49 protein-coding genes (2 of these 49 running past the window's edge) are annotated in these 57,671 nt (G+C 60.2%); 14 read left to right on the forward strand and 35 right to left on the reverse strand.

From position 1 onward, the window contains the following. Nucleotides 1–304 carry the end of an SDR family oxidoreductase gene (locus M3P88_RS07670; RefSeq protein ID WP_249615457.1) on the forward strand. Its footprint begins 458 nt before the window's first position, so 304 of the gene's 762 nt are visible here — the last part of the coding sequence; its start codon lies off the left edge, out of view; its stop codon occupies nt 302–304. A gap of 112 nt (nt 305–416) precedes the next feature. Further along, nucleotides 417–1,466: a 3-ketosteroid-9-alpha-monooxygenase, oxygenase component gene (locus M3P88_RS07675; RefSeq protein ID WP_249615458.1), complete on the forward strand. Its 1,050-nt coding sequence runs from the start codon at nt 417–419 to the stop codon at nt 1,464–1,466. Nucleotides 1,467–1,571: 105 nt separating this feature from the next. Here M3P88_RS07675 and M3P88_RS07680 read toward each other — a convergent pair whose 3' ends face one another. The 9 genes from M3P88_RS07680 to M3P88_RS07720 all read right to left on the reverse strand — a co-directional run bounded on the left by M3P88_RS07680 (nt 1,572) and on the right by M3P88_RS07720 (nt 13,205). Further along, the gene (locus M3P88_RS07680) at nt 1,572–2,747 is read right to left on the reverse strand and encodes a helix-turn-helix transcriptional regulator (protein WP_249615459.1); all 1,176 of its coding nucleotides are present in this window, start codon (nt 2,745–2,747) and stop codon (nt 1,572–1,574) included. A 132-nt stretch (nt 2,748–2,879) separates the two neighbouring features. Beyond that, complete coding sequence (locus tag M3P88_RS07685) at nt 2,880–5,285, reverse strand: efflux RND transporter permease subunit (protein ID WP_249615460.1); 2,406 nt, start codon at nt 5,283–5,285, stop codon at nt 2,880–2,882. Nucleotides 5,286–5,288: 3 nt separating this feature from the next. Next, on the reverse strand, nt 5,289–6,245 hold the full coding sequence (locus tag M3P88_RS07690; RefSeq protein ID WP_249615461.1) for a WD40/YVTN/BNR-like repeat-containing protein: 957 nt from the start codon (nt 6,243–6,245) through the stop codon (nt 5,289–5,291). 169 nt (nt 6,246–6,414) lie between these two features. Continuing rightward, complete coding sequence (locus tag M3P88_RS07695; RefSeq protein WP_249615462.1) at nt 6,415–7,620, reverse strand: acetyl-CoA C-acyltransferase; 1,206 nt, start codon at nt 7,618–7,620, stop codon at nt 6,415–6,417. Between the two features lie 92 nt (nt 7,621–7,712). Next, nucleotides 7,713–8,171 carry a MaoC family dehydratase gene (locus tag M3P88_RS07700; RefSeq protein WP_249615463.1) on the reverse strand — a complete coding sequence of 153 codons (459 nt, stop codon included), beginning with the start codon at nt 8,169–8,171 and terminating at the stop codon, nt 7,713–7,715. Between the two features lie 2 nt (nt 8,172–8,173). After that, the gene (locus tag M3P88_RS07705; RefSeq protein WP_249615464.1) at nt 8,174–8,959 is read right to left on the reverse strand and encodes an SDR family oxidoreductase; all 786 of its coding nucleotides are present in this window, start codon (nt 8,957–8,959) and stop codon (nt 8,174–8,176) included. A 149-nt stretch (nt 8,960–9,108) separates the two neighbouring features. Beyond that, nucleotides 9,109–9,885, reverse strand: a complete 777-nt coding sequence (locus M3P88_RS07710) for an SDR family NAD(P)-dependent oxidoreductase (RefSeq protein WP_249615465.1) — start codon at nt 9,883–9,885, stop codon at nt 9,109–9,111. Between the two features lie 72 nt (nt 9,886–9,957). After that, complete coding sequence (locus M3P88_RS07715; protein ID WP_249615466.1) at nt 9,958–11,337, reverse strand: DUF1329 domain-containing protein; 1,380 nt, start codon at nt 11,335–11,337, stop codon at nt 9,958–9,960. 26 nt (nt 11,338–11,363) lie between these two features. Next, nucleotides 11,364–13,205: a DUF1302 domain-containing protein gene (locus M3P88_RS07720; RefSeq protein WP_249615467.1), complete on the reverse strand. Its 1,842-nt coding sequence runs from the start codon at nt 13,203–13,205 to the stop codon at nt 11,364–11,366. 240 nt (nt 13,206–13,445) lie between these two features. Between M3P88_RS07720 and M3P88_RS07725 the strand changes: the two genes are divergently transcribed. The 5 genes from M3P88_RS07725 to M3P88_RS07745 all read left to right on the forward strand — a co-directional run bounded on the left by M3P88_RS07725 (nt 13,446) and on the right by M3P88_RS07745 (nt 19,624). Further along, a complete protein-coding gene (locus M3P88_RS07725) occupies nt 13,446–14,636 on the forward strand; it encodes an acyl-CoA dehydrogenase family protein (protein WP_249615468.1) in 1,191 nt (396 codons plus the stop codon). A 1-nt stretch (nt 14,637) separates the two neighbouring features. Continuing rightward, on the forward strand, nt 14,638–15,762 hold the full coding sequence (locus M3P88_RS07730) for an acyl-CoA dehydrogenase family protein (protein ID WP_249615469.1): 1,125 nt from the start codon (nt 14,638–14,640) through the stop codon (nt 15,760–15,762). Further along, a complete protein-coding gene (locus tag M3P88_RS07735; RefSeq protein ID WP_249615470.1) occupies nt 15,759–17,399 on the forward strand; it encodes a class I adenylate-forming enzyme family protein in 1,641 nt (546 codons plus the stop codon). The genes M3P88_RS07730 and M3P88_RS07735 overlap by 4 nt, the downstream gene beginning before the upstream one ends. Nucleotides 17,400–17,479: 80 nt before the next feature. Next, nucleotides 17,480–18,691, forward strand: a complete 1,212-nt coding sequence (locus M3P88_RS07740; protein WP_249615471.1) for a thiolase family protein — start codon at nt 17,480–17,482, stop codon at nt 18,689–18,691. A gap of 3 nt (nt 18,692–18,694) precedes the next feature. Beyond that, nucleotides 18,695–19,624: a bifunctional OB-fold nucleic acid binding domain-containing protein/MaoC family dehydratase gene (locus M3P88_RS07745; RefSeq protein ID WP_249615472.1), complete on the forward strand. Its 930-nt coding sequence runs from the start codon at nt 18,695–18,697 to the stop codon at nt 19,622–19,624. 184 nt (nt 19,625–19,808) lie between these two features. On the opposite strand, the gene M3P88_RS07750 is transcribed toward M3P88_RS07745, so the two are convergent. The 6 genes from M3P88_RS07750 to M3P88_RS07775 all read right to left on the reverse strand — a co-directional run bounded on the left by M3P88_RS07750 (nt 19,809) and on the right by M3P88_RS07775 (nt 25,468). Then, nucleotides 19,809–20,018, reverse strand: a complete 210-nt coding sequence (locus M3P88_RS07750; protein WP_249615473.1) for a DUF3955 domain-containing protein — start codon at nt 20,016–20,018, stop codon at nt 19,809–19,811. Between the two features lie 255 nt (nt 20,019–20,273). Further along, a complete protein-coding gene (locus M3P88_RS07755; RefSeq protein WP_249615474.1) occupies nt 20,274–21,152 on the reverse strand; it encodes an SDR family oxidoreductase in 879 nt (292 codons plus the stop codon). Between the two features lie 82 nt (nt 21,153–21,234). Beyond that, nucleotides 21,235–22,386: an acetyl-CoA C-acetyltransferase gene (locus tag M3P88_RS07760; RefSeq protein ID WP_249615475.1), complete on the reverse strand. Its 1,152-nt coding sequence runs from the start codon at nt 22,384–22,386 to the stop codon at nt 21,235–21,237. A 97-nt stretch (nt 22,387–22,483) separates the two neighbouring features. Continuing rightward, nucleotides 22,484–23,539 carry an acyl-CoA dehydrogenase family protein gene (locus M3P88_RS07765; protein WP_249615476.1) on the reverse strand — a complete coding sequence of 352 codons (1,056 nt, stop codon included), beginning with the start codon at nt 23,537–23,539 and terminating at the stop codon, nt 22,484–22,486. A gap of 14 nt (nt 23,540–23,553) precedes the next feature. Beyond that, the gene (locus M3P88_RS07770) at nt 23,554–24,702 is read right to left on the reverse strand and encodes an acyl-CoA dehydrogenase family protein (protein ID WP_249615477.1); all 1,149 of its coding nucleotides are present in this window, start codon (nt 24,700–24,702) and stop codon (nt 23,554–23,556) included. 16 nt (nt 24,703–24,718) lie between these two features. Then, entirely contained in the window at nt 24,719–25,468 is a 750-nt protein-coding gene (locus tag M3P88_RS07775) for an enoyl-CoA hydratase family protein (RefSeq protein WP_249615478.1), read from the reverse strand. Between the two features lie 749 nt (nt 25,469–26,217). Here M3P88_RS07775 and M3P88_RS07780 point away from each other — a divergent pair. Together M3P88_RS07780 and M3P88_RS07785 are read left to right on the forward strand one after the other, a co-directional pair. Continuing rightward, complete coding sequence (locus tag M3P88_RS07780; protein ID WP_249615479.1) at nt 26,218–26,709, forward strand: hypothetical protein; 492 nt, start codon at nt 26,218–26,220, stop codon at nt 26,707–26,709. A gap of 225 nt (nt 26,710–26,934) precedes the next feature. Further along, complete coding sequence (locus tag M3P88_RS07785) at nt 26,935–28,536, forward strand: DUF2326 domain-containing protein (RefSeq protein WP_249615480.1); 1,602 nt, start codon at nt 26,935–26,937, stop codon at nt 28,534–28,536. A 130-nt stretch (nt 28,537–28,666) separates the two neighbouring features. Here M3P88_RS07785 and M3P88_RS07790 read toward each other — a convergent pair whose 3' ends face one another. From M3P88_RS07790 to M3P88_RS07810, 5 genes are all read right to left on the reverse strand, one after another. Beyond that, nucleotides 28,667–29,770 carry an NAD(P)H-dependent flavin oxidoreductase gene (locus M3P88_RS07790; protein WP_249615481.1) on the reverse strand — a complete coding sequence of 368 codons (1,104 nt, stop codon included), beginning with the start codon at nt 29,768–29,770 and terminating at the stop codon, nt 28,667–28,669. Beyond that, a complete protein-coding gene (locus M3P88_RS07795) occupies nt 29,767–30,663 on the reverse strand; it encodes an enoyl-CoA hydratase (protein ID WP_249615482.1) in 897 nt (298 codons plus the stop codon). The genes M3P88_RS07790 and M3P88_RS07795 overlap by 4 nt, the downstream gene beginning before the upstream one ends. A gap of 126 nt (nt 30,664–30,789) precedes the next feature. After that, nucleotides 30,790–31,590 (reverse strand): CoA-transferase subunit beta, encoded by an 801-nt coding sequence (locus M3P88_RS07800; protein ID WP_249615483.1) that lies wholly within the window; start codon nt 31,588–31,590, stop codon nt 30,790–30,792. A 10-nt stretch (nt 31,591–31,600) separates the two neighbouring features. Next, complete coding sequence (locus M3P88_RS07805; protein WP_249615484.1) at nt 31,601–32,476, reverse strand: CoA transferase subunit A; 876 nt, start codon at nt 32,474–32,476, stop codon at nt 31,601–31,603. Then, complete coding sequence (locus tag M3P88_RS07810) at nt 32,473–33,381, reverse strand: VOC family protein (RefSeq protein WP_249615485.1); 909 nt, start codon at nt 33,379–33,381, stop codon at nt 32,473–32,475. Before M3P88_RS07810 ends, M3P88_RS07805 begins: the two co-directional genes overlap by 4 nt. Before the next feature lie 229 nt (nt 33,382–33,610). Here M3P88_RS07810 and alr point away from each other — a divergent pair, with 229 nt between their 5' ends. Beyond that, nucleotides 33,611–34,846, forward strand: a complete 1,236-nt coding sequence (alr, locus tag M3P88_RS07815) for an alanine racemase (RefSeq protein ID WP_249615486.1) — start codon at nt 33,611–33,613, stop codon at nt 34,844–34,846. Between the two features lie 71 nt (nt 34,847–34,917). Here alr and M3P88_RS07820 read toward each other — a convergent pair whose 3' ends face one another. From M3P88_RS07820 to M3P88_RS07840, 5 genes are all read right to left on the reverse strand, one after another. Further along, nucleotides 34,918–35,943: a ferredoxin--NADP reductase gene (locus tag M3P88_RS07820; protein WP_249615487.1), complete on the reverse strand. Its 1,026-nt coding sequence runs from the start codon at nt 35,941–35,943 to the stop codon at nt 34,918–34,920. Nucleotides 35,944–36,182: 239 nt separating this feature from the next. Next, on the reverse strand, nt 36,183–36,956 hold the full coding sequence (locus tag M3P88_RS07825) for an SDR family oxidoreductase (RefSeq protein ID WP_249615488.1): 774 nt from the start codon (nt 36,954–36,956) through the stop codon (nt 36,183–36,185). Beyond that, on the reverse strand, nt 36,953–38,656 hold the full coding sequence (locus tag M3P88_RS07830; protein ID WP_249615489.1) for an FAD-binding protein: 1,704 nt from the start codon (nt 38,654–38,656) through the stop codon (nt 36,953–36,955). Before M3P88_RS07830 ends, M3P88_RS07825 begins: the two co-directional genes overlap by 4 nt. Continuing rightward, nucleotides 38,650–40,356 carry an FAD-binding protein gene (locus tag M3P88_RS07835; protein ID WP_249615490.1) on the reverse strand — a complete coding sequence of 569 codons (1,707 nt, stop codon included), beginning with the start codon at nt 40,354–40,356 and terminating at the stop codon, nt 38,650–38,652. The genes M3P88_RS07830 and M3P88_RS07835 overlap by 7 nt, the downstream gene beginning before the upstream one ends. A 61-nt stretch (nt 40,357–40,417) precedes the next feature. Beyond that, nucleotides 40,418–41,599: an acyl-CoA dehydrogenase family protein gene (locus M3P88_RS07840; RefSeq protein WP_249615491.1), complete on the reverse strand. Its 1,182-nt coding sequence runs from the start codon at nt 41,597–41,599 to the stop codon at nt 40,418–40,420. A gap of 190 nt (nt 41,600–41,789) precedes the next feature. On the opposite strand from M3P88_RS07840, the gene M3P88_RS07845 reads away from it, so the two are divergent. The 4 genes from M3P88_RS07845 to dmpG are packed head-to-tail and all read left to right on the forward strand — an operon-like array spanning nt 41,790 to nt 45,392. Next, nucleotides 41,790–42,635: an alpha/beta fold hydrolase gene (locus M3P88_RS07845; protein ID WP_249615492.1), complete on the forward strand. Its 846-nt coding sequence runs from the start codon at nt 41,790–41,792 to the stop codon at nt 42,633–42,635. Next, entirely contained in the window at nt 42,620–43,411 is a 792-nt protein-coding gene (locus tag M3P88_RS07850) for a fumarylacetoacetate hydrolase family protein (protein ID WP_249615493.1), read from the forward strand. The genes M3P88_RS07845 and M3P88_RS07850 overlap by 16 nt, the downstream gene beginning before the upstream one ends. A gap of 24 nt (nt 43,412–43,435) precedes the next feature. Further along, nucleotides 43,436–44,338, forward strand: coding sequence for an acetaldehyde dehydrogenase (acetylating) (locus M3P88_RS07855; RefSeq protein ID WP_249615494.1), 903 nt, complete (start codon nt 43,436–43,438; stop codon nt 44,336–44,338). Between the two features lie 10 nt (nt 44,339–44,348). Next, nucleotides 44,349–45,392 carry a 4-hydroxy-2-oxovalerate aldolase gene (dmpG, locus tag M3P88_RS07860; protein WP_249615495.1) on the forward strand — a complete coding sequence of 348 codons (1,044 nt, stop codon included), beginning with the start codon at nt 44,349–44,351 and terminating at the stop codon, nt 45,390–45,392. 263 nt (nt 45,393–45,655) lie between these two features. On the opposite strand, the gene ompA is transcribed toward dmpG, so the two are convergent. The 10 genes from ompA to M3P88_RS07910 all read right to left on the reverse strand — a co-directional run. Beyond that, complete coding sequence (gene ompA / locus M3P88_RS07865) at nt 45,656–46,687, reverse strand: porin OmpA (RefSeq protein ID WP_249615496.1); 1,032 nt, start codon at nt 46,685–46,687, stop codon at nt 45,656–45,658. Nucleotides 46,688–46,889: 202 nt separating this feature from the next. After that, a complete protein-coding gene (gene cobA, locus M3P88_RS07870) occupies nt 46,890–47,651 on the reverse strand; it encodes a uroporphyrinogen-III C-methyltransferase (protein ID WP_249615497.1) in 762 nt (253 codons plus the stop codon). After that, nucleotides 47,648–50,317, reverse strand: a complete 2,670-nt coding sequence (locus tag M3P88_RS07875; protein ID WP_249615498.1) for a nitrate reductase — start codon at nt 50,315–50,317, stop codon at nt 47,648–47,650. Before M3P88_RS07875 ends, cobA begins: the two co-directional genes overlap by 4 nt. Before the next feature lie 38 nt (nt 50,318–50,355). After that, nucleotides 50,356–50,667 carry a nitrite reductase small subunit NirD gene (nirD, locus tag M3P88_RS07880; RefSeq protein ID WP_249615499.1) on the reverse strand — a complete coding sequence of 104 codons (312 nt, stop codon included), beginning with the start codon at nt 50,665–50,667 and terminating at the stop codon, nt 50,356–50,358. 49 nt (nt 50,668–50,716) lie between these two features. Next, a complete protein-coding gene (gene nirB, locus M3P88_RS07885) occupies nt 50,717–53,149 on the reverse strand; it encodes a nitrite reductase large subunit NirB (RefSeq protein ID WP_249615500.1) in 2,433 nt (810 codons plus the stop codon). A 242-nt stretch (nt 53,150–53,391) separates the two neighbouring features. Continuing rightward, on the reverse strand, nt 53,392–53,967 hold the full coding sequence (locus M3P88_RS07890; RefSeq protein ID WP_249615501.1) for an ANTAR domain-containing response regulator: 576 nt from the start codon (nt 53,965–53,967) through the stop codon (nt 53,392–53,394). A gap of 49 nt (nt 53,968–54,016) precedes the next feature. Beyond that, nucleotides 54,017–54,811 (reverse strand): ABC transporter ATP-binding protein, encoded by a 795-nt coding sequence (locus M3P88_RS07895; protein ID WP_249615502.1) that lies wholly within the window; start codon nt 54,809–54,811, stop codon nt 54,017–54,019. Nucleotide 54,812: 1 nt separating this feature from the next. Then, nucleotides 54,813–55,694, reverse strand: a complete 882-nt coding sequence (gene ntrB / locus M3P88_RS07900) for a nitrate ABC transporter permease (protein ID WP_249615503.1) — start codon at nt 55,692–55,694, stop codon at nt 54,813–54,815. Nucleotides 55,695–55,743: 49 nt separating this feature from the next. Beyond that, nucleotides 55,744–57,003, reverse strand: a complete 1,260-nt coding sequence (locus M3P88_RS07905) for a CmpA/NrtA family ABC transporter substrate-binding protein (RefSeq protein ID WP_249615504.1) — start codon at nt 57,001–57,003, stop codon at nt 55,744–55,746. A 298-nt stretch (nt 57,004–57,301) separates the two neighbouring features. Then, nucleotides 57,302–57,671: the 3' portion of a formate--tetrahydrofolate ligase gene (locus M3P88_RS07910; RefSeq protein ID WP_249615527.1), read on the reverse strand. Its footprint extends 1,286 nt past the window's final position; 370 of the gene's 1,656 nt are visible here — the last part of the coding sequence; its start codon lies off the right edge, out of view; it ends in the stop codon at nt 57,302–57,304.

Consider the following 57,671-nt stretch of genomic DNA (forward strand, 5'->3'; position numbering starts at 1 on the left):
CTCCAAGCATGCCATCGTCTGCCATATCCGTGCCCAGAGTAAAAGCTGGGGCGAGGCCGGTGTCCGCCTGAATGCCGTAGCGCCCGGCGCGGTGGAAACGCCGCTGTTGCAGCAAAGCATGGATGACCCGCTGATAGGCAAAGCGACCCGCGATTTTCTGCCGCCACTGGGGCGGCGCGCCCAGCCCGCCGAAATTGCCCAGGTGATCGCCTTTCTCGCCTCCGATGCCGCCACCTATGTTCATGGCAGCTTGCTGGTCGCCGATGGCGGCATTGATGCCATGTCGCGGCCACAGCGTTTTTAAGCCAAAACGGGTTTGCCTAGTCCATTTCGGGGAGGCCGATGGCCACAAGCAGCGGCAACATCCCTCCCTGTAGTAGGCCTTTTTGCGAAACATCCCGTGAAGGAGGATCAAGATGACTGATATGGCGATTTCCCTGGATCTGCCGGTTTTCAAAAGCGAATTGCCGACCCGCTTTGCCCGCGGCTGGCACTGTATCGGCATCGCTGCCGATTTTCGCGATGGCCAAGCCCATACGCTGAACCTGTTTGGCACCCGTCTGGCGGCCTTTGCCGACAGCCAGGGGCAAGTGCATGTGATGGATGCCTACTGCCCGCATATGGGGGCAGATCTGTCGCGCGGCACGGTCGAGGGCGACTTGCTGGTTTGCCCTTTTCATCACTGGAAATATGGTGCAGATGGCAAGTGCAAGGAAGTGCCGTACTGCAAGCGCGTACCGCACAAGGCCAAAACCCGGCGCTGGCTGACCTGCGAAGAAAACGGCCTGCTGTTTATCTGGCATAACGTCGAGGGCAAGGCACCGGCTGCGGATATCCTGATTCCACACTTGCCCGAACTGGATAGCGATGCATGGTCTTCTGACTGGATGCTGGACACGCTGATTATTGATACCAATCCGCGCGAACTGGTCGACAATCTGGCGGATGCACAACACTTCGGCCCGGTGCACGGTGCACCGACCAAGTATTTCGCCAATGTGTTTGAAGGCCATATCGCACAACAGATTTTCCATGGCGACTCCGAACGTCTGGGCGGGGATCTGGTCGCCGAGTCGGCCTATTACGGCCCGGCCGTGCATCTGACACGCATGCGTGCCAACTACGATGGCCGTTTGATGGAGTGCATCCTGCTGAACGCCAATACCCCGATTACTCAAGCCAGCTTCGAGTTGCGCTTCGGGGTACGGGTGAAAAAGCAGCCGGACTGGAGCGAGGAGCAGAACCTCGAACTGGCACGCAGCTATGTGCAGCAGAACCGCAACTCGTTTTACCAGGACGTGGATATCTGGAAGAACAAGATCCGCGTCAACAATCCGGTACTGGCCGAGGGGGATGGCCCTGTCTATCAGCTGCGTGAATGGTATGAACAGTTCTTTATGGACGAGAACCAGGTACCGGCCAAAATGGCCGAGCGCGTCGAGATCGTGACGTGGGACAAGCGCTAAATTGCATCATATAAAACCGGACGCGTTCGGTTTTATATCGTTCAAATAACAAAAAGGCAGATGATATCTGCCTTTTTGCTTTGTATGCCGGCGCGAAGCGGACAATTAGCCTGCCGGAGGCTGGCCCAGCGCGCTGACGCTATTGAGCATGATGCGTACCAGTTCGGTCTGGCGGCGCACACCGGTTTTGGAGAAGATGGAGCGCAAATGCGCCCGCGCGGTATTGTGGCGTATACCCAGCTCTTCCGCCGCCTCTTCCAGCGACAGGCCGTTGGCCAGATGCACGGCCAGCAAGGATTCCGCCGGCGTCAGGCCGAATAGTTGCTGGGTGACTTTCAGCGGTACTTCAGTTTTCTTGTCGGCATCGCGCACATAGACCATCACCGCCGGGCGCTGGCGCCCGCCTACCCATTCATTACTCGGCACGGCCTTGACCACTACCCCCAGATTGACACGGCCGGATGGGCGCGATAAGGACATGGCTTCAACCATCGCCGGCATGCTGTCTGCCGTTTGCGGTTTTTGCTGGCGTGCCAGACTCTGGTTGATCAGGTTTTGTAGTTCACGGCTTTCCGTCGAGTAGGACGCGACCAATTTGCCCTGGTACAGCTTGAGGCCATCCCCTTCTGCCAGCAAGTCGCTGGCAATCTGGTTACTTTGCAGCAACTGCCCCTTTTCATCCAGAATCATGGTCGCCACCATCATGCGCGACACCGCCTCGGTGTAAAGCAGGCCTACCGATTCGCTGGCACGGCTACGGGTCTGGATATTCAGTGCGCGTTTGAGATGCGGCAACAGGCGCGCCAAAGCGGTTTTATCCGCTACGCCAAACGGCGCGCCCCCCTCGGGCCGGGTGACGCGGATCTTGAATTCGCCATTATCCAGAGTGCGGATGTCGGCGGCCATCACATGGAAGACGCCGTAATCTTCACAAAAATGGCGGTAAAACGAAGACTGCCTCCATTCATCTTCACGCATCAGATCACTGACCGTATACACCTTGTCCGAAACCAGATCGACAAAGGGGCTGGGGTAGCTGTACTGGGTGCGCAGGCCGCTATACGACTCGAACACCTGGCCGGCGGTAATCATGGCGCCGGCGTCTTCGGATGTTTCCGGGCGGATAATCAGGGTGACAAAGTTGGCGTTCAAGCGGTCGCGCAACAAACCGACGGCTTTAGGCCAGGTGGTATGGTCGTAAGCGGTCTCGTAAATGGCACTTAATAGATCGCTGAAAGCATCTAGCCCCTTGTCCACATCGTCTGCAATGCTTGGCTGCATGATTGGCCCTTGTGTGTTGTTTTTCTCTGCTGCAGTGCAAATTTACATGTCATTACATCTGCGTGTAAATCATGCACTGCAGCAAAAAGCGCACTGGCGAAAAGGCCAGTGCGCCGGCAAACTTTAAGCAAATCAGGCGGCCTGTTCTGTTTGGGCTTTCGTCGCGGACATGGTGTTCTCCGTCTTGCGCTGCCATACCGACAGATTCAGCCAGTAAGCCAAAGCGGGGGCCAGCGTGATGGCACCGAACACATTCACAAAGAACATGAAAGCCAGCAAGATGCCCATGTCGGCCTGGAATTTGAGCGAGGAAAAGGCCCAGGTGCCCACCGATAAGGCCATGGTAAAGGCGGTAAATACGGCCGCCGTACCGCGCTGGCGCAAGGCTTCATATACCGCTTCGCGCAAATCCAGCCCGCGTTCCTGCATTTCGGTTTCAATGCGCTCAAACAGATAGATGCCGTAATCAACCCCTACCCCCAGCGCGATCACCGGCAAGGTCGACACCTTAAGGCCGATGCCCAGCTGCGCCATCAATGCATTGCACAGGATGGACACCAGCGCCAAAGGCACCACAATGCACAGCACCGCACGCCATGAGCGGAAGGTCAGCAGGCACAGCAAGGAGATGGCGCCAAAGATGGACAGCAGCATGGTCACTTCGGCGTGTTCCACCGCTTCATTGGTTGCCGCCGCCACGCCTGCGCTACCGCCCGCCAGACGGAACTTCACGCCCGGGGTCTGGTTGTCGGCGATAAAGCGTTTCGCCTCGGTCATGACATTGGCCAGTGTCGCACCCTTGTGATCCTTCAAATAGACCAAAATCTGCATGGCGTGGCAATCGTTGACCGACAAGCCGCCCTCCGGCCCCATGGCGCGTGCACCCTGGCGCAAGGCTTCGGAAGTTTGCGGTATGCCCGCCCAGCGCGGATTGCCTTCGTTCTGCCCGGCAATGGTGAATTTCACCTGCGTCGGCACGCCCACGACCGACTGTACGCCAGAGACGCCTTGCATTTGCAGGCTGAAGCGGTCAACGGCATTCATCAGCGGGTAGCTCAGGCAACTGCCTTCCGCCATATCGGTCTTGGATTCGACAATCACCGTCAGCACATCCATACCGATGGCGTAGGAGCCGACAATCTGTTTATGGTCGAGGTTGTAACGCGAATCGGCGCGCAATTCGGCCACACCCGAGCCGGTATCGCCCACTTCCAGCTTGCGCGACTCCAGCGTGCCCCAGCCCAATAGCAACATGCCGACAAAAATGCTGAACAGCGCCGGCCGTGCCGTGGCATAGCCGGACAAGCGCCACCACCAGGCGTGGCGTTCGCCCTTGCCCGCTGCCGCCTTGTGCATGGCCGCAGGCTCAAGCTTGAGGAAAGACAGCACCAGCGGCAGCAGCATCTTATTGGTCACGATCATCAGCGTGACGCCCAGGCATGCCGTCGCCCCCAGTTCGCGCACGATCTGGATGTCGATCAGCATGATGACCATAAAGCCCAGCGCATTGGTCAGCAAGGCAACCGAACCGGGGACAAACAGCTTGCGAAAAGCCGCCTTGGCCGCTTCGCGTGCATCCTTGCCGCCGATCACCTCCTGCTTCCAGGCATTGGTCATCTGCACCGCGTGCGACACGCCGATGGAGAAAATCAGAAACGGCACCAGTATGGACATCGGGTCGATGCCCAGGCCGAACACCGGCAACAGCCCGACCAGCCACACGACCGGCAACAGCGCTACCAGCAAGGCCACCACCGTCAGCTTGATCGAACGGCTGTAAGCCAAGAGCAGCAAGGCTGTAATGGCGAAGGCAATGCCGAAGAAGGTAAATACCTGCCCCAGCGCTTCTTGCACATCGCCCACTACCTTGGCAAAGCCGATGATATTGATTTCAATCTTGTCATTGCCGTATTTGCTGCGGATCTGTTCGAGCTGCTGGGCAATCTCGGCGTAGTCGACTTTTTTGCCGGTATCAGGATTGATATCCTGCAAATCGGCCACGATCATCGAGCCTTTCTGGTCGGTGGCGATCAGGCGGCCGATTTCCCCCGAGCGTGCGGCATTGCGCTGCACCACGGCGAGTTCGTCAGCTTGGGCGGTAAAGCGTGCCGGCACCACCACATCGCTAAGAAAGCCCTCTTCGGTGACTTCGGTGTAGCGCACGGTCGGGCTATACAGGGAGCGCACCCGGGTACGGTCAACACCGGGGATGAAGAAGATTTCGTCATTGATGCGCTTTAGCGCATCCATATACGGCTTGTTGTAGATGTCCGAGCCGTCCTTGACCCGCACATTGACCAGGATACGGTTGGCACCGGAAAACACCTTGCTGTAATCGCTCAGTGTCTGCATATACGGGTGGGACAGCGGAATCAGCTTGTTAAAGCCCGGATCCAGTCGTGCTTGTGATGCTCCCCAGCCCAGCGCCAGCGTGACCGCAGCGAATAGCAGCAACAGGGTGTTGCGATGGCGAAACAGCAGCTCGGAGCAGGCGTCCACCATGCGGCGTAGCGCGTTGTTTTTGCTTGGATGATTCATGGCTTAATTCTCCTTTGCCGCAAGCTGCAGCAGCCCGCTCTCGCCGGCGACCACCAGCGCCCCATTTGGCTGTGGCGATACCGCAGTCAGACTGAGTGCGCCGCTACGCGTAAGCAGCCTGGCCGATGATAAGTCAGCGGCCAGACGCAGGACTGCGCCGCCTTGCCCGACTAATAGCAGGCGGCCGGCGCTGTCTTTGGCATGGCCAAACAGGGACACCGGCAGCGGCAAATCCAGTTTTTGCCAGTGCTGGCCAAAATCGCGGCTGACAAACACATTGCCGCGCATACCGTAGGCAACCCAGTTTGCCGCGTCAATGCGCGCCACGCCGAACAATGAGCCATGGTAAAACGGCGGGATTTTCTGCCAGCTCTTGCCCGCATCGGATGACTTGAAGGCCATGCCCTGCTCGCCAACCAGCATCAGCTGGCCATCGCTGCCGCCATCCATGGCGTTGACGTGAAAATCCTCGACGCCGATATCTTGTGCCGTCCAGCTCTTGCCGCCGTCTGGTGAAGCCAGAAAGCGGCCGTAGCTGCCAAAGGCAAACACCGGCCCGTCCTTGAGCCCCCATACTCCGAGCAAGGGTTCGGAGACCTTGGCGTCAAAACGCACGGTTTGCCAACGGCGGCCGCCATCATCGCTGCGCAGTATCCAGTTGTCCCCGCCCACGGCGATGCCGTGTTTGTCGTCAAGAAAATGAATGGACGTCAGCGCCGAGCTTTGTGCCTTATCCAGTCCTTGAGCCTGCCAGCTCGCCCCGCCATCCTGACTGGCAAAGATGCTGCCGCGCTCGCCCACGGCAATCAGGCGCGGGCCCGCCTGAGCCATATCATTGAAACGCATGCGATCGACCCGCACGACGCTCTCCGGCTGTGCCGGCATTGGGCGTGGAGAAAAGGCATAAACCGAAGCCGCGGCCACGATGGCTGATACCGTCAGTCCCACTAAGGTGCGCATGACCGTCCTTTGTCGTTGTGATGCTGCATGGCGTGTCTCCTTTGTGCTTTTTGTATGCTGATCATTAGCCAGACCCGGTACGCCAACATCGTCCAAACAGGTTAATGAGCGCCGCGACGCGCATAAAAAACGCCGCAAGGCGGCGTTGGTAAAGTACGGGCTACACGCTTCAGTCTTTGACTTCAAACAAGGCCGCCGCGCCCATGCCGCCGCCTATGCACATGGCCACCACCACAAAGCGTTCGCCGCGGCGGCGCGCCTCCAGCAAGGCGGAGCCCACCAGACGTGCACCCGACATTCCGAACGGGTGGCCAATGGCAATGGCGCCGCCGTTGACATTCAGGCGGGCATCGGCGATGCCCAGGCTGTCGCGGCAATGGATCACCTGACAGGCAAAAGCCTCGTTGATTTCCCACAGACCGATATCGGATACCTTGAGGTTGTGCCGGGCCAACAGTTTGGGAATGGCATAGACCGGCCCTATGCCCATCTCGTCGGCTCGACAGCCGGCAAGCGCCAGCCCCCGGTAGCTGCCCAAGGCTTCAAGCCCGCGCTCGTGCGCGCGCTTTGCCGACATCAATACCGAAGCAGACGCGCCATCCGACAATTGCGAAGCATTGCCGGCGGTGATGTATTGCCCCTCGGCCACCCAGCGTCCGTCCTTAAACACCGGCTTGAGCAAGGCAAGGCTTTCGGCACTGGTGTCCGGCCGGTTGCCCTCGTCGCGCACAAGAGTGACCTGCTGTTTGTCGGTCGGATTGCCTTCCTTGTCGAACAACTGCTTTTGCACCGTGATCGGCACGATCTCGGCGTCGAACAGCCCTTGCACTTGCGCATGGGCAATACGCTGCTGGCTGGCCAGGGCGTATTCATCCTGCGCCGCGCGGCTGATGCCATAGCGTGCGGCGACCAGCTCGGCCGTCTCTATCATCGGGATATAGGCAGTTGGATAAGCGGCCAGCACGGCCTGCGACTGTGCGCGGTAGGCATTTTTGTATTTGTTCTGTACCAGCGAGATCGACTCCAGACCGCCGGCAACCACAATGTCGCGCTCGCCAACCATGATGTCCTTGGCGGCGTTGGCAATGGCGATCAGGCCGGATGCGCACATCCGGTCCAGCGCCATGCCCGGCACCGTGTCCGGCAAGCCGGCCACATAGGACGACAAGCGCCCTATGGTGTAGCCCTGCGTGCCTTGCTGTGCGGCACAGCCAAGGATCACGTCGTCAACTTCGTGCGCGGCCACTCCGGCCTTATCCAGGGCGGCGCGGATCACATGGCCGCCCAACACCGGCGCTTCTGTGTCGTTAAAAGCACCGCGATAGGCCTTGCCGATGGCGGTGCGGGCGGTGGAAACAATAACGGCTTCGTTCATGGCGGCATCCTTAAATGGGGAGTGGTGAGTAGGGAGTGGTGAGTGGAACGACGCCCTACTCCCCACTCCCCACTCCCTATTCCTCCCGTCCTCTAGAAGTAATAACGGCTAATTTTGTCGACGACACAGCCCGGCTTGTCCTGCCCGTCTATCTCTATGGTTACGCGTATGGTGGCTTGTACCCCGCCGCCGGTCTCTTCGACCTTGAGCACCTCGCCGCGCCCGCGCAGGCGCGAATTCACCGGCACCGGTGCCGGAAAACGCACGCGGTCACAGCCTACATTCACCCCCAGCTTCATATTGCGGATCTCGACCAGTTGCGGCAAAAACCAGCTGGCCAGCGACAAGGTGAGATAGCCGTGCGCGATGGTGCAGCCAAACGGCCCGTCCTTAGCGCGTGCCGGGTCGACATGTATCCACTGATGGTCGCCCGTCGCCTCGGCAAACAGATCGATGCGTGCCTGGGTCATCTCGGTCCAGGCACTCACCCCCAGATCGGTGCCGCTGGCCGCAAGCAGCGCTTCTTTCGTATCGAAAACGGTATTGGCCATGATTACGCCCGCTGTGCACTGACCGACACCACTTCGCCGGTCATATAGGTGGAGTAGTCGCTGGCGAGAAAGATCATCACATTGGCGACTTCCCACGGCTCGGCGCCGCGTCCGAAGGCTTCCTGCGCGGCCAGACTTTGCAGCAATTCTTCCGAGGCGGATTTTTTCAGAAATGCGTGAATCGCAATCGACGGCGCGACCGCATTGATACGGATGCCGTATTCGGCCGCTTCCAGTGCCGAGCAGCGCGTTAGCGCCATCACCCCGGCCTTGGCCGCGGCATAGTGCGCCTGCTCTTTTTGCGCACGCCAGCCCAGTACCGAAGCATTATTGACAATGACGCCGTGCCCTCTGGGCTGCATCACCTTGAGCATGGCGCGGGTCATGCGAAAAGTGCCGGTCAGCGTGACATCCAGCACCTTGTGCCATTCCGCGTCGGCCATATCGACTACGCGGCAGCTGGTGCCAAGCCCTGCGTTATTGATCAGCACATCCACACCGGCAAGCTTCGCCTCGGCCGCGTCCACCAGTGCCTGAACCTGATCTTCGCAGCTGACATCGCATAGCTGGCCATAAACGGCGGCTAGACCGGTTTCGCTTTTCAGCGTTTCGACCGCGTCCATCAGCCGTTTTTCGTGCACATCGGAAATCATCAGCGCACGGCAACCTTCTTCGATGGCGCGCCGGGCGGCGGCAAAACCGATGCCGGCACCGGCAGCAGCCGTCACCAGCACCGATTTACCCTTAAGCAAGCCGCAAGCGGCGGGATAAGCGGGGGCAGCATTCATAATGCACTCCTGAGGGGTCACGATGCCTTGATGCTGCCGCAGCCTGGCCCTTGCCACATCCCGCAAACGGACCAGAAGCCGGATGGATCCGGCCGGATCCATGCAAAACGCCAGCCTAAGCTGGCGCTAGCCAAGCTAGTGTGCCGGCCCTAGAACGGCCACACCGTAGACTCCGCACCGCCGTCAACCTCAATGACCTTGCCGGTCACCCAGCGGCTGGCCGGGCTGGCCAGATATAAGGCTGCAGCGGCAATATCCTCAACTTCTCCCAGGCTCGCCAAAGGTGTCGCCGCTATCATCTGCTGCCTTGCCTTGTCATCCAGGAATTTCTCCAGTGCATCGGTGCGTATCGGCCCGGGCGCAATCGCGTTGACGCGAATGGCCGGGGCGAAGTCCTGCGCCAGCAGGCGGTTCAGCTGGGTCAGCGCGGCCTTGGCCGCACCATACACGCTGAAGTTTTTCTGCGCGTAACGCGCCGCGCCCGAGGTGATATTGATCATGGCGCCGTGACCCGCCGCCTGCATATGTGGCGCCACCAGCGTCGACAGGCGAAAAGCGGTGGTCACATTAAAGTGCATGGCCGCATCAAAAGCCTCGGCACTGGTCTTGAGCGGATGGTTGGGGCCGGCGCCCCCAGCGTTATTGACCAGCAAGGTCAGCTTGCCCATGGCTTCACGCGCGTCCGTCACCAGACGCTGCAGCGCCGCGTCATCATTGACATCACAGCTTAGCGCCAGCGCCCTGACCCCATGCGCTTGCGCTGCGGCAGCCGTGTGCTCGATATCGTCACGGCTACGCGCCACACACACCACATCCGCACCCGCTTCGGCAAAAGCCAGCGCAATGGCACGCCCGATGCCGCGCCCGGCGCCGGTGATAATGGCGACTTCGCCTTGCAGGGAAAAACGCTCGAGTATCCGGTTCATTTTGACTGTCCTTAATAAAAACAGGCCACAAAAAAGCCCGATGCTTAAAGCATCGGGCTCTGGTTTGGCGCGTTACTTGCCGACGCGGCGAATCGCGTCCGGGGTGAACTGCTCGGGTTTGGCGCCACCGGCATTGATAATGTCGGTTTTTGCCTGCTCGTTGCTCATGCCATAAGCCACATAAGAGCCGGAGTTCAGATCGTGGTAGAAGGTCGACGAGTTGAACTGACCGCTAAAGTCGGGCGAATAGTAGTGATGCGCGACACTGGCGCGCCACAACTTGTTCTGGCCGTCGTACTGGTCGGCATACACGCCATGCCAGCTATCCTCATCCAGGTAGACCACGCGGCGCGGATAGAGGTGGCGCATACCCGGCTTAAGTTTGGCCTCGACCACCCAGACGCGATGCAGTTCGTAGCGCATAGGCTCGGTATTCGGGTGGTTGGGCGTCAGCAATTCGCTGTACTTGAGCTTGGGGCTGGCCACGCGGTAAGCGTTGTACGGGATGTACATTTCCCGCTTGCCCAAGAGCTTCCAGTCGTAACGCTCGGGCGAACCATTGAAGAAGCGGTCTTCATCGATGGTCATATTGCCGCCCACCCCGCTGACCGGCTGGTCAAAGCCATAGCCCGGCACCTGGCGCACACGGCGGGTGCCCGGATCATAACGCCAGGCCAGACGTGCGGTGGTGCCGAAGTTGTAAGGCTCTTGCGAAACGGTCATTGCGCCCTTCTCGCGCTCGGGCAGCAAGGGCGCGGTAATGTAATAGGAGTAAATGCCGGACTCCGTTTTGCTGCGCACTTTCGGGTCATGTGCCGGGGTATAGCCGGTAGACTGCAAGCGGCCACGGGTCACGCCATTCGATGAGACCGTCGCATTGTCACGCACCGTCTGTACGGTATACGGGCGGTGTGGCAGCAGCATATTCCACAGCGCTTCCTGCCCGGTCTTGGGAATCGGGAACGGAATGGCACCGGTAGTGGCATCCACGCCCATGCCATCGTTAATCAGCTTGGCGTTTTTGGCATTATCCAGGGCGGTATTGCACACCCAGTCCGGATAGCGGAAGTCGCGATGGCTGGCGTAGATGGGCATCTTATAAGTATTGGGATACTTCTTCAGCAAGGCCTTCTGGCCATCGTTGAGCTTGTCGGCGTACTGCGCCATATTGGCGGCCGTAATCACAAACAGCGGCTTTTCATTGGGGTAAACATCAACCGCGTGCGAGCCGGCATTCATCTTCCAGCCGGGGGTGGCTTGCGCGCCCAGCCATTTGCCGGAAAACGCCGGAATGGAACCATCGGCATTGCCGGCCTTCTCTGCGCCGACGCAGGTCAGATCCTTGCCCAGACGGGCGACATCGGCGGCGGAAGCGGCAGCTTGAGCGCCGTGGGCGGCAAACAGTGCACCGGCTGCCAGCAGCGCGAGATTGAGTTTTTTCATTTGCGTCATGGTCTGCTCCGTATTCTTGCTCATCATCAGAAACTGTACTTGGCGTAGGCCGAGACATAGTCGCGGTCGCCCAGCTGGCGGTACACCGGATCCGGACGGGTGTAGCCGACATAGCTCAAGCCAAGCTCGAGGTTGCCCAGGTATTTCCATTCGGTTCCGACCGAGTACTGGAAATTGCCGTCTGCGGAGGCCAGCGTGGAAATAGGCGACATCCCCTGCACCCATACTCCGCGTAACGGCACTTTCAGATCCCAGCCCGGGAAGATGCCGGGGTAGGACAGATCCATGCCCAGGGTCAGGCCGTAGCCGTTTTTGTCGCGTTCGCCACTGACCTGGCCCAGTGCATTGGTCGTCTGGTAGACAAACTGATCGCTAGCTCCGAACAAAGGCACTTTGCCGGGACTCTTCAAGCCTTCAAGATTGGCGGCAGGCGCCGTACTGTCCACGCTGATGCCATGGGTCCAGACCAGTTCACCCAAGAAGGTCGTTGCCGGGGCCCAAGGGCGGTAGCCCAGGGCACGGATAAACGACACCTGTGCCTGTGTTGCCTTGCCGCGTGCAGCAGTCGGCCCCAGCGGGGTATTCACCAGCATCGGCACGCCATCGCGGTACGACACTTCGCCGCCGACCTGAACATCACCCAGTCGGGTCGAGATCGAAGCGCCAACCAGCTTGATATTGTCGAAATAGATTTCGTCGTAACTTTGCGGGTTAGGCAGCCAGGTATTGTTGTAGGCATTGAAAAGCGGCGAACCGGGCTTGGCTCCACATGCTGCAGCGACCCCCCCCGCACTAACCGGGTTGGCATAGCAACCCGGCATCCTGCCGTAGTTGATCTGTACGTTCGGGTTTTTGTCGTGATACTGCAGATAGTAAGCCGACAACTCGGTGGCGTCGGTCACTCCCCAGCGCCCGCCTATGCCGAACTGACCGCTATTCTTGGGCTTTTTCTTTTCGCCAAACGGGATGTAATTACTGCCCAGCTTCCCCTGTACCCGCGGATCGGGCACGCCGACCCCGGCAAAAGGCGCACCAAAACCGGTACGGATAAACTGGGCTCCTGGCCCGAGAATATCGGTACTGGACAGATAAGAGCCGGTAGAGGGCAGCTCGGTACCTTTCCACTGGAACTGGTAGTAGCCCATCAGGCTGAAGTTAGGCGACAACTCAAGCAAACCCGACAGTTGCGGCACCGGCAACAGGATTTCCTTCACCTCGGTGCCGGGTGACAGACCCTTGACCGAATCAAACGGCACCTGTGCCGCCGAAGCATTGCCGTAGAACAGGCTCTCGCCCCAGGCGACCACCTGATTGCCCAGCTTGAGGGTCAGACGCTTATCGGCGCCAATATCCCAAGTGTTGTAGGCATAGACATCGAGAAACTTGGCACGACCGCCGGAGTAAAACTGGGTGCCATCGGTGAACTGGTCGTTGGGGCCGAATTTATTGATGGTCTTGGGCGAATTATTGGCATTGCTCTTGTGGTAAACGTCGTCGTAAAACGCCGTACCGCGCGCGATAAAGCCCATATCGCCATGGCTGATATTCATTTCGGCATTCAGGCCCAGACGGTTGGTGGTCAGGTCTCCCTTGCCGAAGTTATGGTTGCCATCGTCCAGGTTGATCGCGCGAGGATTACGGTCTGCCTTACTATTATTGGCTTTCGGACCATCCGTCAGCTTGTCCGACGCATCCTTGACCCGCACGCCTACGCCATAGGAAACCGTCGCGGACCAATCAATTTTGGTGCCGTTATCGAATTCAATCGTTTCCCCTGCATAGGCCTGGGCCCCGATCAGGGCCAGCGATAGCGGCAGCACCTTGGGGAGTGCCTGCCACTTCATACCTGCTTGCTTGTTTTGTTTCATGTGATTGCCTTGCCTCCATTGTCCGGGTCTTTTAAAGAGCGCCCTGTTCTGCGGCAGGCTTTGCTCCTTGTGCTGCAATGTGGACGCCAGCATGATGTCCTACATCGTCCAAAAAGACTAAACAGAGTGGGTACTCTATTTTCTGTCCGTGATAGTCTGTTCGCATGATGCTGCCCCCCAAGCACGCCGGATAATGGCCGCATTCACGCTTGAGCATGTGCCTGCAACAGGAGAACAACCATGACAAACAGCACGGAATTCAGGCAGTCGGTACGCGACTGGCTGGAGGCAAATTGTCCGGCCGCAATGCGCACCCCGCCGCCCGATGGCGGCATCGTCTGGGCCGGCAGCAAGCTTTGCTTTGACTCGGTCGAGCAACAGCAGTGGTTCGAGCGCATGCGCGACCAAGGCTGGTTTGCCCCGGACTGGCCGGCACGCTTCGGTGGTGGCGGTCTGGACGGCACGCAGACGCGGATTCTGGAAGAAGAGCTTTCCCGGCTGAAATGCCGGGCGCCGATGATCAATCTGGGGGTGTGGATGATAGGCCCGGTGCTGCTGGAGTCCGGCAGCGCCGAGCAGCAGGCACAGCACCTGCCGGGTATGGCGCGCGGTGAAGTGGCCTGGTGTCAGGGCTTTTCTGAACCCGGCGCGGGCTCGGATCTGGCCGGGCTGAAATGCCGTGCCGAACGCGATGGCGACGAGTATGTGCTGAACGGCTCCAAAATCTGGACTTCCTACGCCGACCGCTGCGACTGGATGTATGCGCTGGTGCGCACCGATAGTGCGGCCGGCAAGCACGCAGGCATCAGCATGCTGCTGATCGATATGGCAAGCCCGGGGGTTTCCGTCACGCCGATTGACCTGATCAGCGGCAAGTCGCACTTCTGCCAGGTATTTTTCGACAATGTCCGCGTTCCCGTCGCCAACCGTGTCGGCGCCGAAGGCGAAGGCTGGGCACTGGCCCGCGCCCTGCTCGGCCACGAGCGCCGTGCCATGTCCAAATTCGGTGACAACAATGTGCCCGGCATCGACTTTCTGGCGCTGGCGCGGCAACTGCTGCCGCTATCCGACGCTGCCAGCCGTCCGTTACTGGCCGATCGCGTGGTGCGCTCGGCCATGGACGAGCATGCCTACAAGCTCAGCACGCAGCGCGCACACGAAGCCGGCCGCGCCGGTGTCGATGTCAGCGGCCTGGCAGCCTGTTTCAAGTATCTGCACAGCGAACACAACCGCGAACGCCATGAAACCCTGATGGCGCTGGCGGGCAGCGAGGCGCTGGGCTGGGAGGGGGAAGCATTTGACAACGATATGCTCAAGCTCGCCCGCCAGTGGCTGAACTCCTACACCTACACCATCGCCGGCGGTACGTCGGAGATCCAGCTCAATATTCTGGCCCGCCGCGTGCTGGGTCTGCCGGCCAATGGAGGCTGAGATGGCTTTTGTGCTAAGTGATGATCAAAACATGCTCAAGGACAGCGCGGCCGATTTCTTCGCCAGCCGCCTGCCCCTAAGCCGGCAGCGCGCACTGCGCGACAGCGGGCACAGCCATGATGCAGAGGCCTGGCGTGAAATGGCGGCGCTGGGCTGGACGGCCATCGCCTTGCCGGAAGACGCCGGCGGCCTGCCTTTTCCGCTCTCCGGCCTCGCGCTTATTCAGGCCGAAGCTGCGCGCGTACTGGCCGCCACCCCCCTGCTGTCTTCGACCGTACTTTGTGGCGGTGCCATCGCGCTGGCCGGCAGTAGCGCCCAGCAGCGCGACTGGTTGCCGGCACTGGCCGCCGGCCAGTCGTTCGCTGCGCTGGCGCTGGATGAAAGCCCGCGCCATGACCCGACCCAAATTGCCCTTCAAGCGCGCCCGGACGCCGACGGCTGGGTACTGAACGGCATCAAGCCGCAGGTCGCGGATGGCCATGCCGCCGATGTTGTGCTGGTGCTGGCTCGTATCGATGCAGAGAACGCCCTGTTTATCCTGCCGGCCAATAGCCCGGGCATTCAGCGTCAGCCACTTGCGCTACTGGATAGTCAGGACGCGGCACGCATGGTGTTTGATCAGGTCAGGCTCAGTGCCGACGCGCTACTGGCACGCGGCGCACAGGCCGATGCCGTGCTGGCGTGCGTGCTGGATCGGGCGCGTGTGTGTCTGGCGGCCGAAATGCAGGCGATCAGCCGCGTGTTATTCGACACCACCCTGGCTTACCTTAAGCAGCGCGAGCAATACGGCGTGCTGATCGGCAGTTTTCAGGCGCTGCAACACCGCATGGCACGGCTCTACACCGAGCTTGAGCTCGCCGAGAGCTGTGTGGCGGCGGCGGTGTCGGCACTGGACGGGGCCGGCGATCTGGCTTTGCTCGCGGCACTGGCCAAGGGCAAGGCCGGCGAGGTGGCGATCAAGACCGCCAACGAGGCGGTACAACTGCATGGCGGCATCGGCGTGACCGACGAGCTGGATATCGGCCTGTATCTCAAGCGCCTCCGCGTACTGGAAGCGCGCTATGGCGACAGCACTTTCCAGCGCACCCGTTACGCCCAACTGATCAAACTGGAGGTGGCCGCATGAGCGCCCTGTCCGCCTGGCAACAGGCCATGCACGCCCTGACATCCACGGGCGCCCCCTTCGAAACGGCAGAAGCCGAGGGCGTGGCGCGTTTTATTCATGCCCCGGCCACGCTGAATGCGGCGCTGGAGCAGGGTCGGCGCCACGGCGCGCTCGACTTTACCCTGTGGCAGGATCAGCGCCTGTCTTTTGATGACTACTTTTTGGCCGTCGACCAGGTGGCTGCTGCACTATTGGCGCGCGGCATCGGGCGCGGCAGCCATGTGGCCATTGCCATGCGCAACCGTCCGGAATGGCTGATCGCCTTTCACGCCATTCTCAAGACCGGCGCGGTGGCGGTGGCCTTAAATAGCTGGTGGCAAAAGGATGAGCTGTCGGCCGCACTTGCGGATAGCGGTGCCGGCTGGCTGATTGCCGACGCCGACCGGCTGCAACGGCTCGCGGGCCAGCTTGAGCACATTGCCGTCATCGGGCTGGATCATGCCGCCCCGCTCGACTTTAGCGAGGTGACGGCCCCGCTGCCAACGGTATGGCCGCACATCAACCCCTCCGATCCGGCGGCGATTTTGTTTACCTCCGGCACCTCGGCCCGCGCCAAGGGGGTGCAACTGTCGCAAGGCGCGCTGGCGCAAGCGGTGTTTACACTGGATTTTTTTGCCGCCATCGGCGCCATGGTGCAGCCCGAAATTGTCGCGCGCGTGGCCGGCCGGCGCTTGAAGAACCTGCTGGCGGTGCCGCTGTTTCACGTCAGCGGCCTGGTGGCCCAGTTCTTTGCCGGCCTGCGCGGCGGCCGCCTGCTGGTGATGATGCACCGCTGGGATGCGGGTCAGGCATTGCAGCTGATTGCCAGCGAAGCCATCACCAATTTCAATGGCTCGCCGGCAATGCAGGTTGATCTGCTCAACCATCCCGATTTTTCTGCCGACAAGCTCGCCGGCGTCATCGGTCTGGGCTATGGCGGTGCGGCGGTGCCGCCCACTTTGTCGCATGAGCTGGGCAGCAAAGTACCCCATGCGATTCAGGGTAGCGGCTACGGCATGACCGAGAGCTGCGGCATAGGCTGCGTGATCAGCGGCTCGCTGTTTGCACAAAACCCCGAGGCCACCGGCCTGTCCTCACCGGTGGTGCGCTTGCGTGTGGTCGATACGTTGGGCAATCCCCTGCCTTTTGGCATGGAAGGCGAAGTCCAGCTGTCGGGTGTCACCTTGATGGATGGCTATGTGCAGGATGGCCAGCTGCAGCGCAGCGCCTTTGACGGCATCTGGTTTGCCAGCGGCGACATCGGCCATCTGTCGGCCGACGGCCTGCTGACCCTCACCGGACGCAATAAGGAAGTGATTAATCGCGGCGGCGAGAAAATCGCACTGGCCGAGGTGGAGAACTGTCTGGTCGCGCACCCCGATGTGCTGGAGGCGGCCGCTTTTCCGGTGGCCGATGCCCGGCTGGGTGAAAGGCTGGAAGCCTGGGTGGTGATGAAGCCGGGCGCCGCTTTTGACGCCGGTGCCATCCATGATTTCGCCGCCAACCGTCTGGCCGCCTACAAGCTGCCCGCCGCCATCCGCCAGCATCATGCGGCATTGCCGCGCAACGCGACCGGCAAGCTGTTGCGGCGCGAGCTTGATCAGGCGCGTACGGCGTAAATCCATGCCTCGTCCGGCTGGAGGATGCCGCTGACGGATAGGCAGGGCAAGATCGGCTTAATAAACAGAGGAGACAGACTATGGGTTTGCAAGGACAGGCTGCCATTGTCGGCGTTGCGCAGTACCAGCCGGAAAAATACTCGACCGCCCCGCGCATGTTCCACCTTGAGCAGGTGGCGGACCTTGCGCGCCAGGCGCTTGTCGATGCGGGACTGCAGGCCTCGGATATCGACGGGCTATGCGTGAACGGCCCGCACTTTCACGAAGCGAGCAGTTTTGTGCCGGCCATGGTGGGCGAGTATCTGGGGGTGGCGCTGAATTTTGGCGAAGTGGTCGATCTGGGCGGCGCCTCTGCCGTGGCCATGGCCTGGCGTGCCGCTGCGGCGATCGAGCTTGGCCTGTGCAAGGCGGTACTGTGCGTGATTCCGCAACGCATGGCACCGATGGGGCCGGAAGAAGACCCGATGGCGATGGCGCGCGCCATGCGTTACGGCGGGCACAGCACCGCCTTTGGCGCGCCCGAAGCCGAATTCGACCTGCCTTACGGCCATATGGCACAAAACACCGGCTACGCCATGATTGCCCAGCGCTACAAGGCGCGCTACGGCTACGACCAGGCGGCGATGGCCAAGATTGTCGTCGACCAGCGCACCAATGCCTGCGCCAACCCCGGCGCCATGTTTTACGGCAAGCCGCTGAGCATCGAGGAAGTGCTGGCCAGCAAGATGGTGGCCGACCCCTTGCATGTACTGGAAATCGTGATGCCGGTCGCCGGCGGCGCCGCGTTTATCGTGAGCTCGGCGAGTCTGGCCAAGCAATGCCGGCACCGTCCGGCCTGGATCAAGGGCTTTGGCGAACACATCATCAGCAAGTCGCCAAGCTACGCGCCGGACATGCTGGAGACGCCCATCGGCCCGGCCTCGCGCCGCGCTTTTGCCATGGCCGGCATCACGCCGCAGGATGTCGATGTCGCCCAAATCTACGACTGCTACACCATTACCGTATTGCTGACGCTGGAAGATGCCGGTTTTGCCAAAAAGGGCGAAGGCATGGCTTTCGTGCGCGAGCATGACCTGACCTATAAAGGCGACTTTCCAATGAATACCCATGGCGGCCAGCTCGGCTTTGGCCAGGCTGGCAGCGCCGGCGGCATGAGCCAGCTGATCGAGGCGGTTGAACAGATTCGCGGCAGCTGCGCGGAACGCCAGCTGGCACACTGCGATATCGCCTACGTCTCCGGCACCGGCGGCGTGATGAGCGAGCAGACCGCGCTGATCCTGAAGGGGGAATAAGACATGGCCAATAAACCGCAACCGATGGCAACCGATATTTCGCGCCCATTCTGGGAAGCGCTCAAGCAGCACCGGGTCAGCATCCAGCACTGCACCGACTGCGGCAGCTGGGCTTTCTTTCCGCGCAGCCACTGCCCGTCCTGCCTGTCGGACAAGCTGCAATGGCGCGATGTATCGGGTGCCGGCACGCTGTTGACCTATACCGTCGCCCGCATCCCCACCCTACCCGACTTTGCCGACGAGGCGCCGCAAAAGCTGGCGGTCGTCGAACTGGCGGAGGGGGTGCATATCAATACCACCCTGGTCGGCCTGGGTGAAGACGAAATCCATATCGGCATGGCGCTCAAGCCGGTATTCGACGAAAGCGGCGAAACCACGCTATTGCGCTTTACCGGTCAGGACAAAGCCCTCAGCGTGATTCAAGCCGGGGCGCAAGCCGAAGCGCCTGTGACGCAGGTGGTGAGCAAACGCCAGATCCATTTCAAGGATTTTGCCTCCCTGAAAGCACTGGTCAGCGACAGCTATTCCGACTGGAGCAACCGCTATACCGTCAGCCAGGACATCATCGACCAGTTTGCCGCCCTCTCCGGTGACGACTACTGGATACATACCGATCCCGAGCGGGCCAAAAAACAGAGTCCGTTCGGCTCCACCATTGCCCACGGCATGCTGATCCAGGTGCTGCTGTCGCGCCTGACGATGCCGCTGGATTGGGAGTTGGCAGGTTTTGGCAATATGGTCAACTACGGCTCGGACAAGCTGCGCTTTCCGTCTCCGGTGCTGTCCGGCAGCCAGATTCACGGCCGCAGCCGGGTTAAAGCGGTAGACGAAGTCAAAGCCGGTACCCAGCTGACACTGGAGATGTGCATCCATGTTGTCGGTCAGGAGCGTCCGGCGCTGATTAATGAGCTGATTGTGCTGTATATGCCTTGAATGTGTGCCCTCGATGTGGTGCTTGGCCCCGTTGCGACGGGGCTTTTTTTCGTCGTACGGTCATGGTTGCCTGTTTTTTAGGCAGCGCGTGTCAGGCCTTGCCCGGCAAAGCCTGACCGCGTTTATCCACAAGCCACCCCCAGCTTTGTCCGCGCGGACTGTGGGTGAGTCGGGCCGGCTGAAGTCAGGATTTTTTTCTGCGCAGCCACCGGATAAAAGCCAGCAGCGCGGAGACGCAAGCCAGCGCAAAAAACAGCCAGCCCAGCGGGATCAGGGCAAAGGGCTCGTGCAACAGGCCCTGCCCGTCGATTGAGCTGCCGATCAAGTCGTAGCCCAGCTTGCACAACACGCTTAAGCCCAAAAATATCAGGGCGATTTTCAAGAGTCTGCTCATGTTCCATGCACCGACAACGGTATATTGCCGGTCATGCTAGCGTAAAAAAGGGATGGCGTTTGCCATACGGCCCACGCCATCCCTGCTTTAGAACCTGTTCACGATCTGCTGCGCATCGGCGATACGGCGTTAAAAACAGCTTCGAAATGCTCATGTACCATCTGTACATTCCGCTTTCTCAGCCGTTTTTGCCTTGTCTCTCCCTCGCTCGCGAGATCGTGAACACGCTCTTAGCTACCAGCCGCTTATCCGCCGCTAACTACCCCACACTTTTTTGGCGGGGATGGCGGTATCGAGCAAACCCTGTATCGCCACACCGATGCCATCGGCCGGATAAGCCTTGCCGCCGTTGCGCGCCTCGGGGCCGGAACGCCAGCCATCGCAGACCGAGACGCGGTCGCCCTCGATTTCGAATACCTGCCCGCTGACCTGGCTGCTGGCTGCGCTTGCCAGCCACACCACCAGCGGCGCGACATTGGCCGGGTCGTAATGGTCAAAGCCGGATGCCGGCTTTTTCACCAATTCCGGCATGCCCTGTTCGGTCATATGGGTACGCGCGGCCGGTGCCAGCGCATTGGCGGTGATGCCGTAGCGCGCAAGCTCGGCCGCCTGCACCAGTGTCAGCGTGGCCACGCCGCCCTTGGCCGCGGCGTAGTTGGACTGGCCGATCGAGCCTTGCAGACCGGCGCCCGAGGTGGTGTTGATAATGCGCGCATCAAGCTGAATGCCGTCTTTGCTGAGGTTGCGCCAGCGCTCGGCGAGCACCCGCGACAGGCAAAAATGCCCCTTCAGATGCACGCGCATCACCTCATCCCAATCCTCTTCGGACAGCGACACAAACATGCGGTCGCGCAAAATGCCCGCATTATTGACGACGGCGTGCACTTCGCCAAACTCGGCCAGTGCGGCTGCCACAATGGCGCGCGCGCCTTGCAGCGAGCAGATGTCGCCGGCGTTGGCCAGCGCCTTGCCCCCTGATGCGTGAATGTCGGCCACGACTGCCGCAGCCGCTTCCATCCGGATGTCGTTCACCACCACATTGGCGCCCTCGGCCGCCAGCGCCAGCGCATAGGCACGCCCCAGGCCGCCGCCGGCGCCGGTAATGATGACGGTACGCTTGTCACACAGTTTCATAGTTGACTCCTGAAATCGGGATGAGGGTATGGGGAGTAGTGAGTGGGGAGTACCCTACCACCGGCGCCCTGTACCCCATGGTTCACAAACGCTCGATAATGGTGACGTTGGCCTGGCCGCCGCCTTCGCACATGGTCTGCAGGCCGAAACGGCCGCCGCTGCGCTCCAGCTCGTGCAACAGCGTCGTCATCAGCCGGGCACCCGAGGCACCCAGCGGATGACCCAGCGCAATGGCACCGCCGTTGACATTGGTGCGCGCCGGGTCATAGCCGGTCTCGGCCAGCCATGCCATCACCACCGAGGCGAAGGCTTCGTTGATTTCGACCAGGTCGATATCCGACAGCTTCATGCCGCATTTTTTCAGCGCATATTCGGTGGCCGGAATCGGGGCGCGCAAATGCCAGATCGGATCGTCGCCCCGCACCGACAGATGGTGAATACGCGCGCGCGGCGTCAGGTCGTAACGCTTGAGCGCCGCTTCCGACACCACCAGCACGGCGGCGGATGCGTCGGCAGTCTGGCTGGACACCGCTGCAGTAATGCCCGGATAGGCCGCATCGACCGGCTCCAGCTCCGCCATTTTGGCCAGCGTGGTGTCGCGCACCGTCTCGTCAAAATCGAGGCCGTTCAGCGCCACGATCTCGCGTGCGAAGCGCCCTTCCTGCGTGGCCTGTCTGGCCTTGTTGTGGCTATCCAGCGCAAAGGCTTCCATCGCGGCGCGCGACAAGCCCCAGTGGTCGGCAATGCGCTGCGCGGCATAGAACTGGTTGACCGGCGCATCGCCAAAGCGCGCCTGCCAGCCCTGGCTCTCGGCAAACGGCGTGGTATAGCCATAGGCCTGGCCCGCCAGCATGGCGGCTGAAATCGGGATGCGGGTCATGGTCTGCACGCCGCCGGCCAGCACCACGTCCATGGTGCCGGACATCACCGCCTGCGCGGCAAAGTGCACCGCCTGCTGGCTGGAGCCGCACTGGCGGTCGATGGTGGTGCCGGGCACCGCCAAGGGCATGCCGGCGGCCAGCCATGCTGTGCGGGCGATATCGCCGGCCTGCGCACCGATGGTGTCGACGCAGCCGAACACCACATCGTCGTAGTCTTCAGCCGGAATGGCGTTGCGGGAAACAATGGCGCGAATCACATGCGCGCCCAGATCGGCGGCATGCACGTCGGCGAGCCGACCCTTGCGTTTGCCGGTGGGGCTACGCAAGGCGTCGACGATATAGGCTTGTGCCATGGGTTTTCCTTGGTTGCAGTGCGCTAGCGCGCCAGGCAGGCGGCGGGAGACGGCGCTTGCCGCCGCGCCTGCCCGCTTAACGCGCTAGCGGCAAAGTTCAGATAAAGGTCTTGCCCGGCCCGATCTCGGCCCCGGGTGAAAACAGCCAGTTCGCGACGCGGGCCTTGTGAAAGCCGGCATCACCCCAGGCAGCATCCAGCGCCCAGATGCGCTTCATGAAAATCTGCAGGTCGCACTCCCAGGTGTAACCCATGGCGCCATGCACCTGTATGCCGTTGCGCGCCGCCAGACGTGCAGCCTCCGCGCAGGCCAGCCGCGCCTGCGACACATAGACGTCGCGCAAGGGGTGGCCCTGCTCAAGCGCCCACGCCGCACGGTTGAGCACCGGCTTGGCGAACTCGCTCTTGACCGCCACATCGGCCATATGGTGCTTGACCGCCTGAAAGCTGCCGATCGGCTTGCCGAACTGTTTGCGCTGCGCGGTGTAATCGATGGAAATGTCCAGAATGCGCTGGGTCAGCCCCAAAAGCTGGCCGCAGATGGCCAGGCTTGCACGGTTGACCAGATCGCGCCACAAGGCTTGCCCTTGGGCGGCCGTTGCCAGCCGGGTGGCCGCGCCGGTCGGCAGGCTGACGCGGTAAAGGCGGCGCGCCGGGTCGACACTGGCCACCGCACTGACATCGACCTCGCTGCGCGCGATGGCATGCACTTCTTCATCGCGCCACACCAATAGCAGATCGGCCTGGCCTGCATCCGCCACCAAAGGACACAGCGGGTGGCTGATCGCCACGCGCGCCTGCCCCTGGGCAATGGCCGGCAGCCAGTGCGCCTGAAAACTTGGCGCATCCGGCAGGGCCGCAATCAGGCTGGCGGCCAGATAGCCGGTATTCAGCGGCGCATCGGGCACGGCGTAGTAGCCGAACTCCTGGCTCATCAAGGCCCAATCGGTATCGGCCAAGCCCAGCCCGCCATGGGCTTCGGGCACCGACAGCGCACACAAGCCTTGCCCTGCGATCAGCGCCTGCAGTTGCGGGCTGATGCCGCCCTCCATCTCCCAGCCTTCGCGCACGCGCTCGGGACTGGCTTCCACCATAAACAGCGCACGCATCGCATCGCGAAAAGCGCGCTGGTCGTCGGTATAGGTAAAGTCCATCGGTTTCCCCTTTACTAGCGCGGCATGCCCAGCATGCGTTCGGCGACGATATTGCGCTGGATCTCGTTGCTGCCGGCGTAGATCGGGCCGGCTTGGGCAAACATGAATCCTTCCATCCAGCGTTTGGCTTCCGGCGTATCCAGCTCGGCGCGGCTGCCCAGAATGCGCAAGGCGGTGTCGTGCAGCAGCAGATCCAGCTCGGACCAGAAAATCTTGTTGGTGCTGGATTCCGGCCCGATCTTGCTGCCCTTGGCCAGCATGCTGACCGTACGGTAGGTCGACAGGGTGTAGGCTTCGGCACCGGAGACGGCGCGGATCACCGCGTCGCGAATGGACGGGTCGCGATCGGCCGCCTCGCGGTTAGCCAGATACAGCGCCAGCAAGCGTTTGGCCGTCTGCTGATAGCGCGCGGGCGAGCGCAGCAACAGGCCGCGCTCGAAACCGGCGGTGGCCATGGCCACATGCCAGCCCTCGCCCTCGCCGCCCAGGAGGCAATCGGCCGGCACGCGCACATTGTCGAAGAAAATTTCGGCAAAACCGGCCAGACCATTGAGTTGGCGGATCGGGCGCAAGGTCACGCCCGGCGTATCCAGCGGCACCAACAGATAAGACAGGCCATGGTGGCGCTGCGAACCGGCCTCGGTGCGGAACAGGCCGAACACCCAGTCGGCCCAGCGTGCGCGCGTCGACCAGGTTTTCTGGCCGTTCAGCACATAATGGTCGCCGTCGCGCTCGGCCGTGCAGCGCACCGCCGCCATATCGGAGCCGGCACCGGGCTCGCTCCAGGCCTGCGCCCACATATCGTCGCATGCCGCCATGCGCGGCAAAAAGCGCGCTTTTTGCTCGGGCGTGCCGTACTCCATCAGGGTCGGGCCCAACAGGAAGATGCCGTTCTGGTTCAGGCGCAAAGGCGCATCGGCCGCCCAGTACTCCTCTTCGAAAATCAGCCATTCAATCAGGCTGGCGCCGCGCCCGCCCAAAGCCTCGGGCCAGGTAATGCCGGCATAGCCGGCACTGTTCAGTGTTTTTTCCCAGGCGCGGTGCGCCTGAAAGCCTTCAAAAGTATCGTAATCGGGCAACGCCTCGCGCGGCACATGCGCTTGCATCCAGGCGCGGACTTCGGCGCGAAAGGCGTGTTGCTCTGCTGTGTAGTGCAGGTCCATGGGCAGACTCCGCTTATTAAAAGTGCGCCGTGCGCTTTTCGACAAAGGCATCCCGGGTCTTGGCCGAGTCCGGGCTCATATACGCTTGCAGGGTAAAGCCCTGCTCCCAGCGGTATTTGGCTTCCAGATCCCCGTCCTCGACGCCGTTCAGCGCCTCCTTGGCGATGCGTATCATCGCCGGACTCTTGGCCGCGATGCGCGCGGCAATCGCCAGCGCCGTATCCCGCAACTCGGCCGCCGCCACCACCCGCTCGATCGCCCCCAGGCGCAGCGCCTCGGGCGCGCCGATCATCTCGCCGGTAAAAAACAGGTAGCGCGTTTTTTGTACGCCGAACATGCGCTGCAAATGGGCGGCCCCGCCCATGGCGCCCCGATCGACTTCGGGCAGGCCAAAGCTTGCGTTGTCGGCGGCGATCACGATATCGGCCGCACCGCAAATACCGATGCCGCCGCCCAGCACAAAGCCGTGCACCGCCGCAATCACCGGCACCTTATTGCGGTGCACCGCCTTGAAGGTTTCGTAATTGCCGGCATTGACCTCGACAATCAGGGAATCGTCTTCTGCCAGCTCCTTGATATCCACCCCGGCGCAAAAGCCACGCCCTTCGGCGCGCAACACAATCACGCGGGTGCGCGGATCAAGGCCGGTGGCGCTAATCTCGGCCGCCAACGCATGCCAGCCGGCCGCAGGCAAGGCATTGACCGGCGGGTGGTCGATCACGATTTCGGCCACGCCGTTGTCGTGCAAGCTCGTGTAAAAGTACATGGATGCTCCTGGTGCGCTGTGCCGTCATGGCGGGATGCCTAGCATCATCCGGCCAAATAACCGGACGCGCACACCACAAACGGACTAATCCGCACCAAACCACAGGTGGTATTTCCATGTGCATGAGAGTGAAGGAGATGCGATGCGCGCAACAGCCGTCACCGCGCAAAGGGAGACTTCGTTTGTGCGCGCTATTGCGGCTCATGCCCCGCCTCTATTCAGCACGGCCTCGTTCGCTTCAGTGACGCGTTAAGTCGCAACGCCAGCTGCTTATGCAGGCCGCCGTGCTGCGCCCCTTCGTGAGCGTGGCAATAATATTGGGTAAAAAATATCTGCCAAATTTGACATGCGCGTATGCGGTCAGTTGTAATGCTGCTTTAACGGCCTAATGCGCAAAGCAGCAAGCCGTCCCATCTGGATGTGTATATCCCCATCAGAACGTTTCGACGTGGTTGAAAAACCGGGCAGGACTGCGGCAGCTTATGCAGTTGTACACATAAGTCAAACAGATATGTACCCAGTACTGGTGTACATTTAATATTCTCTACAAGAATCAATACACTATTTAAAAACAAACCAGAGGTCACTATGCGAGAAATTCTGTCCATCGTTGCAGACATAGCAACCATTATTACTGCCATCTGCGCCACTGGAATTCTAGTACGTATTAATATCAACCTGAACAATAATTCAAGTAAGAATGCTGTGCAGCGTGCGATTGGCTCTGGCAACAGACAGAACATTAAGTAATGAATTCGGTTAAGCAAACTGCCATTGGCAATAACAACAACCAGGTTACAAATATATACATTCGCCCCTTAGATACAGTAGATATATGCGCCGATAAAATATCACTGATTCTGGGGAAGATTGCACATATCGACTTTTTTTCTCCTCCGCCTAGTCAATTAATCCCTCCAAAAATAGCGGATAAAAACACAAAGAATGCCATTGATGCTGCTAACTCAATTGAGATTGAGCAGACGTATGCACTTTGGAATGAAATCACGGATTCAATTAGATTAGACGCCACTGGAGTTACTGAATCTTACTACAGAATTTCGGCATTCTTACTAAATCAACTCTACGTAGCAAATTTTCAGCTAAACTTCCCTGGCTTTAAAATACACGCTCTCGGCGTGTATTGTCAGCATGCAGAAGATAGTATTGATGACGCACACGTTTTTATTCACTTAATTCACTACATGTACCTTAGTTGCCAAATAGGGCTGACCCCATGATTATAATTGGCCAATTCAGTACACCACAAAATAGCTCTCTGTTCCTTGCTAGCCGGATTGGACTTCACTTGAGAAACCAGAAGTCAGAACCACTACTAACACTGCAAAAGAGATTTTGCGCCAACGCAAATCCTGGAGCACGAACCATTTTTACTGAGAGTCTCTTGTTGCTGTTTGCATTAGGTAAACTAAGCTTTGACTCCGAAACAGACAGTGTGGTCTACAATGAAAATTAATAATATTACGTCGAATATACCATCGTTTAGAACGGTTAAATTTAATAAAAATTTCTCTATTATTCTCGGTAATGCAAAGAGTCGAGGGGAAGGGAAGAGTCATAATCTTGGCAAGACAACTCTGATTGAGCTAATTGACCACATCCTATTTGGGTCTAGAGATTCTGTGCGAATAAAAGCTATAAAGGAAAGCTTTGAGAATCCTGTCTTCACAATTGAACTGCAAATTGATGGCGAGTCACGCTTGATCGTTGCAGACTATTCAAAGAAGAAAAAAGCGGCCTTCCCGTCAGAAACAAAGCAAGCGTACGAGTATTTTATCCGTTTCCAAGATGATTATAAAGATGAATTTAGGAAGATATCTATCCGAGGGAAAGACCTGAGTTGGAAGCCGCTGCTTCTGAGGCTTATGGGTTTCAATGAACTACCCTTGGTAGAAAAATACGAAATCGAAGCCACAATTAAGGACTACGATAAGTTTATCGAGATTGCCGCAAGTAGTGGTATGAAACGAGAGGGCCGCTCTGAAGATATAGCGCGGCTAGAAACGCGCCGAAGTGAATTGCTTAGAGCTATTGATGATTTGAATTTTGGCAACATTGAAGACTCAACTTCATCATATCTCGCATCAGAAATTGATACTCAAATCTTGTCCTTTAAAAAGGAACTTTTCATTCAACGAAAAGAGCTATCTGCGGTCACGGATGCTATTGAAAATTCTGTCTTTGTCGATTTTTCCACAGAGCAAGTAGAGAAAATATACTCAGACATGAATATCTACTTCGGCGATCAGGTGAAAAAGGACTTGTCTCACGTGCAAGAATTCTTCATCCAAGTTACAGATAACCGAACTACCGCATTAAATGCAATGAAGAAGCGGATCATTGATCGGATCTACATACTTGAGGAAATAGTATCGAAATTAAGCGAAAAGCGAACACACTACCTCCAGTTGATAGTAACTTGCGACTCGATAAATATTTATCGCCAGCTGTCCGTGCAATTTGCAGAGACTGAAACAGAATTATCACTTCTTAAACAAGATGTTTACAAGGAGTCTATCCAAACTGCAACAAATGAGCGCAACCTACTTAAAACTCAGCAGCTGACGCTCGCGGCCAAAGTGGCTACCGAGATAGATGAGCATGACTTACTATTTCGTAAGATAAAGCAGCACTACCATGAGATCATGGCTGAGGTCATGGATATTGATTCCGAAATCGTCATCGAGAAAAATTCAACAGGAAATCTCGACTTCAGGACGGTTTCGTGGCGTGGCCAAGTCCATTCGCAAGAACTTAAAGGCGAAATGGCAAAAAAAATATCGTGCGCGGCCTTTGATGTCGCTCTGCGTATTGTCAATAACGATGACTCCGGATTCATCATTCACGATGGCGTAATTGACAATGCGGACAAAAATATAAAGAAAAAATTTATTGAGGCTATGAAACGAAGATCTGTTGAGTTCGATTTTCAGTACATCATGACCGCCATAAGTGACGATTTACCTGACTCCGTCGAGCTCGACGACATTGTTATAACATTGAGTGATAAAACTGAGAGTAATCTACTTCTCGGCAAAAGCTTTTAAAAGTCTTGCTGGCATTCGCATAGGACTAACGAATAATTACATAAAACCTGTGCGAACAGCCGCGCAGACCGGTGAATTCAAACGTTACGCACTCTCGTTTAAGAATCATCACCGCCAAGCCCCACCCGCTTCAACCGACGCAGCCCGCCTGACGCGCCTTACTTTCCGGATAGTGCGGCGGCGCTGCAAAACGAGATAGCAAGGCTTCGGCCTGCGCTGCGATACCCGAGATCAGCGCCTCGCAACTGACGAGTTCGTCGATTGCTGCCGCCACCTGGCCACTGGCCAGCAGGCCCTCGTCCGGCACGCCCTCGACCATGGAGCGTTGCAGCAGCATGGGCTGGCTGGCCGCCATCACCGTCTGGGACAGCGCGGCCGGGTCTTCTTTCAGGGCGCGCAGCAGGGTTTTCAGCATATGGCTGTTGCTCATGCCGGTTTCGTTCTGGAAGCGGTGCGCACTCTTGATCGCCAGCCACAGGCGGCCCAAGGGGCTGGCCTGCTCCAGCCTTTGCAGCAGCGGGTTGCGGATCAGGCGGTGGCGCATGCCGTCCACCGCCAGACTCACTTCTATCTTGGCCACATCATCGACGGCGACGTAGCGCTGTAGCGTTGTCTGCGGCACCGGCGAGTCTGAAGTCATCAGAAAGCGCGTGCCCATGGCGATGCCGGCGGCGCCGGCAGCCAGCGCCATGGCCAGACCGCGCCCGTCGTGAAAACCGCCGGCGGCCAGCACCGGCACTTTGACCGCATCCAGCACCTGCGGCAGCAAGATGGTGGTCGGCACCGCGCCGGTATGGCCGCCGCCCTCGCCGCCCTGTATCGTGACCGCGTCCGCCCCCAGCGCAATGGCTTTTTGCGCATGCTTGAGCGCGCCCACGGTCGGGATGCACAGGATGCCGGCGTCTTTCAGGCGCTTGATCTGCGCCTTGTCCGGGCCTCGGCCATAGCTGACCGCCTTCAGGCCATGGCGGATGGCAAGGCCGATAATCTCGTCGGCGTTGGGCTGGAACAGGTGAAAATTGATGCCGAACGGCGCAGCCGACAGCGCCTTGACGCGCAGAATCTCCGGCTCGACCTGCTCCGGCCTGAGTGTCGCCGCCGCCAGAAAGCCGAAGCCGCCGGCGTTGCCGGTGGCGGCCACCAGGCGCGCATCGGCCACCCAGCCCATCGCGGTCTGGATAATGGGATAGCGGCAGCCTAGCAAACGGGTGATTTCGGTGTCCAGCAGGCTCATGCTGCACCCTCCTTATTGGCCTTGACCATGGCGCGCGCGTCGTAGCCGCCCAGTTTGTCGCCGGACAAGAGTTCGTTATGGCTATGGGCAAAGTGGTGCCAGGCAAAAGCGGCATCCATGCTGGCTCGCTTGCCCATCAGGTCTTCGGCGTGGTTGATCGCCTGCTTGGTCAAGGCCAGCCCCATGCGCGGCATGGCCGCCATTTTGCCCGCCATCGCCGTGACGGTCGCTTGCAGTTCATCGCGCGGCACCACACGGTTGACCATGCCCATCTGGTAAGCGCGCTCGGCGCCCATTTTCTCGCCCAATAACAAAAACTCTTTGGCGATGCGCGGATGCAGCTCGAACGCGTGGGCAAAATACTCGACGCCGGGGATGCCCATGCGCACCACCGGGTCCTGAAAATAAGCGTCGTCCGCGGCCACAATCAGGTCGCACACCCAGGCCAGCATCAGCCCGCCGGCAATACAGGCGCCGTGCACCATGGCGATGGTCGGTTTGGGCAGGTCGCGCCAGCGCCGGCACATGCCAAGATAAACCTCCTGCTCGCGCGCATACAGAAACTCGCCGCCGGGCTTATTGCTGTGATCCCACCACATCGACGCATTGGCCTGAAAAGACTTGTTCACATCGCGCCCGGGCGTACCGATATCGTGGCCGGCGGAGAAATGCCGGCCGGCGCCGGCCAGCACGATGACCTTGACCGCATCGTCGCGGGCGGCACGCAGTAAGGCCGCGTCCAGCGCATAGGTCATCTGCGAGTTTTGCGCATTATTAAAGTCGGGCCGGTTTAGCGTAATCCACGCCACCTGATCGTCGACACGGTACAACACCGGCGCGTCGGTCTCGTATACCGCATCGTCGGGGCGGGAGACAAAATTCTGGTCGTTCATGTTCGGCCTCGTTTTTTTGTACGCCATCGCTTGGCGGTGTCGGGGGCGGTTGGTGGCTTACGGCCTGCGGCAATGGTGGGTTACGCCGGCAAAGCCGGCTAACCCACCCCACCACGCCCAGCGCGCTCAAAGTTCGGCGCGGTTGGCCGGCGGGTTGCCCTTGATCTGCGCGGCGCGCAGATTGTGCGGGTCTAGGCGGCGGATAATGGCCAGCGCGTCTGCACCGGGGCCGCGCGTCTCGCCCAGGTTTTCCAGCGCCAGCAAGGGAAAGCCGGTTGCCGCCTGCACCTGCTCGAAACTCACCCCCGGGTGCAGCGAGATCACGCGCACGGCGTGCTCTGGCCCACCAAAATCCATTACGCACAAATCGGTGATGATGCGCCTAAGGTCGACAAAGTCGGCCTTCATGCCCGCGCCCCAGCGCGCCGGGTTGTAGCCGACACCGGACACCATATCGACTTCGCCGGCCACAAAGGTACGCGGGCTATGGTTGGGCACCAGCATCGAGCTTTTATGGTTGATGCTATTGCCCGGCAGGCCGCGCACACCCAGCATGGCGGCTTTGGGCTTGTCATAGCTGCCGATCACCGACAGATTGGTCTGGCCGAAACGGTCGATCTGGGTCGGTCCTATCATCACATGGCGCCGGCCGCCCCATACGCACTCGAACACGCGCTCGAAGCCCATATAGCCCGAATAGCGCGGCTCAAAGTCGCCACGCGCACCCAGCGGCACCGGCTCTTCCACTAAAAAGGCTTCGCTGTCGGTCATCAGCAATTCCGGCGTGTGGGTGAGTTTGGCCAGGCTGGCGCCCAGACGCGGAATCACGCCGATGCCGGAAGCGAGAATCTCGCCATCGCCGCGCCAGGCTTCGGCGGCGGCGTTAATCATCAATTCGGCCAGGGTGTAGTCGTAGTGTTGGCTCATGCGTCTTCCCTCAAAAAACCGGATGTGACAGTTCGGATAGCCGCGCAGGCAAACCGGCCTCGCGCTGGTAGGCGGCTTCGCCGCCGGCGATATAGCGCGCGCGGTAGCCTTCCCAGCCGCCCTCTTCGCTTGCCGCCGCGGCATACGCCTGCATATGGGCAAGGTCCCAGCCATAGTCGGGATGGTTCAGCGTCGGGTGGGCACCGCCGGGCACATGCACCACGCCGCTGACCAGATAGCGTTCAAACAGATTGGCTTTGGCTTGTTCGGCCGTCAGCGCGAATTTGTCCTGCAGGCGCTCGCAGCTGACAAAGCAGCTTGTGGCCGCGCGCGCGAACAGGTGGTCGAAATAGGCATCGCGCCCGCTGATCAGGGTGTTGCCCCAGCGGTCGGCATCATTTACATGCAGCAAGGCCACATCCAGATTCAAGGCCGGCATCGCCAGCAACACCTCGCCGTTGCCATAAGGCGAAGCGATGGTCTGGATGGCGGGGTTTTTCGCCAGCACATCGGTGGCCAGGCCGCAGCGCGTGGGCAGGAACGGCAGGCGCATGCCGGCGGCGCGCAAGCCCCACTCCAGCATGCCCTCGTCCAGCTCCATCAATTCCAGCGTGCCGGCTTCGCGCGCCTTGCGGTAGAACGGCTCCAGCGGGATCGCGTCCATGGTGACAAAGCCGAACACCAGTTTTTTCACCTTGCCGGCCGCGCACAGCATGCCGACCTCGGGGCCGCCGTAGGCGACCACGGTCAGATCCGTCACATCCGAGCGCAAAATCTCGCGCACGATGGCCATCGGCTTGCGGCGCGGGCCCCAGCCTCCGATGCCTATGGTCATGCCCGATTCAATGCGGCCCGCCACGGCGGCGAGGGTCATTTCCTTGTTCATGCTTCGTCCTTTTGCTGATTGAAGCCGACGCTGAAGTCGTGCCCCCAGATGCTGACCTCGGTGGCTTCGAATGCCGTATGTTTGTCCCAGTCGCACACCAGACCGCCAAAGCCGTATTCCAGCGCGAAGGTCGACGGGGTCTGCATATAAAAGGAAGTCATCTGGTCGTTCAGATGCTGGCCCAGCGTCGCCATCTGCTTGACGCCCGCTTGCTGCATGCGGTCATGGGCGCGACCGACATCGGTCATCGACGGCACTTCCAGCATGATGTGCACGCAGCCCTCAGGCGACGGGAAGCCGGCCAGTGCCAGGCTGTGGTGGCGGCCGTTGGCGCAGTGCAGGAAATGGATGGGAATGGCCGGCGCATTCGGGTCGGGGCGGAAGTTGAAAGTGTCGGACACGCCAAAACCCAGCACCCGGGTAAAGAACTCCAGCGTTGCCTCGAAGTTCAGCGCCGGCAACACGGTGTGGCCCAGCCCCATTTCGCCGGTGACGAAGTGCGCTACGCCCTGCGGCGAGGCGAAAGGCTTGGCATCGAGCTGCGGCCCCCAGAAAAATTCGTGACGGTTGCCCGAAGGATCGGTCACCCGCGCCAGCGCATTGACCTTGCGCGCGGCGCAGCATGCGGCGCTGGCCAACTCGAAGCTGATCCCCGCGCGGTCGAGCACCAGCTGCAATTCCTTGAATGCCTCCTTGCCGGCAAGCTCCCAGCCCGAGGCCAGATAGCGGTCGTCCTGCCCCTGCTCAACCAGAATGCGGTAAGGACGCGCGTCGAGCTTGATATAGACCCGGCCCTCGTCCGTGGTGCTGGCCATCGCACCCAACACCTCATGCGCATAGTGCACCCAGCGCGCCGGGTCGCGACACTGTGCCACCACATACGCCAAAGACCTGATTTCAACCATCTCTGCCTCCTTATGCATCGCGAGCCCATGCGGGCGATTGCAAGGATTGTGCGCGGGCCTGCCAGCGGCAACATCGTCCATCCGGACGGTCTGGGCGACTGGGCTTAGCGGTGTGGTTGCGATAACGAACAGGGCGTCATTTGAATGCATTTTGCATTTAATATTCCATGAAGGTATTCTTTGCCCGGTATGGTGTGTGATCCCACACCGAATAACGGAGACAATCGCCATGAAGCTAAGCCCCACCCTGCTCGCCCTGTCATTGGGTTTTGTCTTTACCCAAGGCCAGGCACTGGCTGCGCCGCCGCTGTCCATAAGCAACGGCATCAGCAAGGTGAGCATGCAAAATACCAACGCCTGGGTTGAGATCGATCAGGCTGCGCTCGATCACAATCTGAACACGCTTAAGGCCGAGGTCGGTAGCGCCAAGATTTGCGCCATTCTTAAGGCCGACGCCTACGGCCATGGCGTGGCACAAGTGATGCCATCAATCATTGCCGCCCGCATCCCCTGTGTCGGCATTGCCAGCAATGAGGAAGCCAGGGTCGTGCGTGCCAGCGGCTACAAGGGCAAGGTCATGCGTGTGCGTACCGGTTCGCTGGCCGAGGTCGAAGACGGCATGAAATACAATATGGAAGAGTTGGTCGGCAACATCGATTTTGCCCGTACGGCCGCCAGCATCGCCAAGCGCCACGGCAAAACGCTCAAGGTTCATGTCGCGCTGAACTCGGCAGGCATGAGCCGCAACGGCATTGATATGTCGAACGAAAAGGGTCGCGCCGATGTGCTGGAACTGGTCAAAATCCCGGGGCTTAAAGTCGCCGGCATCATGACCCACTTCCCGATCGAGGATAAGGCCGAGGTTGAAAAGGATCTGGCTGTCTTCAAAAAGGATTCGGCCTGGCTGATCGAAGCAGCCGGCCTTAAGCGCAAGGATGTGATCTTGCACTGTGCCAACAGCTTCGCCACGCTGGAAGTTCCCGAGTCGCGCATGGATATGGTGCGCCCCGGTGGTGCCATTTACGGCGACACAGTCCCGACCCGTACCGAATATAAGCGCATCATGGCGCTCAAGTCGCGCGTGGCCTCGGTCAACCCCTATCCGGCTGGCAACACCGTAGGCTATGACCGCACCTACACCCTCAAGCGCAACTCGCTGCTGGCCAACATCCCTATGGGTTACTCGGATGGCTACCGTCGTGTCTTTACCAACAAGGGGCATGTACTGATTAATGGCCAGCGTGCGCCGGTAGTAGGCAAGGTGTCGATGAATACCACCATGGTGGATGTGACCGATATTCCCGGAGTGAAAGCCGGCGATGAAGTGGTGCTGTTCGGCAAGCAAGGTTCGGCTGAAGTGACTCAGGCGGAAATGGAAGAAGCCAACGGCGCACTCCTGGCCGACCTCTACACCGTCTGGGGCAACTCCAACCCCAAGCTGCTGGTTAATACCAACAAGAAGTAAGAGGGGAAATATCCCCGGCAAGGAAAAAGGCCGGCATGGTGCCGGCCTGTCTTTTACGCTATCGCTTCGGCTTAATCCGGAAACGCCACCGCTACTTTTTCGCTCAAGGGGATGGCCTGGCAGGCCAGCGTCCAGCCCTCGGCCAGATCGGCTTCATCCAGCGCGCTATTGGCGAGCAGCCTGACTTCGCCCTCCGTCACCTTGCACATGCACGAGGCGCAGCCTCCGACACGGCAAGAATGCGGCGCCGGCACGCCGCTGTTTTCCATCGCAGTCAGCAGGCTCTCGCCGCCATGGGTGGCAATCTGGTAATGCACGCCGTCAAGCTGCACGCTCAGCGCAACTTCTGCCGGGCCTTCAGTTGGTGCGACAGGCAAAACTGCCTCGTTCTCGCCCGGCAAGGACACAAAGCGCTCGACATGCACCCGCCCTTTGGCAAAACCCTGCGCTGCCAGCGCCGCTTCGGCGGCATCCATAAACGGGCCGGGGCCGCAGATAAACGCTTCGGCGTGCGGCAACTGCCCGGCCAACTGGGCCAGCTGGCTGGCCGATGGCACGCCTTGCACGCTGTCCAGCCAGTGGATCACACTCAGCCGCGCCGGATAATCGCTGGCCAGCTGGCGCAAGCTGTCCCGGAAAATAATCGAGCGCTCGTCGCGGTTGGCGTAAACCAGCAACACCCGCCCCTGGCCATGCAATAGCGCCGAGCGGGCCAGCGAATACACCGGCGTGATGCCGCTGCCGCCGGCGAACAGGACAAAATCCTGATCGTAGTTTTTTGTGGTAAAGACACCCGCCGGCGGCATCACCTCCAGCGTGTCGCCGGCCTTGAGCTGATCGCAGATCCAGTTGGAGGCGCGCCCCGCGCTGACCCGCTTGATGGTGACCTTGGGCGCCTCATCCAGCTCTGGGCTGCTGGACAAGGAATAGCAGCGCGGCAAAGCGCCGTCAGGATGCGGGGTACGCAGGGTCAGAAACTGGCCGCTCGCATAGCGAAAAGCAACACGCAAGCTATCCGGCAGCTCGAACACGATGGATTTGCTGTCATGCGTCTCGTCGATGACGCGCGCTACGGTCAGGGTGTGATAGTGCGACATGGTGCTCATCCTTTTATCAGCCAAGCGCCTGTTCCGGCGCTTGATCGGGTTCCATCGCGAGGCGGCTTGTATATTCCGGCCAAGCCCGCCCCAAACTTAGAACCTGTTTACGATCTGCTGGGCATTGACGATACGGCGTTAAAAACAGCTTCGAAATGCTCATGTAGCACCGGTACATTCCGCTTGCTCAGCCGTTTTCGCCCTGTCTTGCCCTTGCTCGCGAGAGCGTGAACACGCTCTTACAAACTCATCACCAGCTGGGCGCTGTCGACCCGCACTTCGCTGCCGCTGATGGCGCGCGCTTCATCCGAGGCCAGAAACAGCACCACATTGGCCACATCGCGTGGCAAACACATGCGCGCAAGCGGGTCATGGTCGATGGTGAATTTGCTCATATCGACCCCCTTTGGGTAAAGATCGGCCGTTAGCGGCGTCAGAATCCCGTCCGGATGGACCGAGTTGCAGCGGATGCGGTAGCGTTGCTTGCGGCAATGCACGGCGACCGAGCGTGTCAGCGCGGCGACCGCGCCTTTGCTGGCGCTATAGGCTACAAAAGTATCCATGCCGCCTAGCGCCGCCACCGACGACATATTGATGATGGCGCCGCCCTTCTCCTTCATCGCGGCAACCCCGGCCTGACAGCCGAGAAAATACCCGTCGGCATTGACCCGCATCACCTTTTGCCAGGCATCCAGCGTGCAGTCTTCGATGCTGGCCGGCGGGCAGATCGCCGCATTATTGACCAAAATATCCAGCGCACCGAAATGGCTAAGCGTCTTGTCCATGACGCGATTCCAGCTGTGCGCATCGGCAATGTCGTGCGGCAGGAACAAGGCCGCCTCCCCGATCTCGCGCGCCAGCGCGTTGCCGGCGTCGACGTTGACATCCGTTAACACCACGCGCGCGCCTTGCGCGGCGAACAGCAGCGCGTCCTCGCGCCCGACGCCGCTGGCGGCTCCGGTAATCAAGGCGATTTTGCCGGCCACACGGCCGGATTGACCGATTTCACTCATTGCATCAACTCCTCGGGTCTGGACATGGAGGCCGCGCGCTGTGCCGCGTGACGCGCGGCGCGGCGGCCGCTAAATACGCAGTCGGCCAGCGACAAGCCGGAAAGATAGATATTGGACGGGATGCCGACCGCGCTGCGCCCGGCAGCATAAAGCCCGCAAATGGCTTGACCCTGGCCATTCAATACTTCACCGGTGTGCTCGTTCACGGCGAGGCCGCCCAGGGTGATGGACGACAAGGGGAAAAACTTGAACTGCGGCGACAAGTCCAGCGCGTAAAACGGGCCTTGCTTCAGTTCGCGCCGCATCGCGCGCGATTTGCCGACTTCATCCTCCGCCTCACCGCGCGCCGCCCGGTTATTGGCCTCGATGGCGGCGCGCAAGGTGGCCGGATTCATGCCCAGCTTTTTGGCCAGACGCTCCGGCGTCCAGCCACGGCTAACCCCCAGCAGCATACCGGCCAGCGCCGGCCATTTCTGGAATCCCCACAGCTCCTTGCCGAAACACTCGCGTATCGCCTGCCAGCGCAGCTTTGCATCCAGCACCAGCCAGGCCTGCCCGTTTTGGTGCTCGATAATTTCATTACCCAGCGTCGAGCCGTACACTTCCTCGTTGCAGAAGCGGGCGCCCTGACGGGTAACGGCAATCCCCTTGGGCCATGCATAAGGCGGCGAGATAAAGCGCCACGCCGAAACCTTATCCATGCGCTTGATGTCGCCACCCACCGATTGCCCCAGACGAATACCCGCCCCGTCGCAGCCGGTGCTGCCATTGCGCCAGTTGTCCAGATAGCGCGGCGCGTACTGCGCCAGCATGCCGCGGTTGAACATAAAGCCGCCCGCAGTCAGCACCACGCCACGACGGGCACGCACCAGGATGGGTTGAGCGTGGGCAAGCTCGATATTCAGCGTCTCGTGCCTGAGCGCCTCGGCTTCGTTTGGCTTGAACGCATATTTAAGGTTGGCATCCCGGTGCGCCGCCTTGTGGCGCGCGGCCGCATCCGAGCCCGGTGGCAATTGCCATAGCTCGGCACCCAGCACGCTGCCGCCAGCATCCACCAGCAACCGCCGCACCGTGGTTTGTGTCATCACCTGCGCCTGGCTTGCGCGTACCGCCTTTTTCAAAATGGCAAAAAGCGTGGCCCCCGACTGCCCCGACGAGACCACACGATGGCCGCGCATGGCTGGTGCATGCTTGCCGGCCATGGCCGGCACCGTTTCATTGCCGGAGTAATACAAAAACACCCCGTCCGGCGGATACGAGGTCTTTTTTTGCGGCATGGTGCAGCCAAAAGGCACGCCGTACTTCTCCAGCCACGCCAGATTGCCGGCGCTATCGCGGCAAAAACGCTGCAATGTCGCGTTTGACACCGCCTCGCCCACCTCTTGCTGCAGATACTCGAACATCGCCTCGGGCGTGTCCGCGATGCCGGCCTCTTTTTGCTGGCGTGTCCCGCCACCGGCATACACCACCCCGCCCGAGAGCTGGCTGGCCCCACCGCCTTCGAAGCGGTCGACCACCAGCACTTGCGCCCCTTCCTCGCGTGCCTGCAAGGCGGCGCAGGCGCCGGCGGCACCCAGCCCCACCACCAGCACGTCGGTTTCCAGATCCCAGCGGATATCGGCCGCATCCGCCACCTGCTGCGGCGGATAAACTTCGCTGCTGCTGGCTAAAGGCTTGACTGTCCAGCGGGCGCTTAACATACCGCCACCTCGCGTACGGGTGCGGTGACGGTTACATCAGTCGCCGCAATATGCAGCGCCGCGCGATAACCGAAAGTCATGGCTGGCCCCAGTGTCGAGCCGGCGCCCGGATAGGAAGGCCCCATCACCGAAGCCGAGGTGTTACCGATGGCGTAGAGGCCGGCAATGGGTTCGCCGCCTTCATGCAACACGCGCGCATGCTCGTCGGTGAGCAGGCCGCCCTTGGTGCCGATATCGCCGGCGTCCAGCTTCATCGCATAGAACGGCCCCTTGGCAATGGGCGCAAGACAGGGATTGGGCTTTACATTCACATCGCCGTAATAGCGGTCAAATACATTGCTGCCCTTGCCATAGTCGCGGTCGGTGCCGCTGATGGCATCTTCATTGACCCGCGCGACCGTCGCCAGCAAACCGTCACTATCGACGCCGATTTGCTGCGCCAATTGTGGCAGCGTGTCGGCCTTCCAATACACGGCATTGAGCCAGCTCTTGCGGTCCGGCGCCACCTGCCCCGGCATCAAGGGGCCCATCGGGTATTTGTAGCGAAAATCGGCATCGAAAATCAGCCACGCCGGCACGCAGCGCCCGTTTTCGCGGTGGCGCGCATACATGGCGGTGACAAACTCGAGATAGGGTTTGGCTTCGTCGACAAAACGCTGCCCTGCGCCATCGACCGCAATGCAGCCGGGCAAGGAGCGTTCGGCGAACAGGCCGCGCTGGCTGGCTTCCTTGGGTACGCCCACGCTGGGCACCCACCATGCCCAGTCCATCAAATCGGTTTTGGCGCCCAGCGCCTGCCCGGCCAGCAAGGCATCCCCGGTATTATTGGGCGGCGTGACGCCCCAGGCGGCGGAGTTGGGCTGCGGCAGGTACTGGTCGCGCAGCGCCTGATTGCGCTCGAAACCGCCGGCGGCGAGAATCACCCCGCGCCGCGCGCCAAGTTCCAGCGCCTTGCCGCCTTGCTCGGCCGTCACCCCGACCACCCGCGCACCATCAAACTGCAAGGCCTTTAACGGCGTATTCAGGTACAGCGGGATTTGACGGGTCATCAGCCCGTGCCTGAGCCCGGCCACCAGCGCATTCCCCAGCGCCAGACGCCGGTCGGTCTTGCGCCCCAGTTTTCTGCGCGCGCGAAAGTCGAGCATGTATTTGAGCATCAGCGTGCCAAACACCAGCTTCCAGCCTTTTTCCTTGGTCAGCATTTTGTGCGCCGCGCGTGCCGTCATGGAAACCTTGCCCATCAGCAGCGTCGCCGGGGATGCCGGCCGCAGCTGGTCCAGCTCTTTACCCAAAAGTGCGCCGTCAAACAGTTCCGGATCCATGGTGCGCCCCCCGGCCCGTGACCCATCCAGCTCGGGGTAGTAATCCGGATACAGATGGCAGGCGGCATAGCGAATGCGCGTTGCCCGGTGCAGGTAGTCGACCATCTGGTGGGCGGTGTCGACATAGGCGACAAGGCGTTTATCGTCGACCAGGCCTTGCGCCGCCGCGCGCACATAGCCAAGAACCTGCTCGCGGTCGTCCTCGATCTGGCGGTTCAGCGGGATCCAGATGCCGCCGCCCGAAATGGCCGACGTACCTCCGTAGCATTCGCTTTTCTCGATAACGGCTACGCTCAAGCCCTCATCGTGCGCCTTGATTGCCGCAAGCATCGCGCCGGCGCCTGAGCCGACGACAACGACGTCGAATTCCTGTTTCATCGGTTCATTCCTTATGCAGAAGCGCCCGCAGCGCGGGCGCGATGAGCTGTATTGGTGCGGCTTAGAGGAAAGGATCCAGCGTCTGCTCGCCCTTGAACAAGGTTGCCGCCAGGGCGCGGCCGAACATATCGGTGTTGTTGGCGATATGCGCGCGCCCGGTCATCAGGTCGAGGAAGATGCGGGTGAGCGGATTCTTGCGGTAGGTGCCGGAGCCGCCGCAGCAACGCAGCAGCTGGTTGACCAACTCGCCGCTTTGGTAGGCCACGCGCGAGATTTGATAGCGCCAGGCCATGCGGGTGTTGGGCTCGACCATCTCGCCCGCTTCAGCCGCGGCATAGATGCGGCGATAGTGCTCCAGCCGCAGCGTGCGCATTTCGTCATAGGCATTGATCGCCTGCGCGTAAGCCAGCTGCGCATTGGGGTCTTCGATGGCGCGGTTGCCCATGTTTTTGCTGACCAGGGGAGTGGCAAAGTCACGGAAGGCATCGGTCGCCGCCTTGAGCGCACCAATGCATGAGTTGGACACCGCCGGAATAAACATCTGGGCAAACGGAATGCGATATAGCGCGGCCGTATTCAGTTCGCGCCCCGGGTGGGCGGCTTCGACATGCTGGTTGGTGGCATGGGTGCGGTGCACCGGGACAAATGCGTCTTCAACCACGATATCGTGGCTGCCGGTGCCGCGCAGGCCGATCACATCCCAGTTGCGCTCGATACGATAGTCGGACTTGGGCAGCAGGAAGGTGCGATAGGTGTCCCCGCCCTTGCCTTCCGCCGGTTTGAGGTTGCCGCCCAAAAACACCCAGTCGCAGTTTTCGCAACCGGTGGAGAAGCTCCAGCGCCCACTGATGCGGTAGCCGCCCTCGACTTCGGTGACCTTGGCCACCGGCATATAGGTCGATGCGACAAGCGTGCTGCTATCCGTCCCCCACACATCCTGCTGTGCCGCATCCGCAAACAGCCCCAGCTGCCATGGATGCACCCCGACCACGCCATACATCCACGCGGTAGACATGCAGCCCTCGGCCAGAATCATCTGGATTTCGGCAAAGACAACCGGCGGCATTTCGTAACCGCCAAAACGCTTGGGCTGCAGCACACGGAACAAGCCGGCTTCCTGCATATCGGCAATGGTTTCGGCCGGAATCTTCAGTTCGCGTTCGGCACGTTCGGCGCGTTCTTTCAGTGCAGGCACCAGTGCACGGGTACGCGCTATCAGTTGTTCGGCGGTGATTTGGGTCATGCTGTCTCTCCTGGCTCATCAAAGCCCTTGTCGGCTGATGGCCATCCTTCCACCTTGACGCCAGCGCGGAATCGTCTGATTGGATTAGGCGCACACCGCTCGCCCGGCACACCGCTCCTAGGCCAATCAGACGATTCCGCCGCTTCAGCCAAGGGCGACACTGACGCGTCAACAGCCAAGGTGAGGCCTTATGAACGTCCATCCTTCCCCCATTCCGCTTGGCCGCTTTGCCACCCTGCCCTGCGGCTTGAAACTGCACTACCACGACGAGGGCAGCGGCACACCGGTGCTGTGGCTGCACGGCAGCGGCCCCGGCGCCAGCGGCTACAGCAACTTCAAGGGCAATGTGCCGGCCTTTACCGGTGCAGGCTATCGTTCGCTGGTGCTGGACTTGCCCGGCTTCGGCCTGTCCGACAAGCCGGATCATGTCGATTACGACCTCGATTTTTTTGTCGCCAAGGTAGCCGCCTTTCTCGAGGTCAGCGGCATCCGCTCTTGCGCGATACTCGGCAACTCCTTGGGCGGCGCTATCGCACTTGGCCTTGCCTTGAAACATAGCGACAAGGTGTCGGCGCTGATTTTGATGGCGCCAGGCGGGGTCGAGGAGCGTGAAACCTATTTCGCCATGCCCGGCATCGTCCGCATGGTTGAAACCTATGCCAAGGGGCCGATGGGGCCGGCCGAAATGCGCCATGTGATGACATTGCAGCTCTATGACCCGGCGCTATTGAGTGAAGAGCTGATTGCCGAACGCGCCGCCATCGCCCCCACCCAGCCCAAGAATCTGTTTAGCACCATGCGCGTACCGAATATGACGCAGCGGCTGCGCGAGCTGGCCTGCCCGGTTTTCGGCTTCTGGGGGCAGGATGACCAGTTCAATCCGGTGTCCGGCGTGATGAAGTTTCTCGCGCATACCCCCGATGTCCGCTTTACCGTACTGAACCGCTGTGGCCACTGGGTTCAGGTCGAACACCGCGCGCTATTCAACCGTCAATGCCTCGACTTCCTGAAGGAGCAAACATGCCCACAGCCCTGATTCCGCATCTTGCCCGCGAGCTGTACCGCGCCTTGCGCGAGCAACGCACCATCGCGCCGCTTAAGGCGCGTCACCCTTCTATCAGCATCGAGCAGGCCTACCATATTTCCCAGAGCATCTTGCGTCTGCGCGAAGGCGACGGCGAACGCGTCATCGGCAAGAAGATAGGCGTGACCTCCAAAGCCGTGCAGGACATGCTGGGCGTGCACCAGCCGGACTTCGGTTTTTTGACCGACCGCATGCAACTGGATAACGGCAGCTGCGTCAGCCTGTCGGCGAGCGGGCTGATCCAGCCGCGCGCCGAGGGCGAGATTGCCTTCTTGCTCAAGCAGGATCTGACCGGTCCCGGCATTAGCAAAGAGCAGGTATTGGCCGCGACCGAATGGGTGGCGCCGTGCTTTGAAATCGTGGATTCGCGCATCGCCAACTGGCAGATCGCGATCGAGGACACCGTGGCCGACAACGCCAGCTGCGGTGTATTCGTGCTTGGCGACGCGCGCGTGGATCCGGCCGCGCTGGATCTGGCGGCCTTGCGCATGGATATCGATAAAAACGGCAGCCATGCCGCCAGTGGTCTGGGGGCGGCGGTACAAGGGCATCCGGCCGAGGCGGTGGCGTGGCTGGCCAATACCCTGGGCGAATTCGGCATCTCGCTCAAGGCCGGTGAAGTGATTCTGTCCGGCTCGCTGGCCCCCTTGCTGCCCATTGTGGCCGGCGACCGTTTCAGCATGCAGATCGAAGGACTGGGCGGCGCGTCCATTGCGTTTGCCGAATAAGCCCGGGACAAGGAGAAAATCAGGATGAACAAGATTAAATGTGCAGTGATAGGCTCGGGCAATATCGGCACCGACCTCTTATACAAGCTCAAGCGCAGCGCGGTGCTGGAGCCGGTGTGGCTCGTGGGCATCGACCCCGGATCCGAGGGGCTGGAGCGCGCCCGCGCCATGGGCATCAAGACCACTGCCGACGGCGTCACCGGCTTGCTGCCCCATATTCAGGCCGACGATATCCGCATCGCTTTTGACGCCACCAGCGCCTATGTGCACAAGGCCAACTCGGATGCGCTGACCGCACTGGGGGTCAAGGTGATCGACCTGACCCCGGCCGCCATCGGCCCTTACTGCGTGCCGCCGGTCAACCTCGCCGCCCATCTGGATGCCAACGAGCCCAACGTCAATATGGTGACTTGCGGCGGGCAGGCAACCATCCCCATGGTGTACGCAGTGAGCCGCGTGCAAAGCGTGGCCTACGGCGAAATCGTCGCTACCGTTTCCAGCCGCTCGGCCGGCCCCGGCACGCGCAAGAATATCGACGAATTCACCCGCACCACGGCCGGTGCGGTCGAAAGCGTGGGCGGTGCGCGTCAGGGCAAGGCCATCATTATTCTCAATCCGGCCGAACCGCCACTGATCATGCGCGACACCATCCACTGCCTGACCGACAAGACCCCGGACGAGGCCGCCATTACCCGCTCGGTACTGGCCATGGTGGATGCGGTCCAGCAATACGTACCGGGCTACAAGCTGGTTAACGGGCCGGTGTTCGACGGCAAGCGCGTCTCCATTTATCTGGAAGTCGCCGGCCTTGGCGACTACCTGCCGCGTTATGCCGGCAACCTCGATATTATGACCGCCGCCGCGGCCAGCACCGCCGAAGCCTTCGCGCGACGCATGCTGGACAACGCCAGGCTCACCACTGTTTAAGGAGAACACCATGAATCTGTCCGGTAAAAAAATCACCGTCCACGACATGACGCTGCGCGACGGCATGCATCCCAAGCGCCACCAGATCTCCTTGCAGCAAATGATCGATATTGCACGCGGGCTGGACGAAGCCGGCGTGCCGCTGATCGAGGTCACCCACGGCGATGGTCTCGGTGGCGCCTCGGTCAACTACGGCTTCCCCGCGCATTCGGATGCCGAATATATCGGCGCCGTCGTGAACACCGTCAAGCAAGCCAAAGTATCGGCCCTGCTCTTGCCCGGCATCGGCACCGTCGACCATTTGAAAATGGCCTTCGATCTGGGGGTGAATACCATACGCGTCGCCACCCACTGCACCGAGGCCGATGTCTCCGAGCAGCATATCAGCGCCGCACGCAAGCTGGGCATGGACACCGTCGGCTTTCTGATGATGGCGCATATGAACTCGCCCGAAGGTCTGGCCAAACAGGCCAGGCTGATGGAAGGTTTTGGCGCCAACTGCATCTATATCACCGACTCGGCCGGCTATATGCTGCCGGATGATGTCAAAGCCCGTCTGGGCGCGGTGCGCGCCGCACTCAAACCCGAAACCGAGCTGGGTTTTCACGGTCACCATAATCTGGCGATGGGCATCGCCAACTCGATTGCCGCCATCGAAGCGGGTGCCACGCGCATCGATGCGGCGGCGGCCGGTCTGGGCGCGGGCGCCGGCAATACACCGATGGAAGTGCTGGTGGCCGTTTGCAATCGCATGGGCATTGAAACCGGTGTCGATCTGTTCAAAATTTCTGACGTTGCCGAAGACAGGGTGATTCCCATCATCGACTTCCCTATCCGGATCGACCGCGACGCACTGACTCTGGGTTATGCCGGTGTCTACGGCTCGTTCTTATTGTTCGCCAAGCGGGCAGAAAAGAAATACGGTGTGCCGGCGCGCGAAATCCTGCTTGAACTGGGCCGGCGCGGCATGGTCGGCGGGCAGGAGGACATGATTGAAGACACCGCGCTGAATATGGCGCGCCAAAAAATGGCGGCTGCTTCGGTGAGCGCTTGATTGGCGGCTTTCAGGCTACGCGAGTCTGGTCACGATCGTTCAATCAGGGTAAGACATTTTTAACGCCGGTGCCCCGGTGACGTCTGGGCGCGGATGGAATGTGGGCGGTGTGCCTGCGGCGTGAATAGGCAAGGCGCCGGCTTGTCCGGCCTCTTGCATCGCATGGCGTAAACGCCCGCCGAATTGGGGCATCGCCTTTTAATCCGCACAGCAAAAAGCCCGACACCACAAAGGTGTCGGGCTTTTAAGTCTGGATCACGGATTTACTGCTGTACTGCCATGCCCTTCACGCGGATGATGACACGACGGTCAGGCTGCAGGCACTTGATCAGTTCGGCACGTGGTTTTACGTTGTCGCACTGATTGCCCGTTACTGGGTCGGCCTTGCCAAAGCCTTCGGCGGTGATGATGCCAGCCGGAATGCCTTGCTGAACCAGGAAGTCGGCAACCGTCGCCGCACGCTCTTTGGAGAGCTTCATATTGTAGGCATCCGAACCGATACGGTCGGTGTAACCGGCAATATTGATGGCGGCTTCTTGCGGACGAGCCTGCTTGATCTGCTGGGCAATGGTCGACAATTCGGCCACACCGGCATCATTGAGGCTTGCCTTATTGAAGGCAAACAGCGTGTCACCCTTCAAGGCAAATTCCATCAACTGCACCGGTACTGGTGCGGGAGGTGGTGTCACCACAGCAACCGGTACCGGCGCTGGCGCGCCGCCGAAGTGGTAGGCTACGCCGAGTGACAACAAGCCGTTGTCGGCACGAATACCGGTGTCGTCGGTTTTACCCAGATGGTGGGTGTATTGATATTCGAAGCGAGTCGACCAGTTCTTGTCGATTGCATATTCAAGACCCAGTGCCGCCAGTGGTGCCGCACCATTCTTGTTGTCGCCATCGCCACTGACACGATAACCCATCACCCCAAGTCGGGCATAAGCATCCAGTGCCTCGGTCAATGGCGTGCTGAATTTACCCGACAACTGTATCCCTTGGAATCGGGCCTTGCCCACTTCCTGACCAAGCTTATCAATACTTTGCTTGCCGAGGTAGTCATAGCCACCTTCCAGTGCAAACCAGTCGTTAAACTGATAGCCGCCGTACACGCCACCGCCAACCTTGTCATTATTGCTGCTGTGCCCATCTTGCAGGCCGCTGGCAAACTCCTTGTTGTAAAAATCAGACCAACCTACCTTGGCCCCAAAATAACCGGGCTCATCAACATTGGCGGCATGCGCCAGAGGCAGAGCGGCCAGGCCGGCAAGTGACAACAAAACACGCAAAGATTTTTTCATGAACCGCTCCTAATCCGGATGATGGCAACACAAGTTGTGCGCAACGCCCATTACGCTCAACTCACGATTTCAGTATGGGTAGGAAAGCTCAAAATGCCATTTTTTGTTGCGTTAAAAGTCATAAGCCAATGCAGGCCGCGTCGCTTAAATACAACACAACATATTGTTATCAAGCCACTTTTTGCCAATAAATTGGCCGCAATTAAGCCGCCGCCGCGATGTGGTTTTCCTGTGTTGCCAAATGGGCAACGACCTCTCCGACCACCATCACCGCAGGACTGGCCAGTCCTGCCACACTCACGGCGCTTGCAAGCTTAGCCAGTGTAGTGAGCAGATGACGCTGGCTGTGACAGCCTACGCGTTCGACCACGGCAATAGGCGTATCGGCAGCAAAGCCCGCCTCCCGCCATGTCTGTTGAAGGCCTTCCAGATTGCGCATGCCCATATAACAGACCAGCGTCAAACCGGATGCAGCCAGGGCTTGCCAATTCGGCTGCGAACCATCTTCGGTATGTGCCGTTACCAGGCTGACGCCGCGTGCGATGCCCCTATGCGTCAGCGGCAAGCCCAGCGCAGCGCCCACCGCCAGGCCGGCGCTCAAGCCTGCGACAGCTTCGACTTGCACGCCGTGTTCGGCCAGCCATGCCCACTCTTCTCCGCCACGACCGAAGATAAAGGCATCGCCCCCTTTGACGCGTGCCACTTGGGCGCCTTGTCGGGCATAGCGCAGCATCAGGCGCAAAATGAACGCCTGCGGCGTGCTCTTGCAACCGCCGCGCTTGCCTACCCGCACGATACGCGTCGCAGGCGGCGCGAGAGCCAGCACGCTTTTGTCCACCAAATCATCGACCAGCCAGACCTTGCAGGCGGCCAGCACGCGGGCCGCCTTGAGTGTCAACAGTTCGGCATCTCCCGGCCCCGCACCGACCAGCCACACTTTGCCCGCTACATTTTTCCGGTTCATGCACTCACCTCCTCCAGTAGGCGGACAATTTGCGGCACACAAGAACCGCATACGCTGCCGCAACCCAGTGTCTGTTTCACGCCGGCCAGATCCAGCCCGCTATTTGCTGCGCTGCATATCGCATCTTGACGCACCCCGGTACAAGCGCATACCAGAGGCGAGCGCTCCGAAACGGTTTGGCCTGAAAAAAAGGCAGCCAAGCTGGCCGGTGCTGGCCCGCCATCGGCCCAGACCGCGAAAGCCGGTGCCGCGCGCGTGTCGCCACACAACAGCCAGCGATGCGGTTTGCCGACTTCATTCAACTGCAAGCGGCGCAAGATGCCGCGCGCCGGGTCATCCAGTGCTGCATCCGGTTGTGCCAGGGAAAAAGCCTGCGCCAGTTCGGCAAGCGTCGCCGCATCCGGCGCGCCCGGCCCCGCCAGACGCAAGCGTATCCCGCCCCCGCCCTCCGCCACCGGAAGCAGAACCGCGTAGGGGAAACGCAACAGCCAGCTTTGCAAAGCCCCACGCAGCAAGGCGGCATCGCCCTGAATAAACCCTTGTGCCTGCCAGTGCAGCGCGGCCGGTGTAATGGCAACGGCGGCATGCTTAAGCTCGGGTTGTTTGGAATACGGGTCCAGCGCCCGGCTAGTCAGCACATTGATGCCGTCTCCAGCCATCCAGCCTCGCCCCCAGTGCATGGGCAGAAAGACATGGCCCGGGCGCAAACTGTCATCACACACCACGGGCAACACCAAAGCACCGCGTCTGGATTTGATCTGCACCAGATCGCCGGCCTGCCGTTTCAGTCTTGCCACATCGCTAGGATGCATTCCCAGCGCCGGCTCCTCCACATGGCGTGTCAACGCCGCGACCAGCCCCGTGCGCCCTGTCGTATGCCAGTGGTCGCGCAAACGTCCCGTGCTCAGTTTGAACGGATAGTGGGCAGAAACGGCTTCGGCCACGGGCTGATAGCCGGTGTCAAAAAACTGCGCCTTGCCGTTGGGCGTGGCGAACACCCCATCCCGATACAGCCTTGCCTGTGACTGCCCGTGGCGGTAAGGCCATTGCTGCGGGCCATCCTGTTCCAGCACGGCATAGCTTAGCGCGCTGTAATCCAGATCGCGTCCGGCAGTACAGGCGGCATGTGCCGCAAAAATGGCAGACGGCGTTTGCCGGGTAAAAAGGTGTTCCTTGTCCGGCGCAATCAAGCGCGCCAGGCGCGCACCAATATCGCAGGCAATTTGCCAGTCGGGCAAGGCGTCTCCTGGCGGCGAAATGGCGGCACGGACGCGTGATATGCGCCGCTCGCTATTGGTCATGGTGCCATCTTTTTCCGGCCAGGTTGCGGCCGGCAAGACCCAGTCGGCGAATGCCAGCGTGTCCGCGCTGGCAAACGCTTCCGACACAATCACCAGTTCAGCCGCCTGCAGCGCCGCCCTTACCCGTGCCTGTTCCGGCAGGCTGGCGGCCGGATTGGTCGCGACAATCCAGATTGCCTTGATGCGTTTGTCCAGCAGCGCATCAAACATTTCCACCGCGGTTGCGCCCGGCGTTGCCGGCAGGGACGGGATGCCCCACCGTTGCGCGACCTCGGTACGGTGTGATGCATTGGCCGGATCACGGTGGCCGGGCAACAAGGTCGCCATGCCTCCTGCTTCCCGTCCCCCCATGGCATTGGGCTGGCCGGTCAGTGAAAACGGGCCGGCGCCGGGCTTGCCGATCTGGCCGGTAGCCAGGTGCAGATGGATCAGCGCCGCATTCTTGGCCGTTCCGCTGCTAGACTGGTTCAAACCCATGGTGTACAGCGACAGCGCGGCGCCCGCCATGCCGAACCAGCGTGCGGCCTGCACAATGTCAGCCGCGGCAATGCCGCACACTTCGGCTGCCGCCTTGGGCGTGAACTCGTGAATACGCGCCTTGAGCGCAGCAAAGCCTTCGGTATGCCGCGCAATATAATCCTCATCGACCAGCCCTTCCCACACCAGCACATTCAGCATGGCGTGAAACAGGGCGACATCCGTACCCGGATGAATCGCCAGATGCAGGTCGGCAATGCTGGTCGACTCGGTACGGCGCGGGTCGATCACGATGATCCTGAGCGCGGGGTTTTTGGCCTTGGCGTCTTCCAGTCGGCGAAACAGCACCGGATGGGCATAAGCCATATTGGCGCCGGCGATCAGCACGCAATCGGCGTGTTCCAGGTCTTCGTAACATGCCGGTGGCGCATCGGCACCCAGTGTCATCTTGTAGCCGCTAACGGCACTGGACATACACAGGCGCGAATTGCTGTCGATATGGTTGGTTCCGACCAGCGCGCGCGCCAGCTTGTTGAAGCTGACGTAGTCCTCGGTCAGCAATTGTCCCGACAGATAAAAGCCTACCGCCTCAGGCCCATGCTTTTGGATAATGGCGGCCAGCCTGGCTGCGACCTCGTCAAAGGCAGCCTCCCGCGCCATCGCCTGCAAGGGCATGTCACGCGTAGGGCGCATCATCGCTGACAGCACCCGGACATGGTCACGGCGCACGGTTTCGCCCAAGGTCCGCCCTTTGCTGCACAAGCGTCCGTAATTGGCCGGATGGGCGATGTCCCCCTGTACCGAGATCACCTGATCGCCACGGGCCGTCACCATCACGCCGCAACCGGTGCCGCAGTAACAGCATACCGATGAAACTGTCTTATCCATGGCGCTCCCCCTTCCGGTTTTGCCTATGCCTTGCAGCACTACAGTGCCAGATACACAACACCGGCTTCCAGCCGCGACAACACCTTGTTGGCACAGCCTTGATCCGGCGCCTGCACCTGGCCGCCATCCAGTGCAATCACCCAGCCATGCAACGGGCAGGTCACGGACTTGCCGTGTACCAGGCCTTGCGACAACGGCCCCCCCTTGTGCGGACAACGATCGAACAAGGCAAACACCTCGTCATTCAGCGTGCGAAAAACGGCAATATCTTCGCCATGCGCGCGTTTGATCACGCGCGATCCTTGCGGCGGAATATCCGCCAGCGTACAAACCGAAACCCAGTCCGTCATTTTGTTCTCCCTCCGTATCATTTGATGCTTGCCGATCGCGTTTTGAGGTTTACAGCGCAAGCACTTCGAATTCGCGCCTGAGCGCCCCCGCCTTGATGCGCTCTTGCCACGGGTCTTGCTCGAAACTCAGGGCAAAATGCAGACGGGCATAAAGCTCGCTACGCCCGGCGGCATCTTCGACAATGCGCTGCTTAACGCCATCCAGCCCCACGCGATGCAGATAATGCACGGTACGCTCCAGATAAAAGGCTTCTTCGCGATAAAGCTGCAGGAAAGCACCGCAGGTTTCCAGCACCTCGGCCGCCGTTTTGACCTTGACCAGAAACTGTGCGACTTCCGTCTTGATGCCGCCGTTGCCGCCGATATAGATTTCCCAGCCCGAATCGACCGCGATAATCCCGACATCCTTGATGCCGGCCTCCGAGCAATTACGCGGGCAGCCGGATACGGCCAGCTTGACCTTGGCCGGGCTCCACATTCCGAACAGGTCTTTTTCCAGATCGATGCCCATCTGGGTCGAATTTTGCGTACCGAAGCGGCAAAACTCGCTGCCAACACAGGTCTTAACCGTACGCAGGCTTTTGCCGTAAGCGTGACCGGAGGGCATGGCCAGTTCTTCCCACACATGGGGCAGGTCTTCTTTTTTGATGCCCAAAAGATCGATACGCTGGCCCCCCGTCACCTTGACCATGGGCACCTGGTATTTGTCGGCGACATCGGCGATGCGCCGCAGCTCGGACGGGTTGGTGACCCCGCCCCACATGCGCGGAATGACCGAATACGTGCCGTCCTTCTGGATATTGGCATGGACGCGTTCATTCACCAGACGCGAACGGGCATCGTCCTTTGCCTCCCCCGGCCAGCTTGAGATCAGGTAGTAATTAAGCGCGGGACGGCAGGTGGCACAACCGTCCTCATTGCGCCAGTTGAGATAGCGCATCAGCGCAGACATCTCGGTCAGGTGTTGCTCGCGTATCACTTTGCGCACGGTGGCGTGATTGTGCTCGGTACAGCCACAGATGGCTTTTTCGCCCTTAGGCGTCACATCGGCCGCGCCGCCAACGCAATTGACCAGAATCTGCTCGACCAGACCGGTGCAGGAGCCACAGGAGCTGGCCGCCTTGGTGTGTTTTTTGATCTCGTCGACACTGAACAGGCCTTTTTCGCGTATGGCCTTGACAATGGTGCCCTTGCAAACGCCGTTGCAGCCGCAAACTTCCGCACTATCCGCCATGCTGGCGCTGCGGTTTTCACCGGCGTGCCCGCTGTCACCGATGGCCGACTCGCCAAACATCAGCTGGTCGCGGATTTCGTTTACCGCACGCCCTTCCCGTATCAGGCGGAAATACCAGGCCCCGTCGCCGGTGTCCCCATACAGGCAGGCACCCACCAACTGCTCGCCCTTGAGTACCAGCTTTTTGTATACCCCCCCCACCGGGTCGGCCAAGGTGATCGCTTCAGTCGTGTCGTCCCCGATAAAATCACCGGCAGAAAAAAGATCAATGCCGGTCACCTTGAGCTTGGTCGAGGTGATACTGCCCTGATAACGGGCAATGCCATGCCCGGCCAGATGGTTGGCAGCCACTTTGGCCTGTTCAAACAGCGGGGCAACCAAGCCGTAAGCCATGCCGCGATGGCTGACGCACTCACCCACCGCATACACGCGCGGATCATAGGTCTGCATGGTGTCATTAACGACCAGGCCCCGGTGGCAATAGAGACCACTGGACTCGGCCAGCGCGGTGTTGGGACGGATGCCCACGGCCATAACCACGAGATCTGCCGGCAATTCGTGGCCATCCTTGAAGCGGATAGCCCTGACTTCACCCTTATCGTTACCCAGCAAGGCCTCGGTCTGTTTTTCCAGCAAAAAGGCCAGCCCGCGTGCTTCCAGATTTTTTTGCAGCAAGCGCGCGGCCGCCTGATCCAACTGCCGCTCCAGCAACCAGGCTGACAAATGCACGACCGTCACGCTCATGCCGCGTGCGGCAAGACCGTTGGCGGCTTCCAGCCCCAGAAGCCCCCCTCCGATCACCACTGCATGCTGCTTATGGCGCGCAGCGTCCAGCATAAAGCGCACATCGTGATAGTCGCGGTAACTGACCACGCCTTTCAGTTCTTTGCCCGGCACCGGCAGGATAAAGGGATTGGAGCCGGTGGCCAGCAATAGCCGGTCGTAGCTAGCCTCGATGCCCTTGTCGCTTCTCACCACGCGCCGCGAGCGGTCAATTGCGGTCACGGTCTGGTTCAGATGCAAGCATATGCCCTGCGCCGCATACCAGGCCTCATCGTTGAGAATGGTCTCTTCAAACGCCTGCTCTCCGGACAAAACCGGCGACAACAGAATACGGTTGTAATTCCCCCATGGCTCGGCACCAAACACCGTAATGTCGTAAGCGTCGGGGGCCAGACTCAACAACTCCTCCAGCGTACGCACCCCGGCCATGCCGTTACCTACTACTACCAGCTTCTTGCGAACCATTGCCTGCCTCCCCTGCCTTGCCCCGCGCAAATAAAAAAGGCCCGTGCGCCTGACGCATTGCATCAGGTACACGGACCTCGTTGTCCTTGTCGCTGCACCGCCGTTGGCGCAATCGTACTTCCATTAAAACCTAGCAATCGTCGTGCCAGAAAACCCGTGCTTTAAGCGGCAGGAATTGACCGCAACGCACCAAAAGCAGGAAAAAAGCACGGGTTACCGCACAGTCTGGTGCATATCAAGCTTCAGGCCAGCCAGGCGGCGGACTCAACCATGGTCTGTGCAATCTCGCCGATGCGTTTTTGCCGCTTCATCGCCTCGGCGCGCAAGCGTTTGTAGGCTTCGTCCTCGCTTATGCCCTTCAATTGCATCAACAAACCCTTGGCCTTATCCACCCACTGCCTTTCGGCCAGGCGGACCCGGGTATCCGCCAACTCCTCACGCAGCGCCTGCTCAATGGCAAAGCGCTCGATGGCCACAGCCAGTACGCTTTCAATGCGCACGGCCTCGACCTGCCCCACCACATAGGCTGATACCCCGGCCTTGAGTGCCTCGCGCAAGATGTCGCGACTGCCGTTACCGGTAAACATCACCACCGGGCGCCGGCTTTCCGTACTGGCAACACAGACGGCTTCCAGCGTATCGCGCGAGGGCGCATCGCTATCGATCAAAACCAGATCCGGCTGCAAACCGGCAATCACATGCTCCAGCCCCATGCATGGCGCGATCTGTCCGACGATACAAACATCGGCCTGCGCCAGCATCTGTGCCAATAAACCGGCATGTCCGGAGCCATCATTAATCAGCAATACTTTAAGCATGCGCCCCCCTTTTCCCGGGCATCAAGCAAGCCCGATGCCAACATCAGGATCAAGCCACCGCGCGCTGGCCATATTTCTGATAAAGGAAGCCCAGCACCTGCGCACGGCAAGCGTGATAAGCCGGATCACTGGCTAGCGCCAGGCGATCGCGCGGGCGCGGCAAGTTCACGTCCAGAATCTCGCCTATTGTGGCAGCCGGACCATTGCTCATCATCACGATACGGTCGGATAGCAATACCGCCTCGTCCACATCATGCGTCACCATCACCACCGTCGAGCCGGTGCGCGCCACAATGCGGATCAGTTCGTCCTGCAAATTGGCACGGGTCAGTGCATCCAGCGCCCCAAAGGGTTCATCCAGCAACAAGACTTTAGGCTCCATGACCAAGGCTCGGGCAATTCCAACCCGCTGTTTCATGCCGCCGGAAATTTCGTTCGGGTGTTTGTCGCGGGCATGGCTTAAGCCCACCATGGCCAGGGCCTGCTCGGTACGCTCGGCCAATTTGGCTTTGCTCTCGCTCTTGCCAAACACCCGCTCTACCGCCAGATGGACATTACCGTAACAGGTAAGCCAGGGCAGCAAGCTGTGGTTCTGGAACACCACGGCCCGATCCGGCCCCGGTCCGGCGATTTCACGGCCATGGGCAATGGCAATCCCGTCGGTGGGCAACAATAACCCGGCAATGATATTCAGCACCGTCGATTTGCCGCAACCGGAGTGGCCGATCAAGGAGACAAATTCCTGCCGGGCAATGGCCAGCTTCACATCCTGCAAGGCGGTAAAACTGCCTTTACTGGTATCAAAACGCATTCCCACCTGATCGAGCTCTACATAGCGTTCCATTTCACACCTCCTGTCCGAAGCTGGCTTTTTTCGCCAGCCAAACCAGCAATTGCTCCAGCAGCAGGCCCACGATGCCTACCACGAAAATCGCAATCAGAATGTGCTCGACATTCAGGTTGTTCCACTCATCCCACACCCAGAAACCCAGGCCGACACCACCGGTCAGCATCTCGGCCGCCACAATCACCAGCCACGCTACGCCAATGGCCAGACGCACGCCTATCAGCATGGACGGCAACACGGCCGGCAATAAAATCACGGTGAACACTTTCCATTCAGACAGGCGCAGCACCCGTGCGACATTCAGATAGTCTTGCGGCACGGCTCGCACACCGGCAGCGGTGTTCAGTATCATCGGCCAGACACTGGAAATGAAAATCACCCAGATCGATGCCGGATCCGCCGCCTTGAATACCAAAAGACCGATAGGCAGCCAGGCCAAGGGCGAGACCGGCCGCAACAGGCTGATCACCGGCGCGCTCATGCGTGCCAAAAAATCGAAGCGGCCAATCAAAAACCCAAGCGGAATGCCCACTACGGCAGCCAAACCGAAGCCTACGCCAACCCGCCCCAGAGACATCAGTACATTCCAGCCTATGCCCTGATCGTTGGGGCCATTACGATAAAACGGGTCGGCAAAAAGTTCGCGCGCCGACAGCCAGGTCGCCGCCGGTCCAGGCAGGCTGCCGCCACTGCCTTGCGCGAGCAGTACCCACAGCAGCAAAAACAGCAGGATGCCCAGTAGCGGCGGTACCGCGACCCGCAACAGCGTGCCCACAGGCCGGCGTATGGCCTCGAATGGCGCAGGCCAGACTCTGTTGCGGCGCAAGGGCCTAGCCTCTGCAGCGGCGGCTGCGCCCGCGATGGATTTAACAGCAGTCATGAATATCTCCCTATGGGTTTCGATCGGCGGGTCATGCAAAGCATTGCAATCAGGCCTTGATCGGGAAGGATGACGCATAGGCAGCCGGATTCTTGCCATCCCAAACCCGGCCATCCATCAGCTTGCTGCTGCGCATATCGGATACGGGTACCGGTACGCGCGCCATGGCCGCCGCCTGCTTGTACAGCGCGCCCTGGTTGATCTGGCGCGCAACCCCGAGGTAATCGGGATCGCTCTTAAGCAGGCCCCAGCGTTTATGCTGGGTTAAAAACCACATGCCATCCGACAGGTAGGGGTAATTGACCTTGCCGCCATCAAAAAACTTCATCGCGCGCGCATCCTGCCATTTACGCCCCAGGCCATCCTCGTAAGCACCGCTGAAACGCCCGGCAATAACCGTTTCCGGCGCATTGACAAAACCTTTTTCGGCGATCAGGCGGGCAACGGAGGCATGGTTTTTCGGATCATCGATATAGCGGGAGGCTTCCAGCAAAGCGGCGATCAGCGCACGCGCCGTAGCCGGATTTTGCTTGACCCATTCTCCTGTCGTGCCCAGTACTTTTTCCGGATGGTCCGGCCAGATTTGCTGGCTGGTGGCCACGGAAAAACCGATATTGTCGGCAATGGCGCGCGCATTCCACGGCTCGCCCACGCAATAGCCATCCATATTGTCCACGCGCATATTGGCGACCATCTGCGGCGGCGGCACCACAATCGTTTTTACATCGCGTAACGGGTCTATACCCTGAGCCGCCAGCCAGTAATACAGCCACATGGCGTGGGTGCCGGTCGGGAAAGTCTGGGCAAAGGTATATTCGCGCGGCTCGGCCTTGACCAGGCGCGCCAGGGTTGGGCCATTGGTGACGCCTTTATCCTTGAGTTGCCGGGAGAGGGTAATGCCCTGTCCGTTCTGGTTGAGGGTCATCAACACGGCCATATCTTTTTTGGGCCCGGTCAGCCCCAGATGCACGCCATAGATCATGCCGTAAAGTGCGTGCGAAGCATCCAGTTCGCCATTGACCAGCTTATCGCGCACCGCAGCCCAGCTCGCCTCCTTGGAGGGCACGATGGTGATGCCGTACTTTTTGTCAAAACCCATTTTTGCAGCCACGATCACCGAGGCGCAGTCGGTGAGTGGAATAAAGCCCACCCTCACCTCGGTTTTTTCCGGCGCATTGCTACCTGCCTGTGCCGGCAGCGCAAAACCGCCGGGAATCAGCGCTGCGCCCAATACGCCCAAAGCGCCCTTCAGAAAATCACGGCGTCCGTCTGTCTTGCTGCTTGTCACCATCAGTTGCTGTCTGGCCATCTTCTGCTCCTTGCACTATGCGCTTAAAACAAAAAAAGGCGCCCGTCGTGCCGGCTGCTACTTCGCCGCACGACGGACGCCATTGTCCGTCTGAGCAGAGTGGCCGCCATTGGCCCCTCTGATCGAATACCCGCATTAATGCAATTGCTGTGCCAACTTGACCATACTGGCCCGTTAAGACGGAAAAACCTTATCCGGCGCACCACTGCCGCCGGCATAAAGTTCGGGGCGCATGCCGGCTACCCCAGAAGGCGGCATCGTCTGCGCACTATTGCAGTGCAATATGCACCATCACAACTCAGGCTAGACCGCAGATGCGCCCATCCTCCACATCGATATGGTAAGCCTGCGGCGAGCGCGGCAGACCGGGCATGCGCAGCACCTTGCCTGCCAGCGCCACGACAAAGCCGGCACCGGTATTAGGCAGGAGTCTGGCAACCGGCAGAACGAAACCCTCCGGTGCGCCACGCAGTGCAGGATCATGGCTAAACGAGTACGGCGTTTTGGCCACACACACCGGCAAGCGATCCAGGCCCCATGCCTGCAGGCGCGCCAGATCATCTTCCGCCTCGGGCGAGAGGGTGACACCCGCGCCACCATAAAGCTGGCGGCTTAGCGCATCCAGCTTTTCGCTTAGTGTCGCATCTGCCGGATAGCTAAAGCGCACG

The organism is Craterilacuibacter sp. RT1T, assembly GCF_023502145.1.
Lineage (GTDB): Bacteria > Pseudomonadota > Gammaproteobacteria > Burkholderiales > Chromobacteriaceae > Craterilacuibacter.

What these genes read in the sequence shown, in the direction of transcription:
- M3P88_RS07675 (WP_249615458.1), top strand. Translation starts at nt 417, where the DNA reads ATGACTGATATGGCGATTTCCCTGGATCTGCCGGTTTTCAAAAGCGAA.
- M3P88_RS07680 (WP_249615459.1), bottom strand. Translation starts at nt 2,747, where the DNA reads ATGCAGCCAAGCATTGCAGACGATGTGGACAAGGGGCTAGATGCTTTC.
- M3P88_RS07685 (WP_249615460.1), bottom strand. Translation starts at nt 5,285, where the DNA reads ATGAATCATCCAAGCAAAAACAACGCGCTACGCCGCATGGTGGACGCC.
- M3P88_RS07690 (WP_249615461.1), bottom strand. Translation starts at nt 6,245, where the DNA reads ATGCGCACCTTAGTGGGACTGACGGTATCAGCCATCGTGGCCGCGGCT.
- M3P88_RS07695 (WP_249615462.1), bottom strand. Translation starts at nt 7,620, where the DNA reads ATGAACGAAGCCGTTATTGTTTCCACCGCCCGCACCGCCATCGGCAAG.
- M3P88_RS07700 (WP_249615463.1), bottom strand. Translation starts at nt 8,171, where the DNA reads ATGGCCAATACCGTTTTCGATACGAAAGAAGCGCTGCTTGCGGCCAGC.
- M3P88_RS07705 (WP_249615464.1), bottom strand. Translation starts at nt 8,959, where the DNA reads ATGAATGCTGCCCCCGCTTATCCCGCCGCTTGCGGCTTGCTTAAGGGT.
- M3P88_RS07710 (WP_249615465.1), bottom strand. Translation starts at nt 9,885, where the DNA reads ATGAACCGGATACTCGAGCGTTTTTCCCTGCAAGGCGAAGTCGCCATT.
- M3P88_RS07715 (WP_249615466.1), bottom strand. Translation starts at nt 11,337, where the DNA reads ATGACGCAAATGAAAAAACTCAATCTCGCGCTGCTGGCAGCCGGTGCA.
- M3P88_RS07720 (WP_249615467.1), bottom strand. Translation starts at nt 13,205, where the DNA reads ATGAAACAAAACAAGCAAGCAGGTATGAAGTGGCAGGCACTCCCCAAG.
- M3P88_RS07725 (WP_249615468.1), top strand. Translation starts at nt 13,446, where the DNA reads ATGACAAACAGCACGGAATTCAGGCAGTCGGTACGCGACTGGCTGGAG.
- M3P88_RS07730 (WP_249615469.1), top strand. Translation starts at nt 14,638, where the DNA reads ATGGCTTTTGTGCTAAGTGATGATCAAAACATGCTCAAGGACAGCGCG.
- M3P88_RS07735 (WP_249615470.1), top strand. Translation starts at nt 15,759, where the DNA reads ATGAGCGCCCTGTCCGCCTGGCAACAGGCCATGCACGCCCTGACATCC.
- M3P88_RS07740 (WP_249615471.1), top strand. Translation starts at nt 17,480, where the DNA reads ATGGGTTTGCAAGGACAGGCTGCCATTGTCGGCGTTGCGCAGTACCAG.
- M3P88_RS07745 (WP_249615472.1), top strand. Translation starts at nt 18,695, where the DNA reads ATGGCCAATAAACCGCAACCGATGGCAACCGATATTTCGCGCCCATTC.
- M3P88_RS07750 (WP_249615473.1), bottom strand. Translation starts at nt 20,018, where the DNA reads ATGAGCAGACTCTTGAAAATCGCCCTGATATTTTTGGGCTTAAGCGTG.
- M3P88_RS07755 (WP_249615474.1), bottom strand. Translation starts at nt 21,152, where the DNA reads ATGAAACTGTGTGACAAGCGTACCGTCATCATTACCGGCGCCGGCGGC.
- M3P88_RS07760 (WP_249615475.1), bottom strand. Translation starts at nt 22,386, where the DNA reads ATGGCACAAGCCTATATCGTCGACGCCTTGCGTAGCCCCACCGGCAAA.
- M3P88_RS07765 (WP_249615476.1), bottom strand. Translation starts at nt 23,539, where the DNA reads ATGGACTTTACCTATACCGACGACCAGCGCGCTTTTCGCGATGCGATG.
- M3P88_RS07770 (WP_249615477.1), bottom strand. Translation starts at nt 24,702, where the DNA reads ATGGACCTGCACTACACAGCAGAGCAACACGCCTTTCGCGCCGAAGTC.
- M3P88_RS07775 (WP_249615478.1), bottom strand. Translation starts at nt 25,468, where the DNA reads ATGTACTTTTACACGAGCTTGCACGACAACGGCGTGGCCGAAATCGTG.
- M3P88_RS07780 (WP_249615479.1), top strand. Translation starts at nt 26,218, where the DNA reads ATGAATTCGGTTAAGCAAACTGCCATTGGCAATAACAACAACCAGGTT.
- M3P88_RS07785 (WP_249615480.1), top strand. Translation starts at nt 26,935, where the DNA reads ATGAAAATTAATAATATTACGTCGAATATACCATCGTTTAGAACGGTT.
- M3P88_RS07790 (WP_249615481.1), bottom strand. Translation starts at nt 29,770, where the DNA reads ATGAGCCTGCTGGACACCGAAATCACCCGTTTGCTAGGCTGCCGCTAT.
- M3P88_RS07795 (WP_249615482.1), bottom strand. Translation starts at nt 30,663, where the DNA reads ATGAACGACCAGAATTTTGTCTCCCGCCCCGACGATGCGGTATACGAG.
- M3P88_RS07800 (WP_249615483.1), bottom strand. Translation starts at nt 31,590, where the DNA reads ATGAGCCAACACTACGACTACACCCTGGCCGAATTGATGATTAACGCC.
- M3P88_RS07805 (WP_249615484.1), bottom strand. Translation starts at nt 32,476, where the DNA reads ATGAACAAGGAAATGACCCTCGCCGCCGTGGCGGGCCGCATTGAATCG.
- M3P88_RS07810 (WP_249615485.1), bottom strand. Translation starts at nt 33,381, where the DNA reads ATGGTTGAAATCAGGTCTTTGGCGTATGTGGTGGCACAGTGTCGCGAC.
- alr (WP_249615486.1), top strand. Translation starts at nt 33,611, where the DNA reads ATGAAGCTAAGCCCCACCCTGCTCGCCCTGTCATTGGGTTTTGTCTTT.
- M3P88_RS07820 (WP_249615487.1), bottom strand. Translation starts at nt 35,943, where the DNA reads ATGTCGCACTATCACACCCTGACCGTAGCGCGCGTCATCGACGAGACG.
- M3P88_RS07825 (WP_249615488.1), bottom strand. Translation starts at nt 36,956, where the DNA reads ATGAGTGAAATCGGTCAATCCGGCCGTGTGGCCGGCAAAATCGCCTTG.
- M3P88_RS07830 (WP_249615489.1), bottom strand. Translation starts at nt 38,656, where the DNA reads ATGTTAAGCGCCCGCTGGACAGTCAAGCCTTTAGCCAGCAGCAGCGAA.
- M3P88_RS07835 (WP_249615490.1), bottom strand. Translation starts at nt 40,356, where the DNA reads ATGAAACAGGAATTCGACGTCGTTGTCGTCGGCTCAGGCGCCGGCGCG.
- M3P88_RS07840 (WP_249615491.1), bottom strand. Translation starts at nt 41,599, where the DNA reads ATGACCCAAATCACCGCCGAACAACTGATAGCGCGTACCCGTGCACTG.
- M3P88_RS07845 (WP_249615492.1), top strand. Translation starts at nt 41,790, where the DNA reads ATGAACGTCCATCCTTCCCCCATTCCGCTTGGCCGCTTTGCCACCCTG.
- M3P88_RS07850 (WP_249615493.1), top strand. Translation starts at nt 42,620, where the DNA reads ATGCCCACAGCCCTGATTCCGCATCTTGCCCGCGAGCTGTACCGCGCC.
- M3P88_RS07855 (WP_249615494.1), top strand. Translation starts at nt 43,436, where the DNA reads ATGAACAAGATTAAATGTGCAGTGATAGGCTCGGGCAATATCGGCACC.
- dmpG (WP_249615495.1), top strand. Translation starts at nt 44,349, where the DNA reads ATGAATCTGTCCGGTAAAAAAATCACCGTCCACGACATGACGCTGCGC.
- ompA (WP_249615496.1), bottom strand. Translation starts at nt 46,687, where the DNA reads ATGAAAAAATCTTTGCGTGTTTTGTTGTCACTTGCCGGCCTGGCCGCT.
- cobA (WP_249615497.1), bottom strand. Translation starts at nt 47,651, where the DNA reads ATGAACCGGAAAAATGTAGCGGGCAAAGTGTGGCTGGTCGGTGCGGGG.
- M3P88_RS07875 (WP_249615498.1), bottom strand. Translation starts at nt 50,317, where the DNA reads ATGGATAAGACAGTTTCATCGGTATGCTGTTACTGCGGCACCGGTTGC.
- nirD (WP_249615499.1), bottom strand. Translation starts at nt 50,667, where the DNA reads ATGACGGACTGGGTTTCGGTTTGTACGCTGGCGGATATTCCGCCGCAA.
- nirB (WP_249615500.1), bottom strand. Translation starts at nt 53,149, where the DNA reads ATGGTTCGCAAGAAGCTGGTAGTAGTAGGTAACGGCATGGCCGGGGTG.
- M3P88_RS07890 (WP_249615501.1), bottom strand. Translation starts at nt 53,967, where the DNA reads ATGCTTAAAGTATTGCTGATTAATGATGGCTCCGGACATGCCGGTTTA.
- M3P88_RS07895 (WP_249615502.1), bottom strand. Translation starts at nt 54,811, where the DNA reads ATGGAACGCTATGTAGAGCTCGATCAGGTGGGAATGCGTTTTGATACC.
- ntrB (WP_249615503.1), bottom strand. Translation starts at nt 55,694, where the DNA reads ATGACTGCTGTTAAATCCATCGCGGGCGCAGCCGCCGCTGCAGAGGCT.
- M3P88_RS07905 (WP_249615504.1), bottom strand. Translation starts at nt 57,003, where the DNA reads ATGGCCAGACAGCAACTGATGGTGACAAGCAGCAAGACAGACGGACGC.